We start from the raw sequence: 57,671 nt of genomic DNA on the forward strand, positions 1-57,671 counted from the left end.
ATCTCATGACCAAATACGTCCATATTCAGACCATAGGCCAGACGATAGCCAAAGATACGATCTCCGGTCATAATGGTATTTTCCATAGATTCTGACGGGATCTTTGCATTGATCAGTACTACATTGTTGATAACCAGGACTACAACTACCACGATGATGATCATCTTGACGTAATCCCATATTTCATTCCAGATTTTCATAATAACTCTCCTCCAACTTTTCCTCTTTTAGTGTTCTGAGAAAGATTTCCGGAAGCGGTGCCGTAAAGACCTTCCCGGATAAATATGACAGGCTTCCTTTCATAGATGGAAACTCCATTCGAAAAGAATGAAGCAGCTGTCCTTTCAGTTTTTTATCGGCTTTTCCATATTTGGGATCACCAACAATCGAATGTCCCTCCGAAGCAAGGTGAGCTCGGATCTGATGTGCACGTCCTGTGATCAGTTCAACCTTAAGAAGGGTACGGGTTCCATTGGTATCCAACGGATAATACTTTGTTTCCACTGGAAGGGCATGTTCTTTCTCTTGTTTATAGATGGTTACTTTATTGCTTTTTTTATCTTTTGCCAGATAACCTTTGATATATCTTTCTTCTTTTAAAACTCCCTCCACAAGACAGAGATAATATTTATGAAGTTCCCTGGACTTGAACATCCCTGAAAGTTCCTGCAGACCGGAAAGGCTTTTGCCTGCCGCTATCAGCCCGCTGGTATTGCGGTCAAGGCGGTTGCATACGGAAGGACGAAAGGTTCTCAGATCATTCTCTGTAAGAGAGCCATTTTTCAGAAGATAGCCGGTCAGATATTCTACCAGTGAAGGGGTTCCGTCATCAGCAGGCTGAGAAAGCATTCCTGCCGGTTTGTTGATCAACAGGATATTTTCATCCTCGTAAATGATATCCAGAGCATAATGTGCCCGTGGAGCAGAAGCATTTCCGCTGAATTTTTCAAATGTTTCATCACTTAAAAACAGTTTTACATGATCTCCTGAAAACAGCTTTTCATTCCCGGTGGCTTTTTTTCCATTGAGCGTGATATTTTTTTTCCTCATCATTTTGTAGAAAAAGCTCTTTGGAGCTTCACGGAGAAGCTTGGCCAGATATTTGTCAAAACGCTGTCCGGCCTCGTTTTCGTTAATGATAAATTCTTTCATTATATAATGCTCCTACAGACAGATTGCCAGGATCGTATGTTTGATCAGTTCTTCCCTGGAAAGATCCGGGTATCGCTCATCCGGCGTGAATTTAATCCCGTTTCTTAAAGATTCTTTGTGCTCATTCATGGAATCCAGACGTTCCAGATAGGGTTTCAGGTCCCTCAGGATCTTTACATCTACTTTATATCCGTTTTTACGGATGATTTTCTGTGACTGCTCTGCAAGGTAGGCGATATCTGCTTTTGGATCACTGGTATAACCCACTACTGTATTTCCGCACACGGCAACAGCATCCAGATAACCGCTTTTCTCATAAAAAGTCATGTACATTTCATAGGACATGACCAGGTCACCGGCATGCTTGCGGATCTCTTTATAGAGCTTTTCATCCATAGGATGACGTAACAGGATCATGATCAGGCTTACCATGGATTTACATCCTGGCAGACAGCCTACTACGGTCAGAACCGTCCAGACTGTCATTCTTGTTCCGTTGACGGCCCACGCCACAAAGAAAATGAGCAGTGGAAGCGAAAATAATCCTGCGGTGATCAGGAGTCTTCGTTTTTTTTCGCTGTTAAAATAACCGAAATCACCTTTTTTTGTTTTTCTTTTTCTGGTATCTTTCATGTGCCGAACTCCTTGTCTGTGTTTTTTTGGCTTTTTTATGAAGCTCTCTGGGACGGATCAGACATTTCGGTCCAAAGCCGACCAGATCCATACGTCCGGTCATCTTAAGTCCTTCCAGGACCAGTTCGCGATTTTCCGGATTTTTATACTGCATCAGTGCTCGCTGTATTGCTTTTTCGTGTGGATTTTTCGGCACATATACCTTTTCGCCTGTCAGCGGATGGATTCCTGTGTAATACATGCAGGTAGAAAGTGTTGATGGCGTTGGATAAAAATCCTGAACCTGCTCCGGCGTAAATCCAAGATCACGGACGTATTCCGCAAGTTTCACGGCTTCCTTCATTGTACACCCGGGATGGGACGACATGAAATACGGAACGGCATATTGCTGCTTACCAGTCCGCGCATTTGCTTTTTCATATTCCTTCAGAAAGCCCTCATAAACCTCGTGCCTGGGTTTGCCCATAAACTTCAGGACTTCATCAGAAACATGCTCCGGTGCTACTCGCAGCTGACCGCTGATGTGATATTTCACAAGCTCATTAAGAAAAGTTTTATCCGGGTCTGCCATCAGATAATCAAACCGAATGCCGGAACGGACAAAAACTTTTTTAACTTTGGGGATATTCCTGACCTTTCTGAGAAGCTGAAGATAATCCTTGTGGTCTACCGTCAAATTCTTACACGGAGAAGGAAACAGGCACTGCCGCTCCTTGCAGACTCCTTTTGTCAGCTGCTTTTTGCAGGAAGGATAACGAAAATCAGCCGTAGGGCCTCCTACATCATGGATATAGCCTTTAAAATCCGGATCCTCCGTCATCTTTTCAGCTTCTTTCAGAATGGAATCGTGACTTCTTGTCTGAAGGATACGGCCCTGATGAAAGGTCAGCGCACAGAAATTACAGCTTCCAAAGCATCCTCTGTTGCTGGTCAGACTGAATTTGATCTCTTTCAGTGCCGGAATCCCGCCTTCTTTCTGGTACATGGGATGATATCGTCCTGTATAAGGCAGATCGTAAACATCGTCCATTTCCATTTGCGTCAGAGGCTGAGATGGTGGATTCTGTATCACATATCCACGGTTCCCATAAGATTCTGCCAGAGGCTTTGCTGTAAATGGATCCGTGTTTCGGTACTGAATGGCAAAGCTGTCCGCGTAAGCTTTTTTATCGGTCTGTACCTGTTCAAATGACGGAAGGACCACCGGATCGTAAACCCTGCTGATATCGTGGCTTTTAAAAACCGTCCCTGCCACATATGTGATCTCATGGACCGGAATCCCGCTTTGCAGGGCTTCTGCGATCTCCAGGATGGAATGTTCCCCCATTCCATAAGAGATCAGATCCGCACCGGAATCGATCAGAATACTGTGCTTGACCTTATTTTCCCAATAATCGTAATGTGCCATTCTTCGAAGGCTGGCTTCGATCCCGCCAAGAATGATAGGCGTATGTTTATAGGTCTGCCGGATCAGATTGCTGTATACAACAGAAGCCCTGTCCGGTCTTAATCCCATTTTTCCTCCCGGAGAATAGGCATCTGTGCTTCGGTGCTTTTTGGAAACCGTATAATGATTCACCATGGAATCCATGTTTCCTGCTGTAACGAGAAAACCCAGGCGCGGTTCCCCGAACACCTGGATGCTCTCCTTCTTTCGCCAGTCAGGCTGAGGGATCATGCCTACACGATATCCTCTGCTTTCCAGAAGACGTCCAATGATCGCAGATCCAAAAGACGGATGATCCACATAGGCATCTCCTGTCACGTAGACAAAATCCAACTCATCCCAGCCTCTTGACTTCATATCTTCTCTTGTAACTGGTAAAAAATCCTGCATTTATAATTCCTCGTATGTATGTGTATTAGTACTGTCTGCCCTATGTTCATATGCTGTGATGGACTGCCTGGGCACGATAACCCTCTGCAATGATATCCAGCTGCCTGTGGAAGCGTTCCAGCTGACGCAGATCCTTGGTTTTGAATACCCGCAGGAACTCATCCTGTATTTTGCTGACTTCCCGTTCACTGGAAACACGGTAGAGATTTTCAATATTATTCAAAATATCCTTTACAAGATTGGACTGCATCTGAGATGAATTCTGGGCATCCATGATCTCATTGCGCACAGAAGACATTTCATGATCCAGCGAAATGATCGCATCGGATGCTTTACTAAGACGTTCTGCTACATGAGGAGGCATATCACCTTTGTATTTATACTGAAGGGAATGTTCGATCGTTGCCCAGAAATTCATTGCCATGGTACGGATCTGTATTTCTACCTGAAGCCGTTTCGGCCCATGAATAGTCTCCACTGTATAATAAAGGATCATGTGATAACTCCGGTAACCGCTCTGCTTGATATGCGTCAGATAGTTCTTTTCACTTTTGACTTCCATATCTGTTCTTTTTCGGATGATCGCAGCAACGGTATCGATATCTTCTTCAAACTGACAAATGATTCGTACTCCTGCCAGATCTTCCATTTCTGTTTCCAGCTGTTCGATCGGGATATCTTTACGCTGCATTTTCTCCAGGATACTGGAAACACTTTTTACTCTTCCACTGACTTGTTCAATGGGAGAATAACGATCATTTTCGTGATACTCTTCTATCATATGTTTAAACTTGACTGTCAGTTCTTTGACAGCCAGCTCGTAAGGGCACAAAATACTTCGCCATAACTGTATTTCCATGTTGCTCGCTCCTTATCATCTGCCGTCAGTCTCTTTTTGGTTTTGGTGACAGCGGCATACATTTTTTATTATAACATATGTTTTGAAAAAAAAGGGATTGTTTATCAATTTTTTATTAAAAAAATATAGAATTATTTTCCTTTTTGTGTGATGCATCCACAAATCTATATATATGTATAATTCTGTATTTTATGAATATTTTTTATCAGGGCATAAAAATACCCTGGAGAAACCTTACGTCTCTCCAGGGTAAAAGTTCGAACATACTCCGAACGGGATCAGTCTTTCAGATTTTTGAGAACCTGTACAAGATAGTTCCATACTCTTTCTGTGGAAGCAATGCTGAGAACCTCCTCGGATGTATGGATATCCTTCATATCCGGTCCAAGGGATACACAGTCCAGTCCTTCCATTTTTTTATAGAAAAGCCCGCATTCAAGGCCTGCGTGGATCGCTACGACTTCAGGCTTATGTCCGTACATTTCCTCAAAAACTGCAACCATTTTATCTCGTAATGGAGATTCCTTTCTGTACTCCCATGCCGGGTATGCACCCTGTACTTCATAGTCACCACCAAGAAATTCTGTGAGATATTCAATCTTATCAGATAATGCACTGCATGCAGCGTCTACAGAGCTTCTTACACTGGAACTTGCAAAAAGCTCGTCCCTATCCAGACGGAGGATACCGATATTGCTGGAGGTTTCCACCAGGCCTTTGATGGTTCCGCTCATTTTCTGGATTCCGAATGGTACATTCTGCAGATAAAATACGATCTTTTCCTGACTTGTAGGATGAAGAACCTCTGCTGTTGCAGTACCCTTTTCTGTTATTTCAAAAGTAATGTTTTCGTCAGAACCAGTATATTCTTCACGGAGCTGCTCCTGGAGCTCTTTTGCGTAAGCTTTTACCTCAGCAACGGAATCCGTAAGAAATTCTGCGGTGCACTCTCTTGTAATGGCATTGTCTTTCTGTCCGCCTGTAAGAGAAATAATGGCGTATTCCGCTTTTTTCTTAAGTCCGTAAAGAAACCGTCCCATAAGTTTATTGGCATTCGCTCTGTTCTTGTCAATCTCGGCACCGGAATGTCCGCCCATAAGTCCACAGACTTTGATCTGTACCTTTTCTCCTTCTCCTTCTACACGCTGGACAGGGATATGGCTGATACCGGAAAGACCGCCGGCACAGCTGATCCAGAGACTTCCCTCCGCTTCAGAATCCAGATTAATAAATCTTCTTCCCTTCAGCACGCTGCAGTCCAGACCGACTGCACCAAGAAGACCGATCTCCTCATCAACCGTGAGCAGTACTTCAAGAGGAGGGTGTGGAATATCTGTACTGTCAAGAAGGGCAAGGCCATAAGCAACTGCAATACCATCATCACCGCCAAGAGTTGTTCCGTTGGCTGTGATATAACCATCTTTTACAGAGATGTTCAAACCATCCTTTGTAAAATCATGATCTACATCCGGTCGTTTCTCACATACCATGTCCATATGGCCCTGGATGATCACTGTGGGAGAATTCTCATATCCTGATGTGCCTGGCTTGTAGATCACTACATTATTCAGCTCATCCTGTACATATCTGAATCCATGATCCTTCGCGAATTCCACAAGGAAATCACTGATCTGTTTTGTATTTCTGGAACCATGAGGAATCTTGCAGATTTCTTCAAAATAATGAAAAACTCTCTTTGGTTCACAATTTTCTAATACTGGCATAAATTCTGCCTCCTTCTGCTTCATAAATTCATTTGTCTTTTATAATAATCATATACTGTAAAAAAAGCAAGGACCTGTTTTTATGAAACGAAAAATAATTATATTTTTCTATATCTGCCTGTTGTTTTTTCTGCTTTTTCACCCAAAAGAAGCTCTTACCGGAGTAAAAAATGGACTTGGATTGTGGTTGAATATCATGATTCCCACTCTGCTGCCATTTCTGATTCTGACAGGAGCATTATTAAAAACTGGAAATATCCGGAAGCTTCTGAAACCATCTGCTTTCTTCTGGAAAACGTTTTTCGGGCTTTCACCTGCTGGAGCCTATGTTCTGATCCTGGGTCTGTTATGCGGATATCCTATGGGAGCCAAACTGGCACATGATCTGTACATAGATCAGCAGATTTCCCGCAGAGAAGGGGAATATCTTCTTACGTTTAGCTGCAATGCAAGTCCCGCATTTATCATTTCCTATCTTTCCGGGATACTCTTGAAAAATAAGATATCAGCAGTACAGATGATCCTCACTTTTCTGGCGGCAGATCTCTTTTGTATGCTGTTTTTTCGTTTCGTTGTATATCGCGGGCATACCGTGGACTCTGTCTGCGTAAACAAGATAAAAAAAGAGACATACCAACAGGACTCCATAGGAGTCATCCTGGATGTCTCGATCATGGACGGATTTGAAACTATCACACGTCTCGGGGGCTATATTCTCCTCTTCTCACTGATACTCGCCAGTATCAGCTTTTACTGGCCATTTCATGCACAAAGCTGTATGCTGTTCACAGCACCACTGGAACTAACTACCGGGCTGAAACAGATTGCCGGCGCACCACTGCCATGGAAAAGCAGATACCTTGCTTCTATGCTCCTGACTTCTTTTGGTGGCTTTTGCGTCATGGCTCAGACAAAAAGCGTATTGGAAAACAGTTTGTCACTGATCCCCTACGCTATTTCAAAATGTCTGAACGCCAGTGCGATATTCCTGATCCTAGTTTTCTCCGATATCGTCTAACAGATCTTCGTCTTCTTTTGTTATAGAAGAACTGTCATCATCCTGGAAGGTATTGGAGATTGCCGCTGCCTGAGCAGTCTGTGGTGCAAGCTCCTGACGATTATGATTAACAACCTCAAGGCAGCTCTGCAGAGCATCAATAAATGCTTTGTATTTACCACCGGCATCTTCAAGTGTCTGATTCAGGACAGAACCGATATTCGCCATCATATCATCTGTGTATGTGATCGCACTGAGACGAATGCTGTTTGCATCCTGTGTTGCAGAATCAAGAATCTCCTGAGCCTGCTTGTTTGCAGCATTTATGGTCTCATTTGCCTGTGCATATGCTTTCTGCATGATCTCATGCTGTGTAACAAGTTCCTGAGCTTTGGCCTGAGCATCTGCGATCAGACTGTCAGCTTTAGCCTGAGCATCCTCAAGGATCGCATCCTTATTGCTGATGATCTTCTGATAACGTTTGATCTCATCCGGAGTTTTCAGACGAAGTTCACGTAAATACTCCTCAATCTCTTCTTTGTTCACTACGATCTTGGTAGTGGAAAGAGGCTGGAATTTACAGCTGTCCACATACTCTTCAATCTCCTGAATAATCTGTTCAATTCTGCTGCTCATAATACACTCTCCTTATTTCTCTGTTTCTCTTTTTTTCAATTTCTCTTCGACTGCATCCGTAATCTCACGTGGAGCGAATTTGCTCAGATCTCCTCCGAAATTAGCAACTTCTTTCATGATCGTGGAGCTTAAGTATGCATATTCCAGACTGGTTGTAAGAAAAACGGTGTCCACATCCGGTGCCAGAACACGATTAGTCTGGGCCATCTGCAGTTCATATTCAAAATCCGTGACAGCACGAAGCCCTCGAACGATCACCTGGGCATGGTTTTCCCTGGCAAAGTTCACTGACAGGCCCTCGAATGCTTTCACCTCCACATTCGGGATATCTTTTGTCGCCTTTGTTAGTATCTTAACACGTTCTTCTACAGAAAACAACGGACTTTTTGCAGAATTATGCAAAACTCCCACTATAACCCGGTCAAATGAAATGCTTGCCCGCTTAATGATGTCAAGATGGCCATAGGTTGCCGGGTCAAAGCTTCCCGGGTATACTGCTGTTATCATATGTCTGTCTCTCTTTCATTTTTTTAGGAAAACATGCTTGTTGGTTTTATATTCCTTGGAACGTACCAGATGATATCCAAGGTCCTCTACATAAGAAAAATCCGTATGTAGATCTTCCTCCACAACGATCAGCGTGTTTTCATCTGCAAGAGTGCTGTCAGCCAGATACTCAAGGACTGGTTGTTCCAGATGCTGTTCGTATGGTGCATCCATAAAAATACAGTCAAATGGTTCTCCGCCTTCCAGTGAACGCAGTGCCTGAAGCACATCCATGTTCAGCAGTTTACCACCATCCGTGAGTTTTGTAAATGAAAGATTTTCGCGGATACAAGTGCATGCTTTGGGATTTTTTTCCACAAATACGGCATACTCGGCTCCACGGCTCAGAGCTTCAATACCGATCGCTCCGCTTCCGGAAAACAGATCCAGAAACCGACAACCCGGTATTTCAGGCTGGAGAATGTTAAAAAGAGTTTCCTTAATACGGTCTGTTGTTGGTCGTGTCTCATTTCCGGGAATGGTTTTTAAGTTTAATCTACGTGCTTTTCCTGCTATGACTCTCATTTCAGATTTAATCTCCAATCCAGATCACCGCGGGCCAGTCCAAGGATCAGAAGTTCCGCAGTGGCAATATTTGTAGCAACCGGAATGTTGTACTGGTCGCAGCGTTTGACAATGCTCATGATATCCGGCTCTACCGGGTCCATCATGACAGGGTTATAAAACAGGATCACCATATCCAGATCCTGACGCTCTACCATCTCCATAAACTGCTTGTCTCCGCCTATACTTCCGGCAAGAAACTTGTGAACGTGAAGACTGGTTGCTTCCTCGATTCTTCTTCCTGTTGTTCCGGTTGCATATACTTCATGTTTGGCAAGGATATTCTTGTATGCAATACAGAAGTCTTCAATCAGAACTTTCTTACTGTTATGCGCAATAATTCCTAAATTCATAATTCACCTCTCCATTCTGCCCTTGGGTTACATTCCTTTTCTCCCCTTTATATAGGTAAAATCATATAACTCTGTAACTGATTCTAGCATAACGCCCAAAAAAGTGCAATTTAATTCATGTAAATTCATGAAAAATTAATATTTTCTATTTCCAGCCACAGGATTCTGTAAATTCAGGACTGCAACCAACTGTTTCCAGTGAGATAATCAATCTCAATTCCCGACTGTACGTTGTATACAAAAACATGAAATTTTACTTCTGAATCATTCACAGATTCCGCTTCCATCTCCACTCCTTTTGCAACTAGTTCTTCTCCTTTAAAAACCGGAGTAACCCGGTACATACATGGATTGCCAGTACTGTGTACATAATCCGCCACTTCATTTTCAAAAGGAAGCATTCCGGTTACATTGAGATATCGGGTTCCGGTAATCAGATTTTTTCTGTTTGCATTTTCACCGGTGAGCTGATACCCCAGAAGATGGCAGCGATTATAAAGATATTTTCCATCTATATTGTCATATTTTACGGTATGCCATCCAGTCGGTTTAATCATTCCGATCACCCCACGTTCTTCTGTCGGCATCAGTTCCGGAGTGATTTTGGACTCCGCATATCCACATCGACCAAGGGAATCCAGCTTACTGTAAAATTCATAAGCCGGTCCGTTCTTTTTTTCGGTAGAAAAATCCGGAATATTTCCATTAACTTCTATACAAGGACTGCCGCTGTATTCCGGAATATTTCCAGGAGAAATTCCCTTCTCCTGTTCTTCTGTCTGTTTTCCTTTCTGGTTCAGTGTTTCACGGACTGCATCAGAAATCGTTTCGGATATTTTTTCCGAGAAATTTTTTGCATTTTTTTCTATATATGTAAGAAAAACAGTGCCAAACAGTTCACCCTGCTTTTTTACATCTTCCAGAGTGTGTGGAGGAACCCATCCATTACACAGAGCAATTGTAAGACAAAGTACAATTGCGGTTATCATATTTTTTACAGGTTGTCTTTTTCTTTTTTTCTTTCTCCTGTATGTGGGATATCGTTTCTTTTTCAATGTGTCCCCCTTTATTTCCTCTGACAGATATTATATGCACTGTAAAAAGTATTATAACCTTCCGTTTCAGCAAAAACAACCATACATTCGATTTTTATTTTTCCTTTAACTGCCAGTGTATTATTTTTGTTATTTCATATACTAGCACTGTAACATCAAACCAAACACAACCAAGGAGGAAATGAATTATGCCAAGTAATACTTCTTCTAACAAAGCAGTTGTACCGGAAGCAAAGGGCGCACTTGACCGTTTTAAATACGAGGTAGCAAACGAGCTGGGCGTTCCGCTTACAGATGGATACAACGGAAACCTGACCTCCAAGCAGAATGGATCTGTTGGTGGATATATGGTCAAGAAAATGATTGAAGCGCAGGAACGTCAGATGTCCAGCGGTTCCCAGGGCGGCCAGCAGTATTAATCGTCCCGGATATTTTAAGCAGATCTGTTTCCATGCAGAACTAAACACTTATGCAGAAAAAGATGCTGTATGACAGAGATATTCTTGCCAGACAGCATCTTTTTTCTTATTCAAGATCTCTTTTTCCACAAAAGGATGTAAAATAAAACAAAATCGCCAGACAACTGACAGCCAGCTCCCGATGTGTAAAAAAGGAATGAATATATGAATGGTTACTCATTATAAAATACCATACAAATGGCATACATGCTATAATTATAAAAACACTGTTACTGATAAAATTTATTTTATCTGTTTTTTTCTGAACACACCGGATCAACAGATAAACTACAAAGATCAATACCGAAACCAGTATTATTTTTGGAGAATTGGAAATATTTACTTTCCAGACATCCATATGTGTCCATGTATTATTCCCGTTACTGGTAGATACACGAAAAGCAGCGGTATCTACTGCATTTTTAAGTACATTTTCACGAAGGATAAGGCTTGAAATCAGCCACTTCGAGGCCCACATTCCTCCATAACCAATTCCCCATGATAACGTATAGCCCACCATATTCTTCCATTTCCCCAAGCATCTGGAATTTTCGTCTGATATGATCGCAAAACACAGCAAAAATCCCACGCTTACCAAAGGATATGTTAAAAGATCCAGATATGCAGTTACAATCCCTGAAATCAAAAACAGCAGTTCATATTGATCATGAAAAATTTTTTCACATTTCAGCATGATCAGAATTTCCAGCAGTACCGGAATAAAAACCGTGGAAAACTGGAGCGATTTTCCCACTATATTTAGAGGAAAAAACATCAGCGTGATCAGAAATGGAAGGATATATCTGTTCTTGCCTTTTTTCTGCATAAGAAGGCAAATCCAGACAATCAGCAAAAGATCCGTAAAAATAATCAGACTCCTTATCTGCTGATAATTAAAAACTTCCAGAAGAAGTTTAAGTGGAACAAGATATCCATGCCAGTACCTTGCATAAGATACAGATTTAGTATCTTTATCGTTCCTGTGTTCCAGCCAGGTTACAGCATATTTATCAGAATTTCTTTTTTTATAATTTCCGAAGGCTTTCTGAAGCAGCGGATACTCACTGTCATAGGATGCCATATTCAACATTATTGCATCGGTATAATTATCCCTCATTGTTCCCAAAATTCCAGGAGTCTCCACCGGATAATTTCCTTCTTCTGTCAAAACGGCCACAGATTCTTCCACATGTCTGTCTATGGGGCTTTGCGGCAACGCGTAAGCAGCAGTTAACAAAAAGCTTCCACCTATAACAGAACATAAAAAAGCTGTAATATATGTAAATAAAGTTTTCTTCATATACCTGTTCTCCTTCAATTTAATACTTTTTAATAGTATCATATTATTCACATCGACACAAGGAGACAGTATATTTAGTTTTCTACAGCAGTTTCTGTAATTTCCTGTACACTACCTCTGCAAATTTTTTATGTCCTTCCGCATTAAGATGTTCCTGATCTGCCTCACAGCACTGGACATGATCGGCAGCCGGAAGAAATTCAATTTGCCGATCCCTGGCTATTTTTTCATAAACAGGCTGGAGGTTTCTGGAAACAGCTACTGATTCTCTGGAAAACTCCTGGTCATATCCCTCCTGCCACACTTTTTTCCCAAGATAAATCGGTGATATCAGAAGAACTTTAGCTTTTGGTGCATATTCCTGAATCTGATCCAGAAGACGGCTGATTCCCTTTCCGATCACGTCTGCCGATGCGCCAAATACCGTTTTGCAGTCATTGGTTCCCAACATCAGAGTGATTACATCTACCTGGGCATATGTTTCCAGCAATGTGGGTAGAAGTGCCGTACCTTTTCTTCCATCGCGGAGAGGATCTTCAAAAACTGTTGTCCTTCCGCAAAGTCCTTCTTCAATAATCCTGTATTCTTCCTGATTCAGTTTTTCCTGAAGAAGACTGGTCCAGCGCACACCCCATGGAAGTCTTTTTCTGCTTTCGCCATCATATCCCCAGGTATTGGAATCTCCAAAACATAATATTTGCTTCATCTTTATACCCTCTTTTCATATATGTTTACTATGCTTATTGATGTAACTATCGTATCATGGCTTTTCCAGTTCGTCAAATATGTAAAAGAAATAGCCTGCTATAGTTGTTCACTATAGCAGGCTATCCGATATACTCATAAAATGTATATGTTTGTTCAAACAGATCATTAAATTGTCAATTCTGATTAGAGACCAATAAACCCTGTAACATCTCCATTGATCACATAATGAGCTCCATTATCTTCCGGTTTGATATAAATCTTAAGATCTTTCAGATCAGAAGCTTTTTTGCCTATATCATCTGTCCAGATCTTTTTGATCCGGTCAGCAACTTCGGAAGTATGTATCTCTTTCCCCCAGTACTGAACATATACTTCTGTAACTGTCTCTGTTTTTTTAGCAGTTGTTTTTCTTGTTGTTGTTTTAGCAGCTGTCTTTGTGGTTTTCTTTGCTGCTGTTGTTTTTCTTACCGTTTTCTTTGCAGCAGATTTCTTTGCCGGTTCTTCCGCCTCGGCAGCAACTGGCTTCTCTTCAACAGTTTTTGTTTCTGCTGGTTTTGTTTCTACTGGTTTTTCAGCTGCTTTTGTCTCTACAGAAACTTTTGCATCGTCTGTTTTCGGTGTTTCAGCCTTAACGGCATTCTCTTCGGACGTAGTTACTACAGATTTTGCAGGAGTCTCACTTACTGAAGCCATTTTTACAGTTGTCTTGGTTGCAGCTTTCTTTGTTCTAGCCATTTGATAGCCTCCTTACAAGGGATTTGTTAATCTTTTCTCGAAGTTAAGGATATCACTTTTCATGACTTAACGCAAGATCAGATACCGAGATTTTCCAGATCTTCACTCATATAATCAAGTAACCGTGCTTTTAAAAGTTCATGCTGCGGCAGACACAGATCGAAATCCAATGCCAGAATTTCTCCTGCTGTTTCACTTGCATCTTTTAATATACCGGCATCATTGTAGATATCACCAATCTTAAATTCCATCAGTCCGCTTTGACGAATTCCAAAAAGATCTCCCGGGCCACGCAGTTTCAAATCTTCTCCGGCAATAAAAAATCCGTCGTTGGATTCATTCAGAATTTTCAGTCGTTTGGAAGTATCTTCTTCATTGTTTCCCTGAATAAAAATACAGTATGACTGATGTCCCCCACGTCCTACGCGTCCACGAAGCTGATGAAGCTGAGCAAGTCCGAAACGTTCTGCATTTTCCACCATCATGACCGTCGCGTTTGGTACATTGACCCCGACTTCTACAACGGTTGTGGATACAAGGACCTGAATTTCTCCTGACGCAAAAGATTCCATAATCTTATTTTTTTCTTTTGGTCTCATCTTTCCATGCAGAATTTCTATACGGATATCTTCCGGCAATGCTTCTCGGAGTTTTTTTGCATAATCCGTTACATTTTCCGCATCCAGTCCTTCACTTTCTTCAACCATAGGGCAGATTACATAGGCCTGCCTTCCTGCGTGGACTTGTTTTTCTATGAAAGAATACGCCTTCGGACGATAGGCTGTTCCTACTACACAGTTTTTGATCGGGAGACGTTTGGCGGGAAGTTCATCGATAATGGAAATATCCAGATCTCCATACAAAATAATTGCCAGCGTTCTTGGAATTGGTGTCGCACTCATAACCAGAACATGAGGAGGATTCCCCCTGGTTGTCAGTGCCTCTCTCTGCCGAACACCAAATCTGTGCTGTTCATCTGTAATCACAAGACCAAGATTCTTATATTCTACTTTTTCCTGAATCAGTGCATGGGTTCCAATAATAATATTAACTTCTCCGTTTGCAATTTTCTGATAAATCTCTCGTTTCTGTTTCGCTGTTGTCGATCCGGTCAGAAGTACCGGTTGACAGGAAGTAATCTTCTGTTCTTCCATCAGATTCAAAAATCCCTCATAATGCTGATTCGCAAGTACTTCCGTAGGCACCATCAAAGCACTTTGAAAACCATTCTCTGCCGAAAGTATCATCGCAAGAAATGCAATCACCGTTTTTCCGCTTCCGACATCTCCCTGTACAAGCCGTGACATCAGCTTATGGCCGCTCAAATCTCTTTCAATCTCATGCCATACATTTTTCTGAGCCTTTGTCAGTTCATAGGGCAAACTTTCTATGATTTCTTCTGTCGTCCATACCGGTTTCATGGGAAAAGTATTCGGAGCCTCTTCTGTTTTTTCTTTCAGAAGCTGCACTGCCAGCACAAAAAGAAGGAACTCATCAAACACCAGTCTTTTTCTTGCAGTAAGCAGTTCCTGCATATTTTTCGGAAAATGTATGGTACGTACCGCAAAATTATCATCGGCCAGCTGATAACGTTCCCGGATCTCCTCTGGCAAATATTCGGTTTTCAAAGACCGTGTGTCAAGAACCTGATGAACCAGCTTTGTGATTGCCTTATTGGAAAGCCCTTTGGTCAGTGCATATACCGGTTGCATACTGTGAACAATCTCTTCATACGCTGCAGGGGTGAAAATTTCCGGATGTTCCATCTGCAGACGACCTTTTTTGCGGATAATCTTTCCGCGTAAAATAAATACACTGCCTTTTTTCAGACTTCCTCGCAAATACGGTGCATTAAACCAGGCAACTGGAAGACGCCCGCTCTGGTCAGCCACGGTTGTAGAAAGTACCTGCAGATTACGTACCTGATTAATATAGAGACTGCCAGTTATTGTTGCACGGATGGAAACTGTTTTTCCTTCCTCTGCCGTCCCAATCTCAACCGGCTCTTCATATACATCGTAAGTTCGCGGATAATAACGGAGAAGCTCCTCCACTGTCGTAATTCCGATCTTCTGGAAAAGCTTCTCTGTTTTATCACCCACGCCTTTTAATTCACGTAAAGGTGTTTTATCATTCATTTTTTCTACTCTTTATTCTACGGAAATCAGGTAATAATAAATTGGCTGGCCACCCTGATTCAACTCAACTTCACACTCTGGATATTTTTCCGCAAGCGCATCGGAAAGTGCCTCTGCATCCTCTTCGGATACATCCTCACCATAGTATACACTGATGATCTCTGCTTCCTCATCAATCATTTCCGCTACCATATCTTCTGCTACCTGAAGGCGTTCCTTACCTACTGCAAGAATACCTGCATCACCGATTCCCATGATATCACCCTCATGGATCTCTTTATCATCAATACGGGTATCACGAACAGCATAGGTAACTTGACCGGTTTTTACTCTGGAAATTGCCTCTGTCATAGAAGCAAGATTTTCCTCACCATTCTTTTCAGGAACAAAACTGATTATTGCGGAAATTCCCTGTGGAATCGTCTTCGTCGGAACTACAATAATTTCCTTGTCTTCTGTCAGATCTCTTGCCTGATTTGCTGCAAGAATGATATTTTTATTATTCGGGAAAATGTAAATCGTTTTTGCGTTTACTTTTTCGATGGCATTGAGCATATCTTCTGTACTTGGATTCATAGTCTGACCACCTTCAATCAGATAATCCACACCAAGTTCACGGAAAATCTGGGAAAGTCCCTCTCCTACGGATACAGAAATAAATCCATTCTCTTTCGGTGGCTCTTTCTCCTTCTCAGCCTGTTCTCTGGCAAGTTTCTCTGCATCTTTGATCAGTTTCTCCTGATGCTCCTCGCGCATATTGTCAATTTTCATACGGGAAAGCTGTCCATATGTGAGTGCACGTTCGAATGCCTGTCCCGGATGGTTGGTGTGTACATGGACTTTCACAATTTCATCGTCTGCTACCAGCACAATGGAATCTCCAATCGAATCCAGGAATTCACGGAAGCGGTTGATTTCTTCCTGTGGAAGCGGTTTCTCAAGAAGAATAATAAATTCTGTACAATATCCAAATTTAATGTCTGCCTCAGCCTGCGGAGAAATCTTGGTTACCTTCGGAGCAGCAGATGCCTCGAACTGGGAATAATCCACCTCTTTCCCATGGTATCCGTCAATGGCTCCACGGAAGACCTCCAGAAGTCCCTGTCCGCCGGAATCCACAACACCTGCTTCTTTCAGAACCGGAAGCATCTCCGGTGTTCTGGCAAGAGTTTCCTCTGCATGCTGAAAGATCCCGTCGAAAAAAGCATCCAGATCTTCTGCAGCATCAGCAAGCTCTGCTGCTCTGTCTGCTGCAGCTCTGGCTACAGTAAGAATGGTTCCCTCTTTTGGTTTCATAACTGCCTTGTATGCAGTTTCAACGCCTCGCTCCATAGCTGCGGCAATGGCAGGTGCATCCAGATCTGTAAGTTTACGCACACCTCTGGTAAATCCACGCAGAAGCTGTGACAGGATAACACCGGAATTACCTCTGGCTCCACGGAGGGAACCGGAAGAAATTGCCTTTGCCAGGGATTCCATATCCGGATCTGTAAGAGCACCTACTTCAGAAGCAGCAGACATGATGGTAAGCGTCATATTGGTTCCCGTATCTCCATCAGGTACAGGAAACACATTCAGTTCATTGATCCACTCTTTCTTCGCTTCCAGATTCTTTGCTCCGGACAGAAACATTCTGGAAAGTATTTTAGCATCTATGGTTTTGTTATTCACCACAAGTTCCTCCTCTAAAACTAATCTATTGCACGCACGCCCTCAACCATAATGTTGATCTTTTCAATCTCCATTCCTGTAAAGGCTTCGACTTTATATTTTACATTGTTGACAAGATTGTCCGCAATAGTACTGATATTCACGCCATATGCTACGATGACATGAAAATTCAGCCGGATCTTATTATCATCCGTGATCTTAACACTGATACCATGTTTCAGGCTGTCAATACGCAAAAGCTTGACCAGGCCATCCTTCATACTGATAGCTGCCATTCCGATGATACCAAAACACTCTACCGCCACACTGCCGGCATAAGTCGCAATGACATCTGTATCAATTACGATCTGACCCAATCCGGAATCTATACGTCCATTCATATGGTTACCTCCATTGTTTCATTCAGATTAAATTATATAAAACTATTATAACCTTTTTTTTATAATTACGCAATGATAGAGTTCAACTTGTTTTATCTTATAGAAAAAATCCTTTATTTTCAATGGTTTCCAGTGCTTTTGTATACGGCAACTCTTCGTCTGATTGCGTCTGTTTTCTTTTATTTGTCACAAAAATTGTCAAAATAAAAAGCCACAATACCGGGTAATTTTCTATATTTCAAATCGTTCTAACCTATGCTATACTAAAAGAGCTGTCGAACCTCCAGCAGAAAGGAGGTGGCCACGATGGAAGAAATTCTCACCTCATTCCTTGTCTCCGTTGTAGCAGGCGTAGTTAGCTACTACATATGCAAACGGCTGGACGGTAGACGATAGGCAGCAACAGCCTAAACGGAATAACTCACCGTAACGAGCAAGAAAGCCCCCAGAGCTGCAACTCTGGGGGCTTTCACTTTGCCACTTGGAATCTCACCACATTCCTTAGCTGTTATTATCATATGCTATTACCGGAAAAAAGTCAACTCAAAACGTCATGGAGCTCTCCATATTTTCTGGCGTTTGTCCTAAAAACGTCACAAAACCATATCTCTGAATCACCCCACATATCCAGAAATGGCTTAAAATCAACACTTTCCAGACTTCACGGTATGAATATATTGCTTTTTTCATAATTACGCAATGATAGAGTTCAACTTGTTTTATCTTATAGAAAATTAAGCTCATCCACTCTAGTGAAGGGAAATCCCTGATTGTGATGGAACATGCCGACCGATACTATGAAACCGGTTTTTCTTTTTCGTTTATTTACTTATAATCCTTTTACAAACTCAACTGCATTTTTTATATCTTCTTCATCTGGATGCCCTTTTGCAATTCCACCAACCAGTTTAAATGGGCCAAATGTGTCATAGCCCTTGCACCCGAATTTTCCTATCACTTTAGAACGCTTTTTATCCAAAATCTGCTCTATGGATTTATAATTGGCACTTCCACCATAAGTACAGATCAGAAATACCTTTTTGTCGTCCGGTAGATTCTTCTCTGCAAATCCCAATATCGACTGATGAAATTTTGAAAAATAGATTCCTGATGCAAACCCAATCATATCATAACTGCTCAGATCTGCATCGGGTTGTTTTACAACATCAATCAAATCAACCTGACACTCTTCTGCTATGCTCTTTACTAATTTTTCTGTATTTCCATGATGTACCGATGCATATATGATTGCTTTTTTCATTTGTTTTCCTTTCTGCCTGCGCCATCAATCAGGTCATAACTCATGTCCAAAAAGTCCAGTATCTTTGCTTTACTGACCGAACCATCCAGTAAAATCGTGATCCAGTGCTGCTTGTTCATATGGTATCCAGGTAAAAATCCATGCGTCTGAATAATCAAATTCGTCATGTCCGGATCACACTTTACATCCATGATATCAACCGACTCTTTTCCTTCTAATCCCAGTTTCGATTTTTCGACAGTCATGATCACTGCATACCATTTTCCGTTTTTATGTCGAAGTACTGCACTGTCTGGCGATTTACTCCATAAATATTCCGGAATTGTGCCATACTGTTTCTGCACATATTCGAAAATTTCTTCTTTCTTCACAATCCATTCAACTCCTGACGTTTCTGATATTCTACCTATAATCATACCACATTTTCGGATTCCGAACTACCTGCCAAATTCTTTCGCATTTTCCCGGTTTTTCTATCCTCATATGCCAGTTCAGCAAGAATATGTTCTATTCAGATTCAGGAAAGAGACCAGGCCAAAGAAAAATCGATAAATTAATTCGCACTAGGTAATTTTCTATGTTTCAAATTGATCTAAACCATACACACAACGCTTAATTCCAACATGATCCGCCCTGTTCCCGGAGGTATGGAATACTTTCCTTAAAACTCTTTGCAGAATTTTTGATAAATTTCCTTTTTTTGCTTGCAAAAGAGCAATTCATCTGTTAAAATGGTGACTGTTGATAAAAGGAGGTGCTATTCATGGCTAAATGTGCAATCTGCGATAAAGGAGCTCATTTCGGAAACAATGTGAGTCATTCCCATAGAAGATCCAACAAAATGTGGAAATCTAACGTTAAATCCGTCAGAGTAAAAACAACTGCCGGCGGAGCAAAGAAAATGTATGTATGTACTTCTTGTTTAAGATCCGGAAAAGTTGAAAGAGCGTAAGTAATATCGTATGCCCCCGTAGAATGCGGGGGCTGTTTTTTTATCTTCAAGACAGATAAATTACAAGCGGGAAGCATGCCAGGTGCACACTTCCCGCTTATCTGCAAAACATATGATATCCGCACAGCAGACATATGACTGCCATTGCGATCACAATAAAATTCTCTGTAATAAGGATACCAAGAACCATGCCCACACCAATAAAAAACAGCATAAAACCAGTTAGCTTTCCCACTCCTGTCTGCTCATTTCCTGTTTTTTATTACAGTATATGCATGAAATCTAAATGGAATACTACTCTTCTTTCCCGTCTGTATCCTCAGCATTGCCTGCACCTGGCGCAAAACGGTTCACAAAATCCGGCACCATATCCAGAACCTTGGTAAGGCCATCCTGATTTTTTACGTTTACAAGTTTGGTGCTTCCATTCTGGATCACAAGCACTGCACAGGGAGACATCTTTCCGGCAAGACCTCCGCCGCCATTGTTCTTCTTGTCCCCTTCAAAAGCTCCGGCTCCCACGCCGAAGGATACATCGACCAGAGGAAGGATAATGGTATCACCTACATGAATGGCATCGCCAACCACTGTTTTGGCCGATACAAAGCCATCCATTCCTTTAAATAATGAATTCACGGTATCTTTGAAATTATTCTCTTTCTCCATGTTTTACCTCCTTATGTCTCCATCGGTGGATGACGTATTTTATATTTTTATTGAAATAAAGCTCTGCTGCTGTTTTGAGAACTACAATTCCATAAATCCTTCCCTTTAACAGGATCTCTCCCTCAAGAACATTTTCATCATCAAAAAGGGGCGCTACTTCGATCTTGTTTTTATGAAAAGGAATCGTCATTCCTAATACAGCCAATACCATACCTGTAACTGCCGGATCTTCATTGCCAAATGTGATTTTTCCGGTGATCCTTGTCGGAAGCACATGATAAATCAGTTTTTTTGCATTTTTCCACAGAAAGGAAAGAGCCTCTTTGGTTCGGGGATGGTCTAAAAATTCTTTCCACCAGTTTATCTTATCACAGAAATTCCGGATTGTTAATGCAAGACTTTGCATTTTTTTCAGAATCCTTTTGGGGATTCCAAGAAAATTCTGTACGATTCGGATCAGCTTTCCAACTGCCGTTTTTATTTTTCCCACTATATTCGAAATTAAATCTGCAATCTTTGTCCGAAGCTTCTTTTCATCTTCCGATATTTCTTCGGAAATCGATATCGGCTCCATTATTACATTTTCCGAAATTTCATTTATATCTTCAACAGTATCTTTCTGAGGCTCAGACATTTGCAGCTCTGCGGTATCGTTCTGATTTTCGTTTTTTGATGTCTTTTCATGGCTTCTGGAAGCCTCTGCCTGTTTTTTGGCATTTTGATTTCCGGAGTTGGAAAGAGATCTAGGTTCCTTTTTTTTACGAAACAGATTTTTAAATTTTTCCAACGGAATCCCTAAAAAACATATTTTTGTTTTCAGAACGCCCTGCTCCCAGAATACCTGTGCAGATATTATATGAAGCAGCCAGCTCACTTCACCGGTAGCATGTATTTCGCGAAGACTATCCGTACGGTCTTTTTTTAATTTCCCTCTGTATCTGATCGGACAGAATAAAAGAAGCAGCAGGATCAGAAAGATCAGCCCGATCAGGATCCCCAGAAGGATCAATATCCATTTTATTATCAGCCATAATATATGCAGCATTGGTTCACCTGTTTTTCAGATATTCTTTTATTTTAAAATTTCCAGTTTTGGTATAAACCTGTTCGATCATATCCTGTACCATCTGTATAGCACCAGATTTTCCTCTGGCCATTCCAACGATCAAAGGACAGGTGGCTCTGGCGCTTCGCTGTACAAGCATGCCTGCAGGAAGAATTTCCAAAATATTTCCGGGATTATCAGACAAAGTAACAACGTAGATATCCGGCACGAATTTACCAGCAGTGATCCTGGTTCTTATTCTAGTAGGATTTTTTACATCATTTCCTATGTAATAGTTTTTCATCCATTTCAGCAATCTGCCATCACCTCCGTCTATAATGCCAAACAGGGCTGCGTAAGTACACAGCCCTGTCCTGTTGTTAAAAATACTTCTGCTGTTTCGCCCAGACGCCCTCACTTCGCATTTCCAGATACTCCTGATAGGCCTGTTCCACGATATGCTTCTCGTTGGAAAAACGGAGAAGATGATAGATCTCATGAAACTTATAGTATCCGGAATCTACAAAATATTCCTCTCGCTGGGGTTTGCTATGATAATTATCAGCTATCATGAGATACCAGTGTACCTCTTTCATTACCACATCCTCCGGAACGGTGAAATTATACTGGCTCTTACCGATATATTTCACGATAGAGGCCCGAACACCTGCTTCTTCCATTACTTCACGTAAAGCAGTCTGTTCAAAAGTCTCTCCTTTTTCTACAGTTCCTTTGGGAAGCACCCATCCTTCATAACGGTTCCTGTAGGATTTATACAATGCCAGGATCTTACCCCGATGAATTACCACACCGCCACAGCTTGTTGCTTCTATCATATTGCAATCCTCCTGTAATGCGTGTGTCTTTTGCACTGGCTATAGTATACCTCTTTTTCACCTTATAGGCAAGGGGCAAGAAGCAGATACTGTTCTCAATTTAATCGAAATAATATGCATCAAAAACATCGGCCGCAATGGGAACTGCCGCTTCGCTTCCGGTTCCGCCGTTTTCCACGATCACTGCAATGGCGATATCCGGATCATCTACATTAGAATAACCCACAAACCAGGAATGACTGGAACCATTTTCATCAAACTCCGCAGAACCGGTCTTTCCGGCAACAGTATATCCTCGTCCGTTCAATGCGGAAGCCGTACCGTTTTCAACTACATTTTTCATTAGTTTTCCAAGGATATTGGCTTCATTTCTTGTCATCAGACGTTTGTATTCTGTTTTTTCTGTTTCCCTGACCGTATCACCGGAATTATTCACGATCTTATCGATCATGGTTGGCTTCATCAGTATACCATCATTGGCGATGGCACTTGTGATCAATGCCATATGCATCGGAGAAACAAGAGTGTTACCCTGGCCGATCGAGGTCTGCATCACAAGTGCATTCGGAGAATCTTTATCAAGGGTAAAGCGACTGGTTTTATAGGAATTCAGCGGAAGCGCCCTATTAAAGAGCAGATCCTCTGCAGTACTTTTCAGAGTATCTCCTCCCAGACCAAGGCCCATATCTGCAAATGCACAATTACAGGAATGTGCAAATGCGGAATAAAAATCCTCCTGTCCATGTACTGCACCATTGTAACACTGGATCGTGTGGTCATCCACTGTGATACTTCCCTGACACAGATAGGAATATCCCTCCAGTGATCCCTTTTGTCTGAAATAATCCAGTGCCGTGACGATCTTAAATGTTGATCCCGGAGGATAAGCTCCATTGGTTGCACGGTTTAAAAGGCTACTGTTACTTTCATCATTAACAAGGGTATCCCAGTTCTGTGCGATCGTGTTCGGATCAAAATCCGGTTTGCTCACCATAGCCAGGATACGTCCGGTGGATGGTTCCAGTACAACTACCGCTCCTCTCCGGTCTCCCAGAGAATTGTATGCCGTTGTCTGAAGATCTGCATTCAGACTGGAGATCACGGTATCACCCTGATTCTTTTTTCCCAGGAATTCATTTTTCATCTGTTCCAGAAAAAATGAATGTGAGGTGAGAAGCTGGAAATTTGCTTCCGATTCCAAACCACTCTTACCATTGGTATCATATCCTACTGCATGTGCAAAAATATTGGAAAACGGATACGTTCTCTCTTCTGTTCCATCTTCATACACATTGGTCTGTGCCAGAACCTCACCATCCGAAGACTGGATACTTCCACGTACTACCCGGTCCGAAAATGTATCCTGACGGGTGTTGTACGGGCTGTTGATAAAATCTTCGCTTTTTATGGCGTCAAAATAGACCAGATATCCGATCAGACTGACAAAGATCAATATAAAGAAGGCCGATACAAAAGTTAAAGGCCGGTTCTTTTTTCTACGGAGTCTGGCGATTTCTCTTTCTCTCAGGCGTTGCTCTCTTTCCTCTTCTTTCAATCGTTTCTTTTCGCTGCGTTTCAATTTGTTCGTCCTCATCTTCCCTCAGAATATACAGTCCCTGAATGATCGCAAGCATCAGGATGGTACACATGACAGAACTGCCTCCGTAACTCACCAGCGGAAGTGTAACTCCTGTCATTGGAATAAACTTGGTTGCACCGCCAATGGTCAGAAATACCTGAAAAGCATATTCAGTTCCGAGCCCCAGTGCGATCAGTTTATAAAACGGATTCCTGATCTTTAGTGCAATAGTAACGATCATCAGAAAAAAGCTTGTGCATACAAGAATCAGGCAGATGGCAAAAATGCCACCCAGTTCCTCGCAAATAGCACTGAAGATAAAATCATTTTTTACGACCGGAATCTTCTCCGGAGAGCCCTGACAAAGTCCCATTCCAAACCAGCCTCCGGTTCCGATCGCAAACAGAGACTGCACGATCTGATAACCTTCATTTTGATAGACAGCCATCGGATCCTTCCAGGCACTGACTCGCTGACGGACATGTCCAAAAAGATGATATGCGATCACCGAACCAAAGCATCCTCCGCCAAGTCCCAGAAATAAATAGCTCGGATTTCTGGTTGCCACATAGATCAGTACAAGGTAGGTGACAAAAAAGATTACTGCACTACCCAGATCCCTGGAAAGAACCAGGATCCCTACATGGATCACTGCAACGATCGTAGCCAGTACTACTTTGCGAAAATCCACCTTGGTACACAGAAGTGATGCCATAAAAAATACGAAGGTTATCTTGATCACCTCGGAAGGCTGGATTCCCATAAGAGAAAGCTTTGCACCGTAGCTTGTGCTTGCCAGAACAAGAACTGCCGCCAGAAGTACAATACCAATTCCGGCATAAGCCCATGTAAGATCCTTTAAAAATTTCATTTTTCGTATCATTACCGGTATCACCAGTGATACTGCACTACCTACGGCCACGATCAGAAGCTGCTTAGTTGCAGACGGAAGTGAAAGCCGGCAGAGCATGATAAATCCTACGCTCAGGAGCATACACATATTATTTAAAAGAAGCAGCGATGCATTCTGATAAATAATTCGATAAAGGATCTGGATCGCTGCAAAAAAGATCATCATTTCGATATAGAACAGGATGACCCTGAAATCCATGCTTTTTAAATAGATCACAAGAAATGCTGTAAAATCAATAAAAAAGATCATGGTCAGCTGCTGATGGAGCAGTTCTCTCTTTTCTTCCTCATCCTGCCGCCACACCATATAAAAACAATGAAAGGTATAGACGATCATCAATGTGAGGATCACATACTTAGATAATTCTGTAATTACATTAATCATACACTTTTACTCGGCTCCTCTTTTAAAATGGCCTTTTGTATACCTGCGTCCGGAAGGTTTTCCGTTTTCCTGATAAACCGTCAGGAATTCTTTCAGGATCGCTTTTGCTTTCTCTGGCTCTTCGATCGTAAATGCCAGCCGCAAAGAGTGAAGGTTCAGTTTTTTTACCTGATCTTTTTCACCCGGAAGTCCGTAAGGAATGCTGTTATAAATGATATTATAACAGTATTTTGCTTTTTCGGAGATGTTTTTTCCCCATGGATCACAACTGCATTTTACCGGAAATTCACTGTTATAGCGGTCTTTCAGATAAGCCGTCTCATATTTTCCTGTACATCCGAAAAGATTCTTCCTTACACACTGCGCGGAAAGCATCAGTGGGATATAACCATATAAAAGCAGCTCCGAAGAAGTATTATCTCTGTGTTTCAGTTCACCCTCATTCAACTCAAGGGGGACTGTATTTCGAAGAACTCCCTCTTCCCGCCAGAAATCAACGCTCTGATCATTCCAGGTATACATGGATGCATCCAGGATACATTTTTCGCCATATCCCATTTTTTTCAGTATGGCGTAAGATTCCAGATTTCTTACCAGAAAACCCTTCATACCCTGCTCCAACCATTTTTGAGCTGATCGAAGCCACTTTTCGGGGATTTCTCCGCGATGGATATGTGGAGTAGAAAGATATAATTCACTGCTTGCAGCAAGTTCCGGTGAAAAATATTTTTCCATAGTATCAAAAGGAAAATAAAAACCTGTAATCCCCGGTTCGTTCAAAAGTACTTCCGCAGTATCCGAACGTTCACAGGATACATACACAGGCAGGCTGTCTGTTACCCTTCTGTGACAGGCAGCCTGATCCTTAGATTTCGTCGGCTGCTTCGTAACCTGTGCTCTCTTCTGACATCCGATCAGTGCTTCCCGCAGCTGACTCAGAGCATCTCTTCGTACTTCATTGAGAACTTTAACCGGAACAAAAATCCTTCCATTTATTTCAATGTTCAGATCCTCCCACTGAAAATCTGTATTTCCCAGTTTCTCCATCTGCTGACGGATCCTCTGTTCTTCCATTGGCTGATTTTTAGCAAACTGTACCTCACCGCCCATAGCAGTTACTGTCTGGCCCTTGCAGGTTATTTCCAGTATAACAGGACTTTCAGGAGAAAGTATTAAATTCCCATGAATTTTTTCTTTTATTTTTCTGATCTCCGGCTGGATATTACCGGATTTTTTTTCATTGGCAAAAGCCATCATTTCCGGTCCGCGATACATATCATAGTATCCTTTGCAGGATCCTCCACGACTGAAAAGCTCAAGAAGATACTTCCGGTCTTTTTCCTGAACGTGATATTCTTTTCCACTTAAATACATATCCAGATATTTTCGATATACTGCCGTGACGCCCGCTGTGTACGCCGGCTGTTTCATACGCCCTTCGATCTTCAGAGACATAACACCCGCCTCCAGGATATCCGGAAGAATATCCAAAGTGCAGATATCTTTCAGGCTTAATGCACAAAAATCCTTGTCTCCTTTATATTTTCTGTGATCCATGGTTACACTGTAAGGAAGCCTGCATGGCTGCGCACAGCGGCCACGGTTTCCGCTTCTTCCACCGAAAATACTGCTCATCAGACACTGGCCGGAATAGCTGTAACAGAGAGCTCCATGGATAAAAGTCTCTATTTCCAGAGGACTTGCCTTATGCATGGCAGATATCTCTTCCAGGGAAAGCTCTCTGGCCGGAACCACACGAGTTGCTCCCTTTTCCTCCAGAAACCGCATTCCCTCCGGTCCGGTTACTGTCATCTGTGTGCTTGCGTGAATATCCAGATCCGGGAAATTCCGGCGTATAAAAGAAAATACTCCCAGATCCTGTACGATCACCGCATCCAGACCTGCCTCATAATATGGAAGCAGATATTCAAACAGCTGATCATCCAGTTCACGGTTCTTCAAAAGTGTATTCACAGTAAGATATAATTTACGGTTATGGATATGTGCGGTCTCAATGGCAGTGATCAGCTCTTCCTGGGTGAAGTTCTGCGCATAAGCTCTTGCTCCAAAAGCCGGTCCTCCTACATATACCGCATCAGCCCCGGCACCAATAGCTGCCTCAAAGCTTTCATAAGAACCTGCCGGCGAGAGCAGTTCTGTTATCATATTTTTCAAAGTATTCCCTCATCTCCCATCTGTTAATCAATCCGATGACCATAAAACAAAAGAGGATTACCGAAGCAATCCCCCATCCTTATTTAAGCAGTTCATCAAGTTCTTTCTCCAGTTCCTTCACCTTACCGTCCAGAAGATTCTTCTGTTCCTGAGCTTCCTGTTCTGCCTTCTTCGCCTCTTCAATCTGCATTTTCAAAGAAATCAGTTCATGTTTCAGATCATACATCTCCTGGTCTTTCTGCTGCAGATCCTGTTCAAAAATCTCCGCCTGCTTCTTTGCCTTAAAATAATCATCTGTAATATTCAGACTGAGCAGTGTATGTTTGGTCTCCATGGCCTGTCTGGAGTATCCCGGCATCTGACTCAGCTCACTGATCTTATTATTCATATAGGCTGCAACCTTCTGAAAATATTCCTCGGACTCATACCCGCCCAGAGTAATGATCTTTCCATCGATAACAACCTGTGCTGTATTCTTTACCGCCATTCGTAAAGCCTCCTGAATTTATCTGTTACTGGTAATTTCCTCAATAACATTCCTCTGCATTGCCGGTCTTACAACCCACAATTTCTTTTATTATAACTGATTCCCGCAAAAATGTATAGAAGTTTTTCTATTATTTTGTCGATTACAATATTTTCCTTAAAGATGCAAATGTTTTTCTCAATTATGAGTGTTGGCTTTCATGTGTTCGATCACCCTTTTCCAGGAATCAATACCGCAGGTTCCACTTACCTTTACGCCTGTGTTTTTCTGGAAAACTTTCAGAGATGCTTCTGTATCGTCTCCGAAATGGCCATCCACAGTAACACCAAGTACAGACTGCAGCACAGAAACTGCAACGCCGGAATTCCCTTTCCGGATGATCGGAAGCTGGGTCTCAAATTTTCCTGTCAGAACTACTGCCTTTTCTGAAGTCTGTACAGGATACACTGCTTTTCCGTTCCAATCATAGATGGTGTAGCCCTGTTTCCACTCTTTCTTTGCATTCTCAAGGCTCTTGTATGCTCCAATCTGGCTCTTGCTGTCAGCCCAGGACTTTCTTGTGCGATAATACTTATCTACCGTTGGCGTGGTGGTCTCAGCTCCGATCAGCTGCTTGAACCGGTTCCAGTCACCTTTTGCACGGATTGCTGACGGGCAGTTCTTTGCACATACATCATAATGCTGCACAACTCTGTCTGCCGGGATTCCCAGCTGTTTCATAAGCTGTTTGCACACCTGGACTGTATTCTGGAAAGCTTTCTCGTAGTTATAGCCCGCCTGAACGCACATCTCGATTCCTACTGAATTTCTGTTGTTGACAGTACCGAACAGCCGACCGCCGTAGTTGACGCCCACGTGCCATGCTCCACGGTTGTACGGAAGCGCCTGATACGCCTCTGTGTCGTCCACATATACATGTGCGGAATATCCCTTAAAGTTGCCATCATGCTGTGCTTTTGCATGCGCTTTCGCATTTGCACCTTTCGCATAGTTATCTGTATTGTGAATTACGATATACGCTGGTGTCTGTCCTGCATAGCTGTTGTTGTTACTGATAAGGCTTGTGTTGATATTCATGGTATTACTCTCCTTTTCTGTTTTTGATACCTTAATAGATAATATGTCATTCAGGATGTTGATGATCTTCTGGCCGTAATTTCTGCAGGTTCATGGGTACTTTGCATCGAAATTTTTTAAACATTTTTCATGCTCCTTTACAGTTTTTTTATTTGAAGTATGTAAAATACTAAATGTATCTATTAATGATATATATGGTGTTTATCCCGATTCAAATATTCCTCTTTCTTACATTGAAACTGAACATATAAAAAAATACCGGGCATTAGATGAAAATGGTCGTCAAATTATCGACACTGTTATAAATGTCGAGTTTCAAAGAACAAAAGAATTGGAGGAGGCAAGAGAGGCCCTAAAAAAACGAATACGTACATATGAGGAAAAGTTAATAAAAAAATACAAAAGAAATAATTCCTGTGCAGATCTTCTTGCAGCTCACGTCAGAACAGATGTAGAACAAACTCCTGAAGGTGTTCAGCATGATCTAGATATTATGAACGATGATTCTCAATGGGAATAGAACATATCCGATCGGACAGACAGATACTTTGACAATATAATATACTTACCCAGGGAACTGGGGGACGTGCTCTTTACCAAATCCGGACACCTTACGGAGGAGGTGAAGTTTATGAGCGATTACGAGACATTTATGATTATTTTAACTGTTGCTAATCTAATCGTAATTATACTTACATACGCACATAAAAAATAGCCGTCCTAATCTTTGGCGAGATCAACGGCTATTTTTTAGCTAACTATTGTCGCTGGATTGGGTGAAGTGCAGTCACCTTCCAGCTCCCTTGTTAAGTATATTATACGAAAGGTTAAAATATTTGTCAAATTACATTTTTATAGTATTAAATGATGATTCTCAATGGGAATAAAAAGGGGAAATGCAAATATTTACGCTAGTGAACGCCCGGAAAATGTACAGATTATTGCAGTAAAGACATTTGATGATATGATAATGCTTCTCACTTTTTCAAATGGTGAACAGCGACTTTTTGATGCTTCCATATTAAATGGCCCCGCTTTTGCTCCATTAACTGATGAAAAAATATTCAAAGACTGCAAAATCGTAGATGGAGTCGTCACCTGGATGAACGAAGATATTGACTGTGCTCCTGAGTATATGTACGAGCATAGTTATGCGTATCCGTCTTTAAAATCCGTAATTTGAATTAAAAGGACTGTGATTTATTTGACCTACGAACAACTTTTAACTACTACCGCTCAGGCCGGTCTTACAGTAAAAGAACGTCCACTTCAAAAAATGATGGTCTGATCCGTGGTAATCGCATTGCTATTCGAAAAAGTATTGACACTCAGGCAGAAAAATCCTGTGTGTTGAATTTTGATGATGAAATACCGGGACGGTGGAATTGTTATGCGGTTCATCCTCCGGCCAGAATTGACGCACTTGGTAATGTTCTCCGCCCTGCTGCCATCTGTTTTATACAGATGACTGGATTAAGGGGGGTACGGTCCTTACAGCCTACAAGGCGGGAACATATCAGCCTACTTTTGCAGAAGTGTTCGAAGATTTTTACAAATGGAAATTCGAAAACACAAGACATAAGAGGCTTTCCTGGCAAGCAAGGAGCAATTATCGGGTGACCTTTACTTTGTCGACAAATCAGGACGAGGATATCCAAGATGGGTATATGCCAGCACGGAAGCCATTCTTCCACGTGGAGTTCTGTTAAGGAAACCTGTCTGTAAAAGATAGGGTTCATACACATCTTCCAGTGTTCCGGAGTCTTCTCCGATTGATGCGGCAAGTGTTTCAAGCCCCACTGGTCCGCCCTGGAAATTCAAGATCAAGGTCTGGAGAATGCGGCGGTCCGTTTTATCGAGGCCATACTGATCTACCTCCAGAAGATCCAATGCAAAACAGGCAACATCGTAGGTGATCACACCGTTATACTTCACCTGGGCAAAATCACGTACTCTCTTCAGAAGACGGTTGGCCAGACGGGGGGTTCCTCTGGAACGCTTGGCGATCTCGGCAGCTCCATTGGGTTCGATTTCCACGCCAAGCACCTGAGCGGAACGGAGAATGATCGTCGTCAGTTCTTTTTTATCATAAAACTCCAGTCTCTGTGTTACGCCAAAACGATCACGAAGCGGTGCGGAAAGAAGACCTGCCCTCGTTGTTGCACCTACCAATGTAAACTTCGGCAGGTCCAGACGAATGGAACGGGCGGATGCTCCCTTGCCGATCATGATATCGATAGCAAAATCTTCCATGGCCGGGTAAAGAACCTCTTCTACCTGTCGGTTCAGTCTGTGTATCTCATCTACAAACAGCACATCTCCTTCCTGAAGGTTGTTCAGGATCGCAGCCATTTCGCCTGGCTTTTCAATCGCAGGACCTGATGTTACCTTCATATGTGTTCCCATCTCATTGGCAATGATCGCGGAAAGTGTAGTCTTTCCCAGCCCCGGAGGTCCATAAAACAGCACATGATCCAGTGAATCATGGCGCTGCTTTGCTGCTTCGATATAAATCTTCAGGGTATCTTTTGTTTTCTGTTGACCAATATATTCATCCAGACTCTGAGGCCTTAAATTTCCCTCCAGGGAAAAATCCTCTTCTGTAACATCTGTTGTAATGATCCTGTTATCCATTTGCTATGCTCCGTTCTATTTCATTTCAGTGCGAGCATGTTAGCTCTTACTCACGGCGTTAAAAATTTTTCAGTGCGGCCCGAAGAATTGCTTCTACATCATCTGCCGGCACATCTTCCGGTACCTTTCGTACTGCACGAAGGGCATCTGCAGAACTGTATCCTAATGCGACAAGCGCCTCCACCGCTTCCTGACGACTATCCCTCAGATCAGATGCTCCCTCAGCTGCTTCTTCCTGCTGATGCGCCAGTTTCATCTCAAAAGCATCTTCCAGCTTCAGCTTGTCTTTCAGCTCCAGAATCATTTTCTGGGCTGTCTTTTTCCCGATTCCAGGGGCCTTGGAGATTGTTTTTACATCATCGGAAAGCACTGCAAAACGAAGCTCGTCTGCACTGATTCCGGAAAGGATACCCAGAGCGCCTTTAGGTCCGACTCCGTTGACACCGATCAGAAGCTTGAACATGCCAAGATCATCCTTCGAAAAAAAACCATATAGCTGCAGAATATCCTCCCGCACATAGAGAAAGGTATGAATCTTCTTTTCATCGCCTATCCGTGCTTTCCCAAGATCCTGTCCTGTCATATAAATCTCATAACCAATTCCGCCATTTTCCACAACCAGACAATTTTCACCGATATCTGCTACGGTACCTTTTACAAAAGAAATCAAATCTCAAGGCTCCTTCCCTGAAACAGCTGAACATCTGTTTCCCATATGAACGCAATAGTAACATAATTTTCAAAAAAAATCAACCCGGAATACAATCTCCGGGTTGATCCTGTATACAAGCCTGTGATTCCTCTCGCTGTTTTCTATCACTGATTAAGGAAATCCTGATCCTCAAAATAATTGATCCGCATAGAAGAACGGACATCATGAAGCGTTGCGGCAGCTTTTTCTCTGGCAACCTCTGTACCGGCTTTCAGGATATCGAACACATCTTCGGTTCGCTGCTCCCACATTTTCCTTCTTTCACGGATCGGTCCAAGCTCTGCCTGCATAACATTATTCAGGAACTTCTTGACTTTCACATCACCAAGGCCACCTCTCTGATAGTGAGCCTTAAGTTCATTCAGATTCTGATACTCTGGCAGAAATTCAGCAAAATGTTCCGGGCGGCTGAAGGCATCCAGATAGATAAATACCGGATTTCCCTCTACACGACCAGGATCCTGAACACGAAGATGGTTCGGATCTGTAAACATGGACATGATCTTTTTCTTCACAACATCTTCTTCATCAGACAGATAGATGCAGTTTCCGAGAGATTTACTCATCTTAGCCTTTCCATCAATTCCCGGAAGACGTAAGCATGCTTTATTGGAAGAAAGAACAATTTCCGGATCTGTCAGCGTATCACCGTAAACGGTATTGAATTTATGGACGATCTCCTTGCACTGCTCAAGCATCGGAAGCTGATCTTCACCTACCGGTACATGTGTTGCACGAAAGGCAGTAATATCAGCAGCCTGACTGATCGGATAGCAGAAAAAGCCTACCGGAATGCTGGCTTCAAAATTACGCATCTTAATCTCGGATTTAACGGTAGGATTACGCTGTACTCGTGCTACCGTAACCAGATTCATATAATAAAAGGTAAGTTCTGTCAGCTCCGGAACCATGGACTGAATAAAAATATTGGATTTCTCCGGATCAAGCCCGCATGCCAGATAGTCCAGAGCAACCTGAAGAATGTTATGACGTACTTTCTCCGGATGCTCTGCATTATCTGTAAGTGCCTGGGCATCTGCGATCATAATATAAATCTCATCATATAAGCCGGAATTCTGCAGCTTCACACGCTCTGCCAGAGATCCAACATAATGACCTACATGAAGGCGCCCCGTCGGGCGGTCGCCAGTTAAAATAATCTTACTCATGAATTTCGTTCTCCTTGAAGTATACTGAATATTTATATCCTATTATAGCCCCTTGAAATTCACCGGTCAAATATTTTTAACCGGAAACTGCAATTTTTCATTGAAATATAACCAAAAATTTGTATGTATTTATTTTATTTATGCATTATCGGGCACAACATGCTTTATTCCAAAAAAGAACTGCCACGTCACTCGGAAAACTTCCGTGACAGGCAGTTCTTTTTTGTTTTACAGAATCACATGTCTTGGGCAAACTTCCTTACATTTACCGCAGCCTGTACACTTATCATAATCAATGTGTGCACAGAAATCGGTAACTGTGATCGCCTCGGACGGACAATTCTTTTCACATTTTTTACAGCCAATACAGCCAAGCTCGCAGGCAGCTGTAACTGCCTTACCTTTTGCGTGGGAGCTACAGGCTACACGTGTCTGTTTATCATATGGTACCAGTTCGATCAGGTGACGCGGACATTTGGCAACACATTTGCCACAGGCTTTACATGCTTCCTGATCTACGACCGCAATACCATTCACTATATGGATCGCATCAAATGGACATGCCTTTACACAGCTTCCGAAGCCCATACATCCAAATGTACAGTTTTTTGCACCGCTGCCAGGGATGAAAGCCATCATCTCGCAGTCTTCCACACCTGTGTACTCATATTTCACAGTCGTCTTATCACAGGTTCCCGCACATTTTACAAAAGCAACCTGACGTGCGGTTTCTTTTACTTCCTGTCCCATGATCGCGCCAATCTTGGCTGCAACCGGAGCACCGCCAGCCGGACACTGATCTATAGGAGCTTCTCCCTTTGCAATTGCGGCAGCGAGTCCGGAACATCCCGGATATCCACAACCACCACAGTTATTTCCTGGAAGAACGCCGAGAATGGCTTCTTCCTTTTCATCTACCTTAACGGTTAATTTCTTGTCTGCAAGTCCGAGGAAGATACCAATGAATAAACCAGTACCGCCGACAATGACTGCAGCCATAATAATTCCTGTTATACTCATGCTCTTCTTCCTCCTATACGATTCCGGAGAATCCAAAGAATGCAATAGCCATCAGTGCTGCCGTAAGCAGAACGATCGGCATACCCTGGAAGGATTCCGGAATATCGTTGTATTCCATTTTTTCACGGATTCCCGCAAGTAATACAATTGCGATCAGGTAACCTACACCTGTGGCAAATCCGTTGACAACACTTTCAAGAATGCTGTATTCATATTTAACGTTGTTCAGTGCTACACCAAGAACTGCACAGTTTGTTGTGATCAGAGGAAGGTATACACCAAGTGCCTTGTAAAGGGATGGTACAAATTTCTTGAGAAACATTTCTACGATCTGTACCAGTGCCGCGATAACCAGGATAAATACGATCGTTTTCAGATACTCAAAATGGGTCGGTACCAGGATGAATTTATAAAGCAGTCCTGCAACAAAAGATGCAATAGTAATAACAAACACAACTGCACCACCCATGCCGGCTGCGGTTTCTGTTTTCTTGGAAACTCCAAGGAAAGAACAGATTCCCAGGAACTGACTCAATACAACGTTACTGCAAAGCGCAGAACCAATTGCGATCAACATCAAGCTTGCCATTTTCTATTCCCCCTTTTTATTCTTTGTCGGAAGGACATCCGCCGCAGGTCGCACAATTGGAGCCACAGCCGGACTGGATCTTGGAAACATCTTTGCCCTTCTTTGCCATGTTGATCTTTACTTTGTTCTGGATTGCTGCAAGTCCGGCAAGAACCAGAAATGCTCCAGGTGCAAGGATAAAGATAGTGATCGGGGTATAACCGGTAGCACCGGTAGCTGCATCAGCAACCGGAATGATCTGTGCTCCGAAAGCCTTTCCGGAACCAAGGATCTCTCTTACAAGACCAATGGCAACCAGACCCACTGTAAAGCCAAGACCCATTCCAAGTCCGTCAAAGATAGACGGAAGGACAGGGTTCTTGGAAGCATAACTCTCTGCACGTCCCAGAATGATACAGTTAACAACGATCAGTGGAATGTAAATTCCAAGTGACTCATAAAGAGAAGGAGTAAAGCCTTCCATCAGAAACTGTACGATAGTTACAAAAGATGCTACAACTACGATAAAGGCCGGCATTCTGACGGAGTCTGGAATAACCTTACGCAGCATGGAGATGAGCATGTTTGACATAACCAGAACTACGGTTGTGGAAAGTCCCATACCAATACCATTGATCGCAGAAGTCGTTACCGCAAGGGTAGGACACATACCAAGCATCAGGACGAAAATCGGATTTTCGGTTATAATGCCGTTTTTTAATCTTTCACCACAATTATTCATATTCAACTACCCTCCTAAAATGCGTTTTTGCAATAGCCGATAGCTGTATTGATTGCACCGGTAAAAGCTCTTGATGTGATGGTCGCACCACTGATAGCATCAATAGGCTCACCTTCGCCGCCGTCCTTGGATACATAGAATTTATCGGTATTCTTTCCAACATACTGTTCCTGAAACTTCGCTTCTGTAGCACGCATTCCAAGTCCAGCAGTCTCACTGATGGAAAGAATGGAAACGCCGCTGACGGTACCGTCTTTTGTTACACCAACTGTGATCTGGATATCACCGCCGTAACCCTCTTTATCGGTTACAGTTACCACATAGCCTTCATCTGCTGCTTCACAGACTTCATCTACGGTTGCTTTGATTCCAAGATCTGCAGCTGTTTTATCTGCTGCTTCCTTGTCTACATCTACAGCTTTAAAATCTTCCAGGCTTACATCACTGAATACAGTCTGCCATGCTTCTTTTTTTGCCTGTTCCTCGGTTCTTGCAATGGGTTCTTTGGTAACTTCGTAAACCAGTCCAAGGCCAAGGCCGGCAACTACTGTAATGATTGTAAGGATCAATGTATTTCTGATAATCTTACCCATTATTTCTTGCCTCCTTTTCCAAAAGCAACCGGTTTTGTTACTTTTTCAATAAGCGGAACCAGAAGATTGCAGAAAATGATCGCATAGGAAACACCCTCTGCGGAACCACCAAAGAGACGGAATACCGCTGTCACGATACCGAGGCAGCAGCCATATACCAGCTGACCTTTCGGAGTGATCGGCGTTGTCACATAATCGGTTGCCATAAACCAGGCTCCAAGCATCAGACCTCCTCCAAAGATATGGCTGAAAAGATAGTTTACATCAAAGCCTTTTCCTGTTCCCAACATATAGAAAATGACAAATACTGCAAAACTTCCAATATATGTAAGAGGTACCTTCAGATCGATGATCTTAAATGCGAGAAGGATCACTGCACCGATGAGGATCGCCAGGGCAGAAGTCTCACCGATGGTACCCTGGATATTACCAAGGAACAGATTCTTTACAGGAATAGAAGTCCCCTCAATGAATCCCTGACTTTTAAGCGCTGCCAGAGGTGTTGCCTGTGTAACCGCATCTACAACAGCATGGGAGCTTTTGGAAACTGCAAAGTTAGTCATTTTTCCGGCAAAAGAGATCATAAGGAAACATCTTCCTGCAAGAGCCGGGTTCATAAAGTTCTGTCCAAGTCCACCGAACAGCTGTTTTACAACAATGATCGCAAAAGCACTGCCAAGGATCGGCATCCAGATCGGGATCTGGGGCGGCATGTTCAGTGCAAGCAGAAGTCCTGTTACAACTGCACTGAAATCAGTAGTTGTATTCTTTTTATGCATCAGTCGGTCATACAGCCATTCAAAAAACACACTGGATGCAACCGTCGCCAGCACTACAAGGAGTGCATGCACTCCAAAGTTCCAGATACCGAAAAGTGTTGTCGGCAGAAGTGCGATCACTACCAGCTGCATAATACGGCTGGTGGTCATTTTATCCCTGATATGGGGATTAGATGATACGTTATACATTTGTTCCATTGTTATTCCTCCCCCTATTTCTTTTTCTTGCGCTCTGCAAGAACCATTTTTCTCATAGATTTAATACTCTGAGTCAGAGGTCGTTTGGCCGGACAGATGTAACTGCAGCAGCCGCACTCGCAGCATTCCATACCATCCATTTTTTCGAAGCCTGCCATATCACCGTGTTCTGCAAGAGTTGCAAGGCGGGCCGGAACCACATGGCCCGGACAGACGCTTACACAACGTCCGCAATTGATACATGCAGTCTGGATCTGCTTCGCCTCGGAAACTGCGTCACGCTCCAGGAAAAGCAGGGAAGAAGTTGTCTTCGTACATGGAATATGAAGATCATACAGCGCAAATCCCATCATCGGTCCGCCGGAGATTGCTTTTGCGATCTTTTCCTTCAGTCCGCCTGCAGCATCTACCAGTTCAGACAGATCTGTGCCTGTAAGAACGGAAAAGTTCTTCGGTGTACGGATACCGTCTCCGGTAACCGTTACATTACGGCTGATGACCGGCTGTCCAAGGATCACTGCCTTATAAACAGAAGTGACGGTCTCTACGTTATCAACCACGCATCCTACGTCTGCCGGAAGCATGGTGGAATTGATCTCTCTGCCTGTTACCGCATAGATCAGTGTACGCTCACCACCCTGAGGGTATTTGGTCTTAAGCTCTTTTACTTCCATACGCTCTTTGCCTTTGATGGCTTCTTTCATCCTGGCAATACAATCCGGTTTGTTGTCCTCGATACAGATACATCCCACTGCCTTCGGGAAAGCTTTCAGGATTACTTCCAGACCACCAACAATACTTTCCGGTTCTTCCATCATCCTTCGGTAGTCACTGGTGATATAAGGCTCACATTCCGCACCGTTGACCAGGATATGATCGATCTTGTCAGGTTCCTTTGGTGAAAGCTTTACATGTGTCGGGAAACCTGCACCACCCTGACCAACAACTCCGCCTTCCTGAATCCTTTTCAGGATATCCTCCTTGGAAAGATCCGAAAGCTTTGCAGGTGCATATTCCACAGATTCGTACAGACCGTCATTCTCAATGATGATCGCATCACCCATGGCGCCTACTGCGGTCAGACGTTTCTCGATTCCCTTTACGGTTCCTGATACAGACGAGTGTATCGGTGCGGAAACAAATCCTCCTGCTTCTGCGATTTTCTGTCCTGCAAGCACATGATCACCTTTTTTTACGATCGGCTTGGCCGGAGCTCCGATGTGCTGAGAAACAAGAATTGCCAGATCTCCCTTCGGCAGATACTTCTCGACAGGACAGTTTTTTGACAAATCTTTGCCGTCATAAGGATGGATACCACCCCTGAAGGTTAAAAATGCCATAGATCTCATCTCCTCCTTTATTTTTGCAAGTACATGTACATGGTATTTCTGCGTTGCGCATATACTCTTTTTTTAAGTTGATTCTGTGTTTCTGATTTTCCTTTTCTTATTTCATCCAAGACAAACAAGATCTATTTCGCTCCCATAAATCATTTCGCGAAACATTACCAGCGAACAGTAACAAAGTAGCTTCTGCTTTGAGCAGGATATGTATGAAAGGTTGAATCCAGACACGATCCTGTGATATACTTCGGTAGAAGATATTCACCAGCTCATAAAAAAGCTGTAAATGAATAACCAATTTATGAAGCGATAATAGTCATTTTTTCACTGTCAATCCCCACATAAATCCAGTACCATTTCCTGTTTTTTATCATCAACTCTACTAATAACTATAACTCATTTCACTTTAAATTGCACTATTGAAAAGCAATTTTTTTGTGTATAATCAGATACAATCCATAAAGGAGAAAATTAACATGATCGTTAAAAAAATGCCGATTTTACAAGGGTTTCCAGACTTTGAGACTGTTAAAAAATTGACTAAAAATCATGGATTTTCAGAGCGTTTTGTACCGCTTTTCTATGATATTGAAACTACAGGACTATCACGAAATTCCACTTTTCTGTATCTGATCGGTGCTGTAGCCTACGAAGGAAACAACTGGCAGATGTACCAGTGGATGATTGAAAACGAAGAGGAAGAACCTGAACTTCTGAAAACATTTTCTGAATTCCTTCAGGATTTTTCATGTACGATCCAATATAACGGTGACAGCTTTGACCAGCCTTATCTGGATGCACGATATCAGATCCACGGACTCTCTTCCCCTTTTACGGAGCTGCCATCTCTGGATCTTTACCGGGAACTAAAGCCGCTCAAGGGACTTCTGAAGCTTTCACGGATGAATCAGCCTTCCATGGAATCATTTCTCGGTATTACTGAACGGAACTACTATGATGGAGGTGCCTGCATCCGTCTTTACAAACAATTCGCTTCCGGAAAGAAACCGGAAGCGGCAGAGATCGTTATGGGACATAACCGGGAAGATCTTCTGGGACTTGGAAAAATTTTCCCAATGCTGTCCTATCTTGCTCTTTTCAATGAAGATTACGAAGCACTAAATTGTGAAATTCAAGACGATCAATTGGCCTTTACAATTAGAATGCATTACAATCTGCCTGTTGAATTTTCAAATCATAGTGAAGAATTCTACATAATCGGACAGAATAACCGTGTCCGTCTTCTTGTGAAGCTTCAAAATGGACGTTTAAAGCAATACTACTCCAATTATAAGGATTACGATTACATCCCTTCCGAAGACACTGCAATACCCAAAACCTTAAGTGCCTGCATGGATAAAAAGCTCCGAAGGTCTGCCAAAAGGGACAACTGTTATACCTGGTTTCCTGTAACAGAAGCTTTTCTGCATGATCCTTTAAAACAGAAAACCTATCTGAAACACTGCCTGCCATATTATCTTTCTGTTCTTAAATAATATCTCTGTTACGCAATTCCAATCAAAAAAAGGCCGTCACAATAAATGTGACGGCCTCTGAAATTCAAAATATTCATCTGCTGTACAGCTTCTGAGAAATTACTCCTCTGTCTGCTCTGCAGAATTATCCTCGAGTGCTTTCATGCTGAGGCTGATCTTTCTGTCTTCGCCATTGAAATCAACAACCTTAGCCTCGATCTCCTGACCGATGGAAAGTACATCAGATGGTTTCGCAACGTGCTCTCTGGAGATCTGAGATACATGAAGAAGAGCATCTACTCCAGGTGCAAGCTCAACAAATGCACCGAAATCTGTCATACGTGCAACTTTGCCCTTTACTACGTTTCCTACTGCGAAGTCCTCAGCAGCTGTAAGCCATGGGTTCTCCTCCGGGAATTTAAGGGAAAGTGCGATCTTGTCTCCGTTGATATCTTTGATAAGAACTGTAACTTTATCACCTACGTTGAATACCTTCTTCGGGTTCTCTACTCTGCCCCAGGACATCTCAGAGATGTGAAGAAGTCCGTCTGCTCCGCCGAGGTCGATGAATGCACCGAAATCTGTAACATTCTTAACAACACCCTCAACTTTATCGCCTACGTTGATCTTAGCAAGAAGCTCTTTCTGTTTCTCAGCTTTCTCAGCAAGAAGAAGCTGTTTGCGGTTACCGATGATACGGCGTCTTCTTGGGTTGAACTCTGTGATAACAAACTCGATCTCCTGATCTGCATATTTGGAAAGATCTTTCTCATATGTGTCAGATACAAGGCTTGCAGGAATGAATACTCTTGCTTCCTCAACATTGACACAAAGACCACCGTCAAGTACCTGTGTTACAGGAGCCTTCAGAACCTCCTGGTTCTCGAATGCCTCCTCAAGACGTTTGTTGCCTTTCTCTGCTGCAAGACGTTTGTAGGTAAGTGTAACCTGTCCCTCTCCGTCGTTTACTTTGAGAACCTTTGCTTCCATGGTATCGCCAGGTTTAACAACGTCTGTAAGCACAACGCTTGAATCGTTTGTGTACTCGTTCTTTGTGATGATACCGTCTGCTTTATAGCCGATATTCAGGATGATCTCATCATCTTTAACATCGATGACGGTACCCTGTACGATCTCTCCATTTCTGATTGTTTTTACGGAATCTTCCAGCATCTGTTCAAAACTTAACTCTGACATGTTCTTGAACCTCCTCAATAATTTTCTTTGGGGTGGAAGCCCCTGCTGTAATACCTACACAACTACTGCATTGGAACATTTCAGAATCCAAGTCTACAGGTGTTTGTATATAGTAAGTATTTCCACATTCCTTTTTACATATTTCAAACAGCTTTTGAGTATTGGAGCTATGTCGGCCACCTACGACCAGCATAGTGTCTACCTCTCCGGCTATCGCTTTAGCTTCTTTCTGCCGTTCTTCGGTAGCATTACAAATAGTGTTTAAAATATTTAAAATATTTAAAACATTATTATCATAACTCTTTTTGCGGAGAATTTCAACTAATTCTTGAAATTTGTTGTAATTAAATGTCGTCTGGGACACTACACATACTTCTTTTTCCGGAGAAATATTGAATTTCTCAGCATCCTCAGCATTTCTGATCACTGTATATGGTCCCTGACACCATCCGCAGATCCCCTGGACTTCCGGATGGTCCGGATCACCGATGATCACAATATGGGCACCTCTGGAGCTTTCTCTCTCAACGATCTTGTGGATCTTCAGCACAAAAGGACAGGTAACATCTACATATCCGAGACCATATTTTTTGATCGTGTTATAAACCTTGCGGCCTACTCCATGGGAACGGATCACAACAGTGCCGCCCTTCAGGCTGCCAAGATCCTTCTCACAGATCACAGCCACACCTTTTTTTTCGAGATCTGAGACAACCTCCTCATTATGGATGATCGGGCCCAGTGTATAAATCGGTGCTGCATCGGAACCGATCAGCTCATAAACACGGTCAACTGCTCTTTGTACGCCGAAACAGAAGCCGGCAGTTTCTGCAACTTTTACGTTCATCCATTCACCCTTTTTCTGTATACGGAAAGGATACTCTCAACAACTTCGTCAATTCCCATCTCAGATGAATCAACAAGAACAGCATCCTCTGCTTTTTTAAGCGGAGAAACCGCGCGGTTCATATCTCTCTCATCTCTATCAACAATATCTTTCAGGATTTCATCCATATCGCAGGCTTCACCCTTCTCTGTAAGCTCCAGGTATCGTCTGCTGGCACGGGTCTTTGCACTTGCAGTCAGAAAGATCTTCACTTCCGCATTGGGAAGAATGGTGGTTCCGATATCTCTTCCGTCCATAACTACATTATTCTCGGCTGCAAGATTGCGCTGCAGCTTCAGAAGATGTGCACGCACCTCCGGATTTGCAGAGCTTACAGATGCCATATTTCCTACCTCTTCCTTACGGAGGAACGCAGTTACATTCTTTCCGTTAAGGATCACCTGCTGCTCACCGTTCTCATAACGGATAGAGATATCCGCATCGTGACAGGCTTCAGAGATTTTTTCGTCACCGCTGATCCCTTTTTCCAGAAGATAAAGTGCCATGGCACGATACATTGCCCCTGTATCTACATAAATAAAGGACAGCTCCTTTGCCACTTTTTTTGCAATTGTGCTTTTTCCTGCACCTGCCGGTCCGTCAATTGCAATATTAATACCCATAATCGTTGCTCCTTCCTCTTTTCTGTTATTCTATCGCCTGAGCTGCCGCATACGCTGTAGACCATGCGATCTGAAGATTATAGCCACCGGTCACTGCATCCAGATCCAATACTTCACCTGTAAAATACAGATTTTTTATTTTTTTGGATTCCATTGTGGATGGCTGTATCTCTTTTACTGACACACCGCCTCTTGTGATGATCGCTTCCTTAAACTCTCCCATTCCCGTGATCGTAAACGGAAAAGCCTTGATCAGACGGCCAAAAGCCTGACGCTCTTCCCTGGAGATCTCATGTACCGGTTTTTCCCCGGGGATACCGCCAATTTCGATCATGATCGGAGTCAGAGAAGACGGAAAAAGAACACCGATCACATTTTTAAACTGCTTGTTATGATTTGCATCAAATTCACGCAGGATCCGGGCGTCAAGCTGTTCTGCATCAAGCGCCGGCTTTAGATCCAGGAAAGCCTCCAAAGGCTCCTTTTCCAGCTTTTTGCCGATCTGGGCACTGGCGGAAAGGATCAGCGGTCCTGTCACTCCGAAATGAGTAAACATCATCTCGCCGAAATCTTTATAGAGAACTTTTTTGCCGGATTTTACTGTAAGCTCCACATTCCGAAGGGAAAGGCCCTGAAGTTTGGAGACATAATCTTCTTTTGCCACCAGTGGTACCAGTGATGGTGACTGGGAAACAACTTTATGTCCCGTTTCAGCTGCAAAACGATATCCATCTCCTGTGGAACCTGTGGACGGGTAGGAAAGCCCTCCTGTGGCAACTACCACAGTATCCGCTTCAAAAAAGGTACCGTCCGAAAGTAATACACCGGTAACTTTTTCATCCTGTGTACAAACTTCCTTTACCTCTGTATGAAGATGGATCTGCGCTCCGGATTTTTTCAGTTCCCGCTCAAGCGCACGGATAATATCTGATGAATGATCCGATACCGGAAAAACCCGGTTTCCACGCTCTGTTTTCAGCGGCACTCCTGCCTCCTCAAAAAATTCCATCACATCTCTGCTTCCATAGGTGTAGAAAGCACTGTAAAGAAATTTGCGGTTTGACATCACTGCCGGAAAAAGTTCTTCGGTATCGGAATCATTGGTGACGTTGCACCGTCCCTTTCCGGTGATGAAAAGCTTTTTTCCGAGTTTCTCATTTTTTTCCAGTATGTGAACCTGGTGTCCTCTGCGCGCAGCATATACACCGCAGAGCATTCCGGCGGCACCGCCGCCTATGATCGCAACTTTGGACATTACCTGTTATCCTGCCTTTTTTATCTTTTTTATGCACAAAGGAGCCTGCATACAGCAAGCTCCTTTTCCTGTTTTGAAATGCATCTGCATTTCTATGTGTGCTTTATACCGGGTATGCGCCGTTCTTGGTATCTGCTACAGTCTCATCAACTTTTGTCTTCTGAGCCTGGCGATATTTAAAGAAGTCCATGGCAACCTGCGGGAACAGTGCATATGTGAGAACATCCTCATCCTGCTCCTTGTACTGTGCCATCTCGCTCTCAAGCTTATCAAGCTCATCCTCCAGAAGATCTGCCGGACGGCATGTGATCGGTTCAATATCTCCGATACATTTTTTCTGTACTTCCGGATTGAACGGTCTGGCTGTTGCGCCATACTTACCACTTAACACGTCTTTTGTCTCTTTTGTGACAACCTTGTAACGCTCGCCCATGATCACGTTAAATACAGCCTGTGTACCAACGATCTGAGAGGACGGTGTAACAAGCGGTGGCTCACCAAGGTCTTTACGTACACGCGGAACTTCCTCAAGTACTTCGTAGAATTTATCCTCGGCATGCTGCTCTTTCAGCTGTGATGTCAGGTTGGAAAGCATTCCGCCTGGTACCTGATACAGAAGAGTCTTGATGTTTACACCAAGGTTCTTCGGATTGAGAAGACCTGTATCAAGAGCCTCATCACGCATCGGACGGAAGTAGTCAGCGATCTCAGCGAGAAGCTGCTGATCAAATCCTGTATCATATGGTGTTCCCTTGAAGGTCTCAACCATAACCTCTGTTGCAGGCTGGGATGTTCCAAGAGCAAACGGAGACATTGCTGTGTCGATGATGTCAACACCTGCCTCTACTGCCTTCATATATGTCATGGAAGCAACACCGGATGTATAGTGAGAATGAAGATCGATCGGGATCTTAACAGTCTCTTTGAGAGCCTGAACAAGCTCTGTAGCTTTGTATGGAACAAGAAGTCCTGCCATATCTTTGATACAGATGGAATCTGCACCCATATCTTCGATACGTTTTGCAAGATCTGTCCAGTAATCAAGTGTGTAAGCATCACCAAGTGTGTAAGCCATTGCAACCTGTGCATGTGCTTTCTCCTTGTTTGCTGCTTTTACAGCTGTCTGAAGGTTACGAAGGTCATTCATACAGTCAAAGATACGGATGATATCGATACCATTAGCTGCGGATTTCTGTACAAAATACTCTACTACATCATCTGCATATGGACGATATCCAAGAATGTTCTGTCCACGGAACAGCATCTGAAGCTTTGTGTTTTTGAAACCGTCACGAAGTTTACGAAGTCTTTCCCACGGATCCTCTTTCAGGAAACGTAAGGAAGCATCGAAAGTAGCACCGCCCCAGCACTCTACTGCATAGTAGCCGACTTTGTCAAGCTTCTCAATGATCGGAAGCATCTGCTCTGTGCTCATACGTGTAGCGATCAGGGACTGATGAGCGTCACGCAGGATCGTTTCCACAACTTTCACAGGTTTTTTCTCTATTTCTGCCATAATTATTCTCCTTACAAATTTTTATAAGACAATGGGTTAGACACCAAAGATCGCCATGAATGTACCGGCAGCAACCGCTGTACCGATAACACCAGCAACGTTCGGTCCCATCGCATGCATCAGCAGGAAGTTTGTAGGATCTGCCTCAGCACCAACCTTCTGGGATACACGGGCTGCCATAGGAACGGCAGAAACACCGGCTGATCCGATCAGAGGATTGATCTTTCCGTGAGTAACCTTGCAGAGAAGCTTACCAAGCATAACACCACCAAAAGTACCGCAGGCAAAGGCAACAAGACCAAGAACTACGATCTTCAGTGTATCTACGTTCAGGAACGCCTCAGCACTTGTGGAAGCACCTACAGATGTTCCGAGAAGGATTACTACGATGTACATAAGAGCGTTGGAAGCTGTTTCAGAAAGCTGTTTAACAACTCCGGACTCACGGAACAGGTTTCCGAGCATCAGCATACCAACAAGGGGAGCTGTTGTCGGAAGGATCAGGCAAACAACGATTGTGATAACGATCGGGAAAAGGATCTTCTCAAGTTTTGTAACAGGGCGGAGCTGCGCCATTTTGATCTTACGCTCTTTCTCTGTTGTGAATGCCTTCATGATCGGAGGCTGGATGATCGGTACCAGAGACATATAGGAATATGCTGCTACTGCGATCGGTCCCATAAGAGAAGACTGTCCAAGCTTACCTGCAAGGAAAATGGAAGTCGGGCCGTCAGCACCACCGATGATAGAGATCGCTGCTGCTGCTTTACCATTAAATCCAAGGAAAATTGCAAGGAAGTATGCAAGGTAAATACCAAGCTGTGCAGCTGCTCCCATCAGGAAGCTGATCGGGTTTGCGATCAGCGGACCGAAGTCTGTCATCGCACCGACACCCAGGAAGATCAGTGAAGGAAGAATACTCCACTCATCCATTAAGTAAAAATAATGAAGAAGTCCGCCAACGCCATTGGATGAATCCTCAATGCTCAGCATAATGTCCGGATAAATATTTACCAGAAGCATACCAAAAGCGATCGGAACCAACAGCAGCGGCTCAAAACCATGTTTAATGGCAAGATATAAGAACACACATGCCACTGCGATCATCAGGTAGTTTCCCCAGGTAAGGTTGAAAAATGCTGTCTGATGGATCAGGTTTGACAGGGTATTTGTTACATAAGACATTTGTCTACCTCCTGTTTAGTTCATTGTTGCAAGAGTATCTCCATTTTCAACGGCAGCACCCTCTGCAACATCGATGCTGGCGATTGTTCCGTCCTGAGGAGCAACAACCGGGATCTCCATCTTCATGGACTCAACGATCACTACGCTGTCACCGGCTTTTACGCTCTGTCCAACAGATGCAACGATTTTTACAACTTTTCCAGGAACGGCTGCGGAAACTTTAACAGAACCTGCGCCTGCTGCCGGAGCTGCTGCCTTAGGAGCTGCTGCCGGAGCTGCCTTAGGAGCCGGAGCTGCTGCTTTTGGTGCTGCTGCAACTGGAGCTGCTGCGTTTCCGTTCTCTTCTACAGTAACTTCATATGCTGTTCCGTTAACAGTAATTGTATAACTCTTCATTTTAAAATCCTCCTAAATAATGATTATCTTTTTCTGCGGTTGACTTTGCGGATGGAACGTACTACGAATCCGTCTGTGCTTGTTTTGCCTTCAGAAGCAGCGATCGCTGCGGCGATCACGGCAATAAGCTCACCATCATCTGTCACATCCTCAACAGCAGGCTCAGCAACTGGTGCTGCAACCGGAGCCGGTGCTGCGGCTGCCGGAGCCGGTTTGCTCTCTTTTTTCTTTCCTTCCACAAGTCCGGGAATATATTTGAAAAGAGAGATCACGAAGATCAGGAATGCCAAGATCACAAATACAGTTCCGAGACCCATCACTGTATTCAGCGCTGCCTTCTCCATGTTCTGTGCCAGTGTATAATTCACATCAACTGTAAGAGATGTCGGGGTTCCTGATTTATCAAATACATAAGTGAAATTCGCTTTGTTTTTCTCGAAGGATACCGGAACAACAACGGTATACTGATCATCGGAATACTCCACTGTGATATCTTTCTCATCAATATCACCTTTTTTCTCACCAAGCTCTTCTCTGGAGCCATCCCATGCACTTGCAGCACTCTGTGTGAAAGCATCCTCTGATTCCAGATATCCCTGGATATCATCCTCGGACATTGCGATGATCGCATCCGTCAGGCCCTTGGTTGTTGTGACAAGCTGACTCTTTACAGAATCATCAATCTCATCAGCAGCCCATGCAGTAGCTGTGCATCCGATCAGAAGTGCGGCCACGCAAAGAAGTGCCATGCAGACAGAAGAGATCTTTTTATAAAACTGTCTCATACGCTCACCTCACTTAGACTGTTCCATGCTTTTTGGATGGACGGTCTTCCCTTTTTGTGAACAGCATCTCAAAAGCACCGATTACATATTTTCTTGTATCTTCTGCTTTGATCACAGTATCCACATATCCTCTTGCTGCTGCAGATGCGATACCGTTCTGGAGTTCTTTGTACTCAGCTGCCTTCTCATTCAGTGTAGAAGCGTCAGCTCCCTCATACATGATCTTTGCTGCAAGGGAAGCATCCATCATACCGATCTCAGCTGTATCCCATGCATAAACCATATCTGCTCCGACAGATTTGCTGTTCATGGCAACGTATGCAGTTCCGTATGCTTTACCAATTACAACATTTACCTTCGGTACAGTTGCAGATGCATAAGCATGTACCATCTCACCTACAGATTTAGCCATCATCTTCTCATTGCAGAGTGTAGCTTTAAATCCTGTTACATTAGTAAGAGTAAGTACCGGAATCTCAAAAGCATCACAGAATTTTACGAAGTCTGCTGCTTTTCTTGCACCTCTTGCAGAAAGAGTTCCGTCGGAAATCTCTGTCTTATTGCCATCAGCATCGTAAGATTCGCTTCTGTTTGCAACAGCGCCAACGGTAGCTCCGTTCAGACGAAGGAAGCCTGTTACGACATCCTGGCCGTAAGCTGCCTTTGTTTCAAAAAACTCACCATTATCAGCGATTCTTGAAAGCGCAATAGCTGTGTCGCCTGTGCAGCCTGCAATATCATCACATACTCTGTTCAGGTCATCTGTGCATTCCTTGAAGCTGTCATTGTCTTCATTGTTCTCCGGAAGCATGCTGACCAGTGTACGGATCTGTCCAAAGATCTCCTCTTCTGTTCCGATGCCGTCAACAAGTCCTGTCTCCTCGCTCTGGAACTGTGCGGAAGCTGAATCGCATTTTTCCACTCTGTTTCCTTCCAGTGCATTTGGAGTGTTTACAAACAGTCTGCCCTTCTTCTCCTCTACAAATGTAAAGTCTGTAAGAGCCGGTACAACTGCCATTCCACCGCCGCATGTTCCGAAAACAGCAGTGATCTGTGGAATAACACCGGATGCCAGTGTCTGTTTCAGATAGATCTCACCAAATGCCTCAAGTGCATCGGTAGCCTCCTGAAGACGAAGTCCCGCACAGTCTACAAGACCGATAACAGGTGCTCCAACTTTCAGAGCGAGATCATAAATTTTGGCGATCTTTTTGGCATGCATCTCACCAACTGTTCCGTTCAGTACAGATGCATCCTGGCTGTATACATACACCAGACTGCCGTCAATCACACCATATCCGGTGATCACACCGTCTGAAGGTGCTTTTTTTTCAGTCATGTTGAAATCCGTAGCTCTGGCTGTGACAGCCTGTCCGATCTCAACAAAACTGTTGGCGTCAAGCAGGGAATTGATCCTTGCAGCCGCTACGCTTTGTGTCGCATTACTCATTATACTATGCCCTCCATTTTTTTATTAATATAACCAAAAATTCAGCCGAGTATAATTGTACCTTTTTTTTGCAGAAAATTCAATACTTTTCGTCACGAACGTTAAAAAATTAACCCCTGACTTATGCCAGGGGTCGCTAAATTAATGGAAATAATCCTTAAATACTTTATCCACATACCATTTATAGGTAATTCTGTCGATTTTGTCATCGGCGGTTACAAGGCAGGAAAGGAGTTCTTTTCCGTTGAGCTTTGCATGGAGTGTACCGATCTTCTGGTTTTTCTGTATTGGTGCCGGGAGCTTATCCGGAAGCTCCGTTTCCCATGTGATCGTTTCTGTTTTTTTCAGAAGATATCTTTTCCCACGGTCTTTTTCAGAAAGTACTGCGTGTATTTTCAGCATAACCTGTTTGGGAGGATATCCGGAATGATCGGACTTTTGCGGATATGGATCTTCTTTTCCCGGTGCTGCTTCTGTTACCAGGATCTCAGGCAGCTGCGGAAACTCCGGCAGCATCACATACTGATAATTTTCCCTGCCATAGGAAAGAAGCTTCTTAGTATCGCTCCATTTATAATTTTTATTTCCGGGCCATCCGCATCCCAGAAGAGCCACGATAAATAATCGCTCGTCCTGTCGGACTGCGCAGACATAACAATATCCGGCATTTCCTGTAAATCCTGTTTTTCCTGAGATCACTCCTGTTTCCATATCCAGGAAAGCATTGGTATTATGTACCGAATAATGCTTTTTTCCTGAGATATCCGTGAAAGTATAATCTCTAGTCTGGGTAATATGGACAAATGTTGCATTTTTTATTGCATACGCCATGATCAAGGCAAGATCCCGGGCTGTTGTATGATGGATACCGCCTTCATCTTCTCCATCCAGACCATTGGGTGTAACAAAATGTGTGTCCTTACATCCCAGCTCTTTTGCTTTTTCATTCATCTTCTCTGCAAAACCTTCTACGGAGCCGCCGATATGTTCCGCGATGGCCACTGCGGAATCATTATGGCTTTTCAGCATCAGTGAATAGAGAAGATCCTCCAGATAAAACTGCTGGCCTTCCCGCATGCCAAGACGTGTCTGTGGCTGAGATGCCGCATTCCCGGAAACCTGTACGTAATCATCTCCCTTTGCCAGCTCTAGAGCAAGAATACAGGTCATTACCTTTGTGGTGCTGGCATTCGGCCGTCCTTTGTATGCTTCTTTTCCGTACAGCACACGGCCGTTCTCCCCATCCATAAGAACTGCAGAAAGTGCATATAGATTTTCGTCATCTGCCGCCTTTACCGGAAAGATCTGACAAATAATAAGGACCGCTGTCACCAGCACGACAGCGGCCATACGCCGTTTGCTCATAATGCATCACCCCGTACACGGTTCATATAACTGTTTACAGTAACTGTTATATTTAATTTTATGCGGGGATAGCATTCAGATATCACTTGTATCTATTGTCTGCCGGGATCGATCATCCGTTAAAGGTCAGATCCCATCTGTCAGAAAGATGTCCTGGCCTGACTGCAAGTGCAGCAAGCTCTTCCAGCATATCCGGTGCCTTGGCAAGTGCCTCTTCCATCAGACTGTCCAGCTTAAGAAGCTCCTCCCTACAGTCGATCTCCGGCTCCGGGCTCATAAAAAATTCGGTAATAAACGCAGATATCTTTTTTCCTGCGGGGGAAAGGGCATGTTCCGAAAGGCGTCTCTTCCTTCCTCCATCATCACATACCAAAATACAGGTGAATATCTTCATCATTTTCAATGACAGATAAATGTTCCAGGTACGGATCGCCGGTAGTACCTGGTGTATCGTCCATGCACTGAGAAAACTGGCACGGATCCCATGCGACGGATAAAAACGCAATGGATCTTTGCCGGTTTCATACATCAGCATACGGTCAAATTCCTTCTCAAAGAGCGTATGTGAGATTTTCCCCTCGGCAGCTACCTGATTGACGTAAGGATGACAGGTAGAATCCAGGATATAATGACATCCGAACCCCAGCAGGTAAGCCATCAGTGCAGGATTTTTTTCCTCCCGGACCTTCGCCATGCCCTTTTCAAAGAATTCTCTTGCTTTCCGTCCATGCATCTGCACTCCGTACTGTGTCACCGGATTTTTGGATATAAAATAATAAAACAGGATATCCGGACCATGCTGTCCGATCCGGTACAGATTTCCGTTGCTTCGGATCAGATGCTGTAATTTTGCGGAAAGTTTCCGGTAAACCCTTTTTCCAAAAAGATCATGTGCGTATGTTGTGGGCATTTTCGTCACTCCTCTTCTGTTTTCTGATCTGTCCGACAGGTCCCGTAAACCGGCATCTGTCCGTGTTATTTGTTATACGTCCAGCTTCAGCTGGATCTCTTCCTCTGCTTCCGCCTTGAAATCCTCCAGCTGGACCGGATCCATTTCCGGAAGGTCTTCCAGCCCCTGGACACCAAAGCAGCGCAGAAATTCTTCGGTGGTTCCCAGGAGGATCGGGCGACCCGGAGCATCCAGACGTCCAAGTTCTCTCACAAGATCATAATCCATCAGTTTATTGATGGCATGATCACATTTTACCCCTCGGATCTTTTCAATCTCTGCTTTTGTAACGGGCTGTTTGTAGGCAATGATCGAAAGGGTTTCAAGCATAACGTCTGTCAGCGTGGGTTTCTTTGGCTGCGCTGCGATCCGGATAAGAGAATCATAGTATTCTTTTTTTGTACAAAGCTGAAAGGAGTTTTCGAGCTCTATGATCTGGATCCCCCGCTCTTCTTCCTGATAACGGATCATCATATTTCGGATGATATTTTCCGTTGTTGTAGGATCCTGACGGATCGCTCTGGCAATACGGGGTAATTCCACTGCTTCTCCCATTGCAAACAGGATGGCTTCGATTTCTCCTTCAATTCGTTTGATTTCCACTTATTGTCCTCATTCCTACTATATTATTCATCTGCGAACTCTGTCAGATTCTTCCATGTGTCCGGATCCGTGATAACTTCCACATGAATATCATCAAAAAGATCTTCCTGTTCTGCATGAACATGTCCCATTTTCATCAATTCCAGAATTGCCAGAAATGTCACGATCAGCTGTATTTTGGAATGCTGGTTTTCCATCAGCCTGCGAAAGCTGAATTTTCGGTGAGTTTTTGCATATTCCTTCATTTCCAGCAATTTATCGGAAAGTGATATTTCCTCTTTTTCGATCCTTCCGAATTTACTTCGGATCGGATCGATCTTATTTTCCTGTCTGCGGATCAAAGCCTGATAGATCGCACTCATCCGCTCCAATGTCAGACCCCGGAGAAGTTCCTGGGGATCAGACGGTGGAGTATACTGTAGCACTTCTTCCGGAAGATCCTGTTTTCGGTAATAAACCCCTGCCGCATCTCCAAGCCTGTCCCGTAATTCATAGGACATATATTTGTACATCTTATATTCCAGCAGCTTCTGCACAAGCTCTGCTCTAGGGTCCTCCTCTTCTCCTTCCTCATTCACTTCTTTCGGAAGAAGCATTTTACATTTGATATCCAGAAGAGTAGCTGCCATGACAAGAAATTCACTCATGATCCCCAGATCTTCTTTTTCCATGGAATGCAGATATTCCATATACTGATCTGTGATCTCCACAATAGGAATATCATAGATATCGATCTTGTTTTTGTCGATCAGGTGAAGCAGAAGATCCAGAGGGCCTTCAAATACATTCAGCTTAACAGATAATGCCATAGGGTTTCCTCATTTCATTTTTTCGGAAGGTTTTATATCGATCACCAGCAGTTCCCTTGGATTATGGATCCGAAGGGGAATGGTATGTTCTCCAAGTCCAGCACTGACGATCATATGCTGATCCCCTTTGTGAAAGTCTCCACAGCAAAACGGCGGAAGAAACAGATATTGAGGAGATGAAAGACCGTAATGTTCACTAAGGCGGACAACGCCTCCGTGATAGTGTCCGGACAGGATCAGATCCGCGCCCCATTCAAAATAGGTTTTTCCGTATTTTGGATTATGTGCCAGCAGGATCTGCATCCCTTTATCTTCAGGTTTTCCGATCAGTTCTTCCATCACTTCTTTTTTCAGCTTCGGTGATCTCGGCTTGTGATAATATTTGATGGGAAGCTCCAGGCCCCAGAAACAGAAGCGCTCTCCCTGCAGGACCATAGCTTCATGTCCGTTCCTTAAAATATGCACGCCAGCTTTTTTCAGTGCCTTTTCATATTTCGCATAATATGGCCGATATTCTTCGGAAAGGCACATTTTATATTCATGATTACCAAGTGCATAATACACGGGAAAATCCCTGGCAAGCTCTGTCAGCAGCTTACATGCAGTTACCAGAGTATCCGTTTCTGTACGTACAGCCATGTCGCCGGCAGAAAGGATCACGTCCGGGGCAAGTTTTCGGATCGTCTCTGTCAGCCGTATATTGTCTTTTCCGTAGGATATCCCGTGAAGATCCGCAAGAAGGATCATCCGCACGCCCTGTGGGGCATGGATCTTGTCCATATGGATCTCATATTGTTTGATTCTGAATTTTTTCATATTATTTTCCAAATCCGCAGTTCGGGAAAGTGCAAACCGGACAGTTCAGACAAAGTCCGCCCTCTCCCAGCCTGGCGATCTCCTCTGCCTTGATCTCATCATCCGCCATTACTCTGGGCAGGATCAGATCAAATACCGTTCTTTTTGCGTACATGACGCATCCCGGAAGTCCAAGTACCGGTATGGATCTTCCGTTCCGCTCAAGATATGCCACAAGCAGCATAGCTCCCGGAAGTACAGGTGCTCCATAGGTTATGATCTTTGCTCCGGTATCCCGGATCCCGCCCGGAGTACGATCATCGGGATCCACACTCATTCCGCCGGTACAGATGATCAGATCTGCTCCTGCATCTGCGAAAGAAAGAATTGCCTTTGTGATCTCTTCCTTATCATCTCCCGGCATCACCTGGCCTGTCACTTCTGTCGGAAACCCGGAAAGCTTTTCCCGGAGTACCGGTGTGAAGGTATCCTGGATCAGTCCTTTTTTGATCTCACTTCCGGTTGTGACGATCCCTACTTTTTTCTGCTGGTAAGGGAGAATGTCAAAGATCGGAAGATTTCCTGCTGCCTTCTCTGCTGCATCCATTTTCTCTTTCTCGATCACAAGCGGAATGATCCTGGTTCCTGCAACCTTATCACCTTTTTTTATCGGAAAATCGCCATGTCTGGAAGCAATCATCATTTCTCCCAGAGAATTCACAGCCACAAGTGCATCACGACGTATTTTCAGAATACCATTGATCTTTGATACCACCTCGATCTTACCTTCTTTGATCTCAGTTCCATGTACTTTGGAAGAGTTTCCGGCACAGATTTTGTAAAGGATCTCTGCAGCTTCATTTTCGTGAAGAATCCCCGGTTTTTTCTCCCACACAAAAAGGTGTTCTTTTCCTACAGAAAGCAGCAGTGGTATATCTTCTTCTTTCACTACATGCCCTTTTTTGAAAAGAACGCCTTTTTTCTCATCTTTTATGATCTGCGTGATATCATGGCACAGAATGTGTCCCACTGCATCTTCTGTTCTGATCTCTTTCATCCAAAATCCCTTCCCTGTTCTGTTATTTCTTCAATCCGTTGTATTATACATCCAGTCTGCCCTTTTTGTCAAAATATGTTGCAGGCATCACAAAAGAAATGCCTGACAGGTTCTTTCCAGCCAGTCATGGTATCCGGCCTTTTTTATTGTTTCCCCGTACAGGATATCCAGACTACCGATCTTTTTCCCATCCTGATAGTATTCCTGTGCCCCTACTTTCTGCCCTTTTTTCACCGGCGCACTTTGTTCTTTGGGAAGGATCAACTTTTTCTTAACATTGTCAGGTTTCGTTCCATCTGTGCTGATATATCGGAATTTCCCTCTATATACAAGCGGAACCTGCTCTTTGACTCCTTTGCGGAGCTTCATAGGTTTCAGTGGCTCCAGAGCATCATCCAGATACAATGTGCATTTAGAAAAGCCGTAATTTAAAAGAGCTGCTGCATCCCGGAATCTTGTTTTCGGGTCCGGTGCGGCCATCACTGAGGCGATCAGTGTGATCCCGTTTCGTTCTGCCACAGCACTGAGACAGTATTTTGCAATACTGGTGCTGCCCGTTTTAAGTCCCATACACCCCTCATAGCTGCGCAGCAGTTTATTTGTGTTGGTCAGTGTAAATTTCGAGGATCCTTTTCTGGTAACGTGTGTGATATCCTCCATCCAGACAGATGAATATGTAAGAACTTCCGGATATCTGCTGATGAGCTCCCTGCTCATAAGTGCAATGTCATAGGGAGTTGTATAATGCTCCTGTGATTCCGTCAGCCCGCAGCAATCCACAAAATGGGTATTTTTCATTCCAAGATCCTTCGCCCTCTCGTTCATCCTCTCCACAAAGGCTTGTTCTGTTCCCGCAACATACTCCGCCATAGCTACGCTGGCATCATTTCCGGAAGCGATCACAATACATTTGATCATGGTTTCTGCAGTCTGCTTTTCTCCTTCTTCCAGAAATACCTGCGACCCTCCCATGGATCTGGCATAAGCACTGGTGGTAATGCTATCCTCCAGATGCAGGGTTCCCTCACGGATAGCATCAAAGATCAGAATCAATGTCATGATCTTTGTAATACTGGCCGGGCTTCTTCGGGTGTCAGGATCCCTGGAATAGATCACGGTACCGGTTTCTTTTTCCATAAGGACTGCACCCGGCGCTTCGATCAGCTGCTGTGCTTTTCCACTATCTTCCGTTTCTCCCCTGACACCAATGGGTGTCAGAGCCAGGCATAAGACTAAAATACAGATCAAAAGACTTTCCGGAACACTTCTGTTCATAAGCTCACTCCTGCCGCAAACATCTCTGTTCTATTGTAAAAGCTTTCCTGAAAGATTATTCCTGAAATTCTGAAAAAGCATAGATTCCGGGCCGTATTCCTGTATCTTTCACTCTGCATCGCTTTGCTTTTTCAGTTCTTCGTCATACAGCTTAACACCTGTTTCACAATTTCCAGCAGCATATTTTCTTGCATAATTCGCTGCATCGATCGCCTCAGATGCATTGTCACATTCTTTGGTGATCAGATAGATCCCAGTGCGGAGACAGAGCTCCATATCCGGATATTTCTCTTTCATCTGCCGTAAGAACTCCTGATTGGTCTTTAAAACAGATGTTTCCGGATCAACATCCATATCACATGGAGTGAAAAGGATAAAATGATCAGAGATCGCCCTGGTAAAATATACATCCATATCTGTTTTTAGAACGCTTATCACATACTCGGAAAACTGCCGCAGGATCTGATCTCCCACACGATATCCGTATTTTGCATTAATACGTTTAAATTTTTCAAAATCGGTATATATCACTGCATGTCCCGGCCCGTAACCTCCGATCAGCATTTTCTCCACATTTTCGCGAAATCTTGAAAAAGAAGACAATCCGGTAAGCTGATCCCGTCCGGATTCTGCAGCAATGCTACGATAAGCACTGTTAAATGCCTGGTTCTTGGCATAATGCGCAGAAATGATCTTAGTCACTTCTCCCAGCAGCTTACGATCTTCTCTGGACCAGAGCCTTTTTTCCTGGCAGGTCACGTATGCAATGGCCCCTGTATAGCTTCCCTCGCAATACATAGCAGCACAGACTACAGTTTTGGCTCCGCACTGTAACACATTCTTTCTTCCCTGTTCCGAATATTCAGCCAGATCATTCTCCTGAATCACCACAGTACCATATTCATCATTGTGGCGAAACAATGTGATAAAATCACTTTTTGAGAAATGTATCTCATCTATCAAAAGCCTGTATTCTTCTTCCGAAACCCATTGAAAAACCCTGTTTATTTTCTGCTCTGCCACCTTGGTATGCAGGACTGTGATCCGGTTAAGCCGGAATTTCAGACCGATCACTTTCATCAGAAGTTCAATCGCTGCCTGAAAGCTGCTCATTTTTTCAAATATTTCAAATGCAGTAGAAACAATATCATTATGAAGATATCTGGCATCT

Annotated in this window: 59 protein-coding genes and 1 pseudogene (2 of these 60 cut by a window edge); 6 read left to right on the forward strand and 54 right to left on the reverse strand. The window is 43.4% G+C overall.

Annotated features, from left to right (window positions below; translation table 11 throughout):
- The 6 genes from lepB to BLP57_RS07665 form a co-directional block, all read right to left on the reverse strand.
- Positions 1-200, reverse strand: the start of a protein-coding gene (lepB, locus tag BLP57_RS07640) for a signal peptidase I (RefSeq protein WP_022426337.1). Its footprint begins 358 nt before the window's first position; the window shows 200 of its 558 coding nt (coding positions 1-200); it begins with the start codon at positions 198-200; its stop codon lies beyond the left edge, outside the window.
- On the reverse strand, positions 184-1,152 hold the full coding sequence (locus BLP57_RS07645; RefSeq protein WP_092070574.1) for an RluA family pseudouridine synthase: 969 nt from the start codon (positions 1,150-1,152) through the stop codon (positions 184-186). The genes lepB and BLP57_RS07645 overlap by 17 nt, the downstream gene beginning before the upstream one ends.
- A gap of 12 nt (positions 1,153-1,164) precedes the next feature.
- On the reverse strand, positions 1,165-1,785 hold the full coding sequence (locus tag BLP57_RS07650) for a hypothetical protein (RefSeq protein ID WP_021651487.1): 621 nt from the start codon (positions 1,783-1,785) through the stop codon (positions 1,165-1,167).
- On the reverse strand, positions 1,748-3,622 hold the full coding sequence (locus tag BLP57_RS07655; RefSeq protein WP_092070576.1) for a YgiQ family radical SAM protein: 1,875 nt from the start codon (positions 3,620-3,622) through the stop codon (positions 1,748-1,750). Before BLP57_RS07655 ends, BLP57_RS07650 begins: the two co-directional genes overlap by 38 nt.
- A gap of 46 nt (positions 3,623-3,668) precedes the next feature.
- Positions 3,669-4,481, reverse strand: a complete 813-nt coding sequence (locus BLP57_RS07660; protein WP_015524915.1) for a GTP pyrophosphokinase — start codon at positions 4,479-4,481, stop codon at positions 3,669-3,671.
- Positions 4,482-4,759: 278 nt separating this feature from the next.
- A complete protein-coding gene (locus BLP57_RS07665; protein ID WP_092070579.1) occupies positions 4,760-6,205 on the reverse strand; it encodes an aminoacyl-histidine dipeptidase in 1,446 nt (481 codons plus the stop codon).
- A gap of 82 nt (positions 6,206-6,287) precedes the next feature.
- On the opposite strand from BLP57_RS07665, the gene BLP57_RS07670 reads away from it, so the two are divergent.
- Positions 6,288-7,223: a sporulation integral membrane protein YlbJ gene (locus BLP57_RS07670; RefSeq protein WP_021651491.1), complete on the forward strand. Its 936-nt coding sequence runs from the start codon at positions 6,288-6,290 to the stop codon at positions 7,221-7,223.
- Here BLP57_RS07670 and BLP57_RS07675 read toward each other — a convergent pair.
- From BLP57_RS07675 to BLP57_RS07695, 5 genes and pseudogenes are all read right to left on the reverse strand, one after another.
- Complete coding sequence (locus tag BLP57_RS07675; RefSeq protein ID WP_015524911.1) at positions 7,200-7,838, reverse strand: hypothetical protein; 639 nt, start codon at positions 7,836-7,838, stop codon at positions 7,200-7,202. The genes BLP57_RS07670 and BLP57_RS07675 overlap by 24 nt on opposite strands.
- Positions 7,839-7,850: 12 nt before the next feature.
- Positions 7,851-8,345: a pantetheine-phosphate adenylyltransferase gene (gene coaD / locus BLP57_RS07680; protein ID WP_015524910.1), complete on the reverse strand. Its 495-nt coding sequence runs from the start codon at positions 8,343-8,345 to the stop codon at positions 7,851-7,853.
- A 15-nt stretch (positions 8,346-8,360) separates the two neighbouring features.
- Positions 8,361-8,909 (reverse strand): 16S rRNA (guanine(966)-N(2))-methyltransferase RsmD, encoded by a 549-nt coding sequence (gene rsmD, locus BLP57_RS07685; RefSeq protein WP_015524909.1) that lies wholly within the window; start codon positions 8,907-8,909, stop codon positions 8,361-8,363.
- On the reverse strand, positions 8,906-9,301 hold the full coding sequence (locus tag BLP57_RS07690; RefSeq protein ID WP_015524908.1) for a methylglyoxal synthase: 396 nt from the start codon (positions 9,299-9,301) through the stop codon (positions 8,906-8,908). Before BLP57_RS07690 ends, rsmD begins: the two co-directional genes overlap by 4 nt.
- A gap of 188 nt (positions 9,302-9,489) precedes the next feature.
- Positions 9,490-10,137: pseudogene (locus BLP57_RS07695) on the reverse strand (DNA/RNA non-specific endonuclease); the annotation flags it as partial.
- Positions 10,138-10,544: 407 nt separating this feature from the next.
- Between BLP57_RS07695 and BLP57_RS07700 the strand changes: the two are divergent.
- On the forward strand, positions 10,545-10,775 hold the full coding sequence (locus BLP57_RS07700; RefSeq protein WP_021651493.1) for an alpha/beta-type small acid-soluble spore protein: 231 nt from the start codon (positions 10,545-10,547) through the stop codon (positions 10,773-10,775).
- A 106-nt stretch (positions 10,776-10,881) separates the two neighbouring features.
- On the opposite strand, the gene BLP57_RS07705 is transcribed toward BLP57_RS07700, so the two are convergent.
- The 8 genes from BLP57_RS07705 to BLP57_RS07740 all read right to left on the reverse strand — a co-directional run bounded on the left by BLP57_RS07705 (position 10,882) and on the right by BLP57_RS07740 (position 19,378).
- Positions 10,882-12,114: a hypothetical protein gene (locus BLP57_RS07705; RefSeq protein ID WP_092070582.1), complete on the reverse strand. Its 1,233-nt coding sequence runs from the start codon at positions 12,112-12,114 to the stop codon at positions 10,882-10,884.
- Positions 12,115-12,196: 82 nt separating this feature from the next.
- Positions 12,197-12,820, reverse strand: coding sequence for a GDSL-type esterase/lipase family protein (locus BLP57_RS07710; RefSeq protein ID WP_092070585.1), 624 nt, complete (start codon positions 12,818-12,820; stop codon positions 12,197-12,199).
- A gap of 185 nt (positions 12,821-13,005) precedes the next feature.
- On the reverse strand, positions 13,006-13,557 hold the full coding sequence (locus tag BLP57_RS17600; protein ID WP_175442959.1) for a DUF6465 family protein: 552 nt from the start codon (positions 13,555-13,557) through the stop codon (positions 13,006-13,008).
- 77 nt (positions 13,558-13,634) lie between these two features.
- The gene (gene recG / locus BLP57_RS07720; protein WP_092070591.1) at positions 13,635-15,695 is read right to left on the reverse strand and encodes an ATP-dependent DNA helicase RecG; all 2,061 of its coding nucleotides are present in this window, start codon (positions 15,693-15,695) and stop codon (positions 13,635-13,637) included.
- Between the two features lie 12 nt (positions 15,696-15,707).
- Positions 15,708-17,327 (reverse strand): DAK2 domain-containing protein, encoded by a 1,620-nt coding sequence (locus tag BLP57_RS07725; RefSeq protein WP_442855618.1) that lies wholly within the window; start codon positions 17,325-17,327, stop codon positions 15,708-15,710.
- 59 nt (positions 17,328-17,386) lie between these two features.
- Positions 17,387-17,746: an Asp23/Gls24 family envelope stress response protein gene (locus BLP57_RS07730; protein WP_015524900.1), complete on the reverse strand. Its 360-nt coding sequence runs from the start codon at positions 17,744-17,746 to the stop codon at positions 17,387-17,389.
- Between the two features lie 829 nt (positions 17,747-18,575).
- The gene (locus tag BLP57_RS07735; RefSeq protein WP_092070597.1) at positions 18,576-19,007 is read right to left on the reverse strand and encodes a flavodoxin family protein; all 432 of its coding nucleotides are present in this window, start codon (positions 19,005-19,007) and stop codon (positions 18,576-18,578) included.
- Positions 19,004-19,378 carry an MmcQ/YjbR family DNA-binding protein gene (locus tag BLP57_RS07740; protein WP_092070600.1) on the reverse strand — a complete coding sequence of 125 codons (375 nt, stop codon included), beginning with the start codon at positions 19,376-19,378 and terminating at the stop codon, positions 19,004-19,006. The genes BLP57_RS07735 and BLP57_RS07740 overlap by 4 nt, the downstream gene beginning before the upstream one ends.
- Before the next feature lie 392 nt (positions 19,379-19,770).
- On the opposite strand from BLP57_RS07740, the gene rpmB reads away from it, so the two are divergent.
- A complete protein-coding gene (gene rpmB, locus BLP57_RS07745; protein WP_015524898.1) occupies positions 19,771-19,959 on the forward strand; it encodes a 50S ribosomal protein L28 in 189 nt (62 codons plus the stop codon).
- A 294-nt stretch (positions 19,960-20,253) separates the two neighbouring features.
- On the opposite strand, the gene BLP57_RS07750 is transcribed toward rpmB, so the two are convergent.
- The 9 genes from BLP57_RS07750 to BLP57_RS18225 all read right to left on the reverse strand — a co-directional run bounded on the left by BLP57_RS07750 (position 20,254) and on the right by BLP57_RS18225 (position 29,121).
- On the reverse strand, positions 20,254-20,625 hold the full coding sequence (locus BLP57_RS07750) for a GerW family sporulation protein (RefSeq protein ID WP_015524896.1): 372 nt from the start codon (positions 20,623-20,625) through the stop codon (positions 20,254-20,256).
- Positions 20,609-21,670 carry a DUF2953 domain-containing protein gene (locus BLP57_RS07755; RefSeq protein ID WP_092070603.1) on the reverse strand — a complete coding sequence of 354 codons (1,062 nt, stop codon included), beginning with the start codon at positions 21,668-21,670 and terminating at the stop codon, positions 20,609-20,611. The genes BLP57_RS07750 and BLP57_RS07755 overlap by 17 nt, the downstream gene beginning before the upstream one ends.
- Before the next feature lie 4 nt (positions 21,671-21,674).
- On the reverse strand, positions 21,675-21,986 hold the full coding sequence (locus BLP57_RS07760; RefSeq protein ID WP_092070606.1) for a hypothetical protein: 312 nt from the start codon (positions 21,984-21,986) through the stop codon (positions 21,675-21,677).
- A gap of 64 nt (positions 21,987-22,050) precedes the next feature.
- Complete coding sequence (locus BLP57_RS07765) at positions 22,051-22,506, reverse strand: NUDIX hydrolase (protein ID WP_015524893.1); 456 nt, start codon at positions 22,504-22,506, stop codon at positions 22,051-22,053.
- A gap of 100 nt (positions 22,507-22,606) precedes the next feature.
- On the reverse strand, positions 22,607-24,100 hold the full coding sequence (locus BLP57_RS07770) for a peptidoglycan D,D-transpeptidase FtsI family protein (protein ID WP_092070609.1): 1,494 nt from the start codon (positions 24,098-24,100) through the stop codon (positions 22,607-22,609).
- A complete protein-coding gene (locus BLP57_RS07775; RefSeq protein WP_092070612.1) occupies positions 24,003-25,382 on the reverse strand; it encodes an FtsW/RodA/SpoVE family cell cycle protein in 1,380 nt (459 codons plus the stop codon). The genes BLP57_RS07770 and BLP57_RS07775 overlap by 98 nt, the downstream gene beginning before the upstream one ends.
- Before the next feature lie 6 nt (positions 25,383-25,388).
- A complete protein-coding gene (locus BLP57_RS07780) occupies positions 25,389-27,548 on the reverse strand; it encodes a peptidase U32 family protein (protein ID WP_092070677.1) in 2,160 nt (719 codons plus the stop codon).
- A gap of 88 nt (positions 27,549-27,636) precedes the next feature.
- Positions 27,637-28,044, reverse strand: coding sequence for a cell division protein ZapA (locus tag BLP57_RS07785; protein WP_015524889.1), 408 nt, complete (start codon positions 28,042-28,044; stop codon positions 27,637-27,639).
- A 177-nt stretch (positions 28,045-28,221) separates the two neighbouring features.
- Entirely contained in the window at positions 28,222-29,121 is a 900-nt protein-coding gene (locus BLP57_RS18225) for a peptidoglycan recognition protein family protein (protein WP_092070615.1), read from the reverse strand.
- A gap of 331 nt (positions 29,122-29,452) precedes the next feature.
- On the opposite strand from BLP57_RS18225, the gene BLP57_RS17815 reads away from it, so the two are divergent.
- Positions 29,453-29,641, forward strand: a complete 189-nt coding sequence (locus tag BLP57_RS17815) for a hypothetical protein (protein ID WP_175442960.1) — start codon at positions 29,453-29,455, stop codon at positions 29,639-29,641.
- Between the two features lie 357 nt (positions 29,642-29,998).
- The gene (locus BLP57_RS07800) at positions 29,999-30,304 is read left to right on the forward strand and encodes a DUF2442 domain-containing protein (RefSeq protein WP_092070618.1); all 306 of its coding nucleotides are present in this window, start codon (positions 29,999-30,001) and stop codon (positions 30,302-30,304) included.
- 440 nt (positions 30,305-30,744) lie between these two features.
- Here the strand turns inward: BLP57_RS07800 and ruvB are convergent, their stop codons facing one another.
- From ruvB to rsxC, 9 genes are all read right to left on the reverse strand, one after another.
- On the reverse strand, positions 30,745-31,755 hold the full coding sequence (gene ruvB / locus BLP57_RS07805) for a Holliday junction branch migration DNA helicase RuvB (protein WP_092070622.1): 1,011 nt from the start codon (positions 31,753-31,755) through the stop codon (positions 30,745-30,747).
- Between the two features lie 58 nt (positions 31,756-31,813).
- Positions 31,814-32,425, reverse strand: coding sequence for a Holliday junction branch migration protein RuvA (gene ruvA, locus BLP57_RS07810; RefSeq protein WP_022426699.1), 612 nt, complete (start codon positions 32,423-32,425; stop codon positions 31,814-31,816).
- Positions 32,426-32,571: 146 nt separating this feature from the next.
- Positions 32,572-33,636 carry a tryptophan--tRNA ligase gene (gene trpS, locus BLP57_RS07815; protein ID WP_092070626.1) on the reverse strand — a complete coding sequence of 355 codons (1,065 nt, stop codon included), beginning with the start codon at positions 33,634-33,636 and terminating at the stop codon, positions 32,572-32,574.
- Positions 33,637-33,864: 228 nt separating this feature from the next.
- Complete coding sequence (locus BLP57_RS07820) at positions 33,865-34,656, reverse strand: RnfABCDGE type electron transport complex subunit B (protein WP_092070629.1); 792 nt, start codon at positions 34,654-34,656, stop codon at positions 33,865-33,867.
- Positions 34,657-34,669: 13 nt separating this feature from the next.
- Positions 34,670-35,245 (reverse strand): electron transport complex protein RnfA, encoded by a 576-nt coding sequence (locus BLP57_RS07825; protein WP_015524884.1) that lies wholly within the window; start codon positions 35,243-35,245, stop codon positions 34,670-34,672.
- Between the two features lie 16 nt (positions 35,246-35,261).
- Positions 35,262-35,966 (reverse strand): electron transport complex subunit RsxE, encoded by a 705-nt coding sequence (gene rsxE / locus BLP57_RS07830; protein WP_092070632.1) that lies wholly within the window; start codon positions 35,964-35,966, stop codon positions 35,262-35,264.
- Between the two features lie 14 nt (positions 35,967-35,980).
- Positions 35,981-36,559 (reverse strand): RnfABCDGE type electron transport complex subunit G, encoded by a 579-nt coding sequence (locus BLP57_RS07835; RefSeq protein ID WP_092070636.1) that lies wholly within the window; start codon positions 36,557-36,559, stop codon positions 35,981-35,983.
- A complete protein-coding gene (locus BLP57_RS07840; RefSeq protein ID WP_021650508.1) occupies positions 36,559-37,536 on the reverse strand; it encodes an RnfABCDGE type electron transport complex subunit D in 978 nt (325 codons plus the stop codon). Before BLP57_RS07840 ends, BLP57_RS07835 begins: the two co-directional genes overlap by 1 nt.
- A 14-nt stretch (positions 37,537-37,550) precedes the next feature.
- Positions 37,551-38,876, reverse strand: coding sequence for an electron transport complex subunit RsxC (gene rsxC / locus BLP57_RS07845; RefSeq protein WP_021650509.1), 1,326 nt, complete (start codon positions 38,874-38,876; stop codon positions 37,551-37,553).
- A gap of 479 nt (positions 38,877-39,355) precedes the next feature.
- On the opposite strand from rsxC, the gene BLP57_RS07850 reads away from it, so the two are divergent.
- Complete coding sequence (locus BLP57_RS07850) at positions 39,356-40,375, forward strand: ribonuclease H-like domain-containing protein (protein ID WP_092070639.1); 1,020 nt, start codon at positions 39,356-39,358, stop codon at positions 40,373-40,375.
- A 99-nt stretch (positions 40,376-40,474) separates the two neighbouring features.
- On the opposite strand, the gene rpsA is transcribed toward BLP57_RS07850, so the two are convergent.
- The 17 genes from rpsA to BLP57_RS07935 all read right to left on the reverse strand — a co-directional run.
- Entirely contained in the window at positions 40,475-41,551 is a 1,077-nt protein-coding gene (rpsA, locus tag BLP57_RS07855) for a 30S ribosomal protein S1 (RefSeq protein WP_015524876.1), read from the reverse strand.
- Entirely contained in the window at positions 41,532-42,398 is an 867-nt protein-coding gene (gene ispH, locus BLP57_RS07860; RefSeq protein ID WP_092070642.1) for a 4-hydroxy-3-methylbut-2-enyl diphosphate reductase, read from the reverse strand. The genes rpsA and ispH overlap by 20 nt, the downstream gene beginning before the upstream one ends.
- Positions 42,395-43,060, reverse strand: coding sequence for a (d)CMP kinase (gene cmk, locus BLP57_RS07865; protein ID WP_015524874.1), 666 nt, complete (start codon positions 43,058-43,060; stop codon positions 42,395-42,397). The genes ispH and cmk overlap by 4 nt, the downstream gene beginning before the upstream one ends.
- A gap of 25 nt (positions 43,061-43,085) precedes the next feature.
- Positions 43,086-44,315 carry an NAD(P)/FAD-dependent oxidoreductase gene (locus BLP57_RS07870; RefSeq protein WP_092070645.1) on the reverse strand — a complete coding sequence of 410 codons (1,230 nt, stop codon included), beginning with the start codon at positions 44,313-44,315 and terminating at the stop codon, positions 43,086-43,088.
- Between the two features lie 103 nt (positions 44,316-44,418).
- On the reverse strand, positions 44,419-45,831 hold the full coding sequence (locus BLP57_RS07875; protein WP_015524872.1) for an oxaloacetate decarboxylase subunit alpha: 1,413 nt from the start codon (positions 45,829-45,831) through the stop codon (positions 44,419-44,421).
- Positions 45,832-45,867: 36 nt separating this feature from the next.
- The gene (locus tag BLP57_RS07880) at positions 45,868-47,016 is read right to left on the reverse strand and encodes a sodium ion-translocating decarboxylase subunit beta (protein WP_015524871.1); all 1,149 of its coding nucleotides are present in this window, start codon (positions 47,014-47,016) and stop codon (positions 45,868-45,870) included.
- Between the two features lie 15 nt (positions 47,017-47,031).
- Complete coding sequence (locus BLP57_RS07885; protein ID WP_015524870.1) at positions 47,032-47,412, reverse strand: biotin/lipoyl-containing protein; 381 nt, start codon at positions 47,410-47,412, stop codon at positions 47,032-47,034.
- A gap of 23 nt (positions 47,413-47,435) precedes the next feature.
- Positions 47,436-48,197: an OadG family transporter subunit gene (locus BLP57_RS07890; protein ID WP_092070648.1), complete on the reverse strand. Its 762-nt coding sequence runs from the start codon at positions 48,195-48,197 to the stop codon at positions 47,436-47,438.
- Positions 48,198-48,210: 13 nt separating this feature from the next.
- A complete protein-coding gene (locus BLP57_RS07895; RefSeq protein ID WP_092070651.1) occupies positions 48,211-49,647 on the reverse strand; it encodes an acyl-CoA carboxylase subunit beta in 1,437 nt (478 codons plus the stop codon).
- 141 nt (positions 49,648-49,788) lie between these two features.
- Entirely contained in the window at positions 49,789-51,012 is a 1,224-nt protein-coding gene (locus BLP57_RS07900; protein WP_175442961.1) for a D-alanyl-D-alanine carboxypeptidase family protein, read from the reverse strand.
- A gap of 112 nt (positions 51,013-51,124) precedes the next feature.
- Positions 51,125-51,922: a zinc dependent phospholipase C family protein gene (locus tag BLP57_RS07905; protein ID WP_044960811.1), complete on the reverse strand. Its 798-nt coding sequence runs from the start codon at positions 51,920-51,922 to the stop codon at positions 51,125-51,127.
- A 72-nt stretch (positions 51,923-51,994) separates the two neighbouring features.
- Positions 51,995-52,564: an SMC-Scp complex subunit ScpB gene (gene scpB, locus BLP57_RS07910; RefSeq protein ID WP_022426764.1), complete on the reverse strand. Its 570-nt coding sequence runs from the start codon at positions 52,562-52,564 to the stop codon at positions 51,995-51,997.
- Between the two features lie 23 nt (positions 52,565-52,587).
- Positions 52,588-53,373 (reverse strand): segregation and condensation protein A, encoded by a 786-nt coding sequence (locus BLP57_RS07915; protein WP_059085667.1) that lies wholly within the window; start codon positions 53,371-53,373, stop codon positions 52,588-52,590.
- Positions 53,374-53,382: 9 nt separating this feature from the next.
- Positions 53,383-54,189, reverse strand: coding sequence for a metallophosphoesterase (locus BLP57_RS07920; RefSeq protein WP_092070657.1), 807 nt, complete (start codon positions 54,187-54,189; stop codon positions 53,383-53,385).
- A 1-nt stretch (position 54,190) separates the two neighbouring features.
- Positions 54,191-55,225, reverse strand: a complete 1,035-nt coding sequence (locus BLP57_RS07925) for a molybdopterin-binding protein (RefSeq protein WP_092070660.1) — start codon at positions 55,223-55,225, stop codon at positions 54,191-54,193.
- Positions 55,226-55,312: 87 nt separating this feature from the next.
- Positions 55,313-56,500 carry a D-alanyl-D-alanine carboxypeptidase family protein gene (locus BLP57_RS07930; RefSeq protein ID WP_092070663.1) on the reverse strand — a complete coding sequence of 396 codons (1,188 nt, stop codon included), beginning with the start codon at positions 56,498-56,500 and terminating at the stop codon, positions 55,313-55,315.
- A gap of 108 nt (positions 56,501-56,608) precedes the next feature.
- On the reverse strand, positions 56,609-57,671 hold the 3' portion of the coding sequence (locus BLP57_RS07935; RefSeq protein WP_092070665.1) for a GGDEF domain-containing protein. It continues 959 nt past the right edge of the window; 1,063 of the gene's 2,022 nt are visible here — the last part of the coding sequence; the start codon falls outside the window, past its right edge; the stop codon is at positions 56,609-56,611.

The sequence above is a fragment of the Blautia sp. SF-50 genome (genome assembly GCF_900101315.1).
Taxonomy (GTDB): Bacteria; Bacillota; Clostridia; order Lachnospirales; family Lachnospiraceae; genus Blautia_A; species Blautia_A fusiformis.

Excerpts from the sequence above, each read along its gene's own strand:
- BLP57_RS07900 (WP_175442961.1), bottom strand. The coding sequence starts at position 51,012 with ATGAGCAAACGGCGTATGGCCGCTGTCGTGCTGGTGACAGCGGTCCTT.
- BLP57_RS07675 (WP_015524911.1), bottom strand. The coding sequence starts at position 7,838 with ATGAGCAGCAGAATTGAACAGATTATTCAGGAGATTGAAGAGTATGTG.
- BLP57_RS07725 (WP_442855618.1), bottom strand. The coding sequence starts at position 17,327 with ATGTTTCTGTCCGGAGCAAAGAATCTGGAAGCGAAGAAAGAGTGGATC.
- rpsA (WP_015524876.1), bottom strand. The coding sequence starts at position 41,551 with ATGTCAGAGTTAAGTTTTGAACAGATGCTGGAAGATTCCGTAAAAACA.
- BLP57_RS07710 (WP_092070585.1), bottom strand. The coding sequence starts at position 12,820 with ATGAAGCAAATATTATGTTTTGGAGATTCCAATACCTGGGGATATGAT.
- BLP57_RS07735 (WP_092070597.1), bottom strand. The coding sequence starts at position 19,007 with ATGAAAAAAGCAATCATATATGCATCGGTACATCATGGAAATACAGAA.
- BLP57_RS07925 (WP_092070660.1), bottom strand. The coding sequence starts at position 55,225 with ATGAAAGAGATCAGAACAGAAGATGCAGTGGGACACATTCTGTGCCAT.
- BLP57_RS07650 (WP_021651487.1), bottom strand. The coding sequence starts at position 1,785 with ATGAAAGATACCAGAAAAAGAAAAACAAAAAAAGGTGATTTCGGTTAT.
- BLP57_RS07770 (WP_092070609.1), bottom strand. The coding sequence starts at position 24,100 with ATGAGGACGAACAAATTGAAACGCAGCGAAAAGAAACGATTGAAAGAA.
- BLP57_RS07905 (WP_044960811.1), bottom strand. The coding sequence starts at position 51,922 with ATGCCCACAACATACGCACATGATCTTTTTGGAAAAAGGGTTTACCGG.
- BLP57_RS07895 (WP_092070651.1), bottom strand. The coding sequence starts at position 49,647 with ATGAGTAATGCGACACAAAGCGTAGCGGCTGCAAGGATCAATTCCCTG.
- BLP57_RS07645 (WP_092070574.1), bottom strand. The coding sequence starts at position 1,152 with ATGAAAGAATTTATCATTAACGAAAACGAGGCCGGACAGCGTTTTGAC.
- BLP57_RS07850 (WP_092070639.1), top strand. The coding sequence starts at position 39,356 with ATGATCGTTAAAAAAATGCCGATTTTACAAGGGTTTCCAGACTTTGAG.
- BLP57_RS07930 (WP_092070663.1), bottom strand. The coding sequence starts at position 56,500 with ATGAACAGAAGTGTTCCGGAAAGTCTTTTGATCTGTATTTTAGTCTTA.
- BLP57_RS07880 (WP_015524871.1), bottom strand. The coding sequence starts at position 47,016 with ATGTCTTATGTAACAAATACCCTGTCAAACCTGATCCATCAGACAGCA.
- rsmD (WP_015524909.1), bottom strand. The coding sequence starts at position 8,909 with ATGAGAGTCATAGCAGGAAAAGCACGTAGATTAAACTTAAAAACCATT.
- BLP57_RS07825 (WP_015524884.1), bottom strand. The coding sequence starts at position 35,245 with ATGGCAAGCTTGATGTTGATCGCAATTGGTTCTGCGCTTTGCAGTAAC.
- BLP57_RS18225 (WP_092070615.1), bottom strand. The coding sequence starts at position 29,121 with ATGAATATCAACACAAGCCTTATCAGTAACAACAACAGCTATGCAGGA.
- ispH (WP_092070642.1), bottom strand. The coding sequence starts at position 42,398 with ATGAACGTAAAAGTTGCAGAAACTGCCGGCTTCTGTTTCGGCGTACAA.
- BLP57_RS07820 (WP_092070629.1), bottom strand. The coding sequence starts at position 34,656 with ATGAGTATAACAGGAATTATTATGGCTGCAGTCATTGTCGGCGGTACT.
- BLP57_RS07890 (WP_092070648.1), bottom strand. The coding sequence starts at position 48,197 with ATGAGACAGTTTTATAAAAAGATCTCTTCTGTCTGCATGGCACTTCTT.
- BLP57_RS07705 (WP_092070582.1), bottom strand. The coding sequence starts at position 12,114 with ATGAAGAAAACTTTATTTACATATATTACAGCTTTTTTATGTTCTGTT.
- rsxE (WP_092070632.1), bottom strand. The coding sequence starts at position 35,966 with ATGAATAATTGTGGTGAAAGATTAAAAAACGGCATTATAACCGAAAAT.
- BLP57_RS07870 (WP_092070645.1), bottom strand. The coding sequence starts at position 44,315 with ATGTCCAAAGTTGCGATCATAGGCGGCGGTGCCGCCGGAATGCTCTGC.
- BLP57_RS07730 (WP_015524900.1), bottom strand. The coding sequence starts at position 17,746 with ATGAATGGACGTATAGATTCCGGATTGGGTCAGATCGTAATTGATACA.
- cmk (WP_015524874.1), bottom strand. The coding sequence starts at position 43,060 with ATGGGTATTAATATTGCAATTGACGGACCGGCAGGTGCAGGAAAAAGC.
- BLP57_RS07670 (WP_021651491.1), top strand. The coding sequence starts at position 6,288 with ATGAAACGAAAAATAATTATATTTTTCTATATCTGCCTGTTGTTTTTT.
- BLP57_RS07885 (WP_015524870.1), bottom strand. The coding sequence starts at position 47,412 with ATGAAGAGTTATACAATTACTGTTAACGGAACAGCATATGAAGTTACT.
- trpS (WP_092070626.1), bottom strand. The coding sequence starts at position 33,636 with ATGAGTAAGATTATTTTAACTGGCGACCGCCCGACGGGGCGCCTTCAT.
- BLP57_RS07920 (WP_092070657.1), bottom strand. The coding sequence starts at position 54,189 with ATGAAAAAATTCAGAATCAAACAATATGAGATCCATATGGACAAGATC.
- BLP57_RS07655 (WP_092070576.1), bottom strand. The coding sequence starts at position 3,622 with ATGCAGGATTTTTTACCAGTTACAAGAGAAGATATGAAGTCAAGAGGC.
- BLP57_RS07840 (WP_021650508.1), bottom strand. The coding sequence starts at position 37,536 with ATGGAACAAATGTATAACGTATCATCTAATCCCCATATCAGGGATAAA.
- ruvB (WP_092070622.1), bottom strand. The coding sequence starts at position 31,755 with ATGGATAACAGGATCATTACAACAGATGTTACAGAAGAGGATTTTTCC.
- BLP57_RS07915 (WP_059085667.1), bottom strand. The coding sequence starts at position 53,373 with ATGGCATTATCTGTTAAGCTGAATGTATTTGAAGGCCCTCTGGATCTT.
- BLP57_RS07800 (WP_092070618.1), top strand. The coding sequence starts at position 29,999 with ATGGGAATAAAAAGGGGAAATGCAAATATTTACGCTAGTGAACGCCCG.
- BLP57_RS07665 (WP_092070579.1), bottom strand. The coding sequence starts at position 6,205 with ATGCCAGTATTAGAAAATTGTGAACCAAAGAGAGTTTTTCATTATTTT.
- BLP57_RS07690 (WP_015524908.1), bottom strand. The coding sequence starts at position 9,301 with ATGAATTTAGGAATTATTGCGCATAACAGTAAGAAAGTTCTGATTGAA.
- BLP57_RS17600 (WP_175442959.1), bottom strand. The coding sequence starts at position 13,557 with ATGGCTAGAACAAAGAAAGCTGCAACCAAGACAACTGTAAAAATGGCT.
- rpmB (WP_015524898.1), top strand. The coding sequence starts at position 19,771 with ATGGCTAAATGTGCAATCTGCGATAAAGGAGCTCATTTCGGAAACAAT.
- BLP57_RS07755 (WP_092070603.1), bottom strand. The coding sequence starts at position 21,670 with ATGCTGCATATATTATGGCTGATAATAAAATGGATATTGATCCTTCTG.
- BLP57_RS07775 (WP_092070612.1), bottom strand. The coding sequence starts at position 25,382 with ATGATTAATGTAATTACAGAATTATCTAAGTATGTGATCCTCACATTG.
- coaD (WP_015524910.1), bottom strand. The coding sequence starts at position 8,345 with ATGATAACAGCAGTATACCCGGGAAGCTTTGACCCGGCAACCTATGGC.
- BLP57_RS07660 (WP_015524915.1), bottom strand. The coding sequence starts at position 4,481 with ATGGAAATACAGTTATGGCGAAGTATTTTGTGCCCTTACGAGCTGGCT.
- BLP57_RS07780 (WP_092070677.1), bottom strand. The coding sequence starts at position 27,548 with ATGATAACAGAACTGCTCTCGCCGGCAGGTTCTTATGAAAGCTTTGAG.
- BLP57_RS07785 (WP_015524889.1), bottom strand. The coding sequence starts at position 28,044 with ATGGCGGTAAAGAATACAGCACAGGTTGTTATCGATGGAAAGATCATT.
- BLP57_RS07875 (WP_015524872.1), bottom strand. The coding sequence starts at position 45,831 with ATGGCAGAAATAGAGAAAAAACCTGTGAAAGTTGTGGAAACGATCCTG.
- BLP57_RS07765 (WP_015524893.1), bottom strand. The coding sequence starts at position 22,506 with ATGATAGAAGCAACAAGCTGTGGCGGTGTGGTAATTCATCGGGGTAAG.
- BLP57_RS07700 (WP_021651493.1), top strand. The coding sequence starts at position 10,545 with ATGCCAAGTAATACTTCTTCTAACAAAGCAGTTGTACCGGAAGCAAAG.
- recG (WP_092070591.1), bottom strand. The coding sequence starts at position 15,695 with ATGAATGATAAAACACCTTTACGTGAATTAAAAGGCGTGGGTGATAAA.
- BLP57_RS07750 (WP_015524896.1), bottom strand. The coding sequence starts at position 20,625 with ATGGAGAAAGAGAATAATTTCAAAGATACCGTGAATTCATTATTTAAA.
- BLP57_RS07835 (WP_092070636.1), bottom strand. The coding sequence starts at position 36,559 with ATGGGTAAGATTATCAGAAATACATTGATCCTTACAATCATTACAGTA.
- rsxC (WP_021650509.1), bottom strand. The coding sequence starts at position 38,876 with ATGGCATTTTTAACCTTCAGGGGTGGTATCCATCCTTATGACGGCAAA.